This window comes from Erwinia aeris (genome assembly GCF_041224955.1).
Lineage (GTDB): Bacteria > Pseudomonadota > Gammaproteobacteria > Enterobacterales > Enterobacteriaceae > Erwinia > Erwinia aeris.
In genome coordinates, this window is the sequence record NZ_JBGFFX010000007.1 from 113731 (window position 1) to 170342 (window position 56612).

General features: G+C 57.4%; 55 protein-coding genes and 1 pseudogene (2 of these 56 only partly in view). 22 read left to right on the forward strand and 34 right to left on the reverse strand.

The window, feature by feature from the left end; translation table 11 throughout:
- Positions 1-661, forward strand: partial view of a multidrug efflux RND transporter permease AcrD gene (acrD, locus tag AB6T85_RS13050; RefSeq protein ID WP_369895788.1) — the 3' end only. 2456 nt of this gene lie to the left of the window's left edge; the window shows 661 of its 3117 coding nt (coding positions 2457-3117); its start codon lies off the left edge, out of view; its stop codon occupies positions 659-661.
- 94 nt (positions 662-755) lie between these two features.
- Here acrD and ypfM read toward each other — a convergent pair whose 3' ends face one another.
- Positions 756-818: a protein YpfM gene (gene ypfM / locus AB6T85_RS13055; protein WP_148101251.1), complete on the reverse strand. Its 63-nt coding sequence runs from the start codon at positions 816-818 to the stop codon at positions 756-758.
- A 419-nt stretch (positions 819-1237) separates the two neighbouring features.
- Positions 1238-1432: a hypothetical protein gene (locus AB6T85_RS13060; RefSeq protein ID WP_125289573.1), complete on the reverse strand. Its 195-nt coding sequence runs from the start codon at positions 1430-1432 to the stop codon at positions 1238-1240.
- Positions 1433-1564: 132 nt separating this feature from the next.
- On the opposite strand from AB6T85_RS13060, the gene AB6T85_RS13065 reads away from it, so the two are divergent.
- From AB6T85_RS13065 to AB6T85_RS13075, 3 genes are read left to right on the forward strand one after another with little or no spacing between them, the layout of a single operon-like run.
- On the forward strand, positions 1565-1924 hold the full coding sequence (locus AB6T85_RS13065; protein WP_253459427.1) for an ArsC family reductase: 360 nt from the start codon (positions 1565-1567) through the stop codon (positions 1922-1924).
- A 2-nt stretch (positions 1925-1926) separates the two neighbouring features.
- Positions 1927-3054: a succinyl-diaminopimelate desuccinylase gene (dapE, locus tag AB6T85_RS13070; protein ID WP_253459426.1), complete on the forward strand. Its 1128-nt coding sequence runs from the start codon at positions 1927-1929 to the stop codon at positions 3052-3054.
- A 9-nt stretch (positions 3055-3063) separates the two neighbouring features.
- Positions 3064-3252 (forward strand): YpfN family protein, encoded by a 189-nt coding sequence (locus AB6T85_RS13075; protein ID WP_253459424.1) that lies wholly within the window; start codon positions 3064-3066, stop codon positions 3250-3252.
- Between the two features lie 24 nt (positions 3253-3276).
- Here the strand turns inward: AB6T85_RS13075 and AB6T85_RS13080 are convergent, their stop codons facing one another.
- The 5 genes from AB6T85_RS13080 to dapA form a co-directional block, all read right to left on the reverse strand.
- On the reverse strand, positions 3277-5295 hold the full coding sequence (locus AB6T85_RS13080; RefSeq protein WP_369895879.1) for a tRNA(Met) cytidine acetyltransferase TmcA: 2019 nt from the start codon (positions 5293-5295) through the stop codon (positions 3277-3279).
- Position 5296: 1 nt separating this feature from the next.
- Positions 5297-6160 (reverse strand): KPN_02809 family neutral zinc metallopeptidase, encoded by an 864-nt coding sequence (gene ypfJ / locus AB6T85_RS13085; RefSeq protein ID WP_253459420.1) that lies wholly within the window; start codon positions 6158-6160, stop codon positions 5297-5299.
- A 169-nt stretch (positions 6161-6329) separates the two neighbouring features.
- Entirely contained in the window at positions 6330-7043 is a 714-nt protein-coding gene (gene purC / locus AB6T85_RS13090) for a phosphoribosylaminoimidazolesuccinocarboxamide synthase (protein WP_253459418.1), read from the reverse strand.
- Positions 7044-7207: 164 nt separating this feature from the next.
- Positions 7208-8239 (reverse strand): outer membrane protein assembly factor BamC, encoded by a 1032-nt coding sequence (gene bamC, locus AB6T85_RS13095; protein WP_253459416.1) that lies wholly within the window; start codon positions 8237-8239, stop codon positions 7208-7210.
- A 15-nt stretch (positions 8240-8254) separates the two neighbouring features.
- Positions 8255-9133 carry a 4-hydroxy-tetrahydrodipicolinate synthase gene (gene dapA / locus AB6T85_RS13100; RefSeq protein ID WP_125289566.1) on the reverse strand — a complete coding sequence of 293 codons (879 nt, stop codon included), beginning with the start codon at positions 9131-9133 and terminating at the stop codon, positions 8255-8257.
- A 158-nt stretch (positions 9134-9291) separates the two neighbouring features.
- Here dapA and AB6T85_RS13105 point away from each other — a divergent pair, with 158 nt between their 5' ends.
- Together AB6T85_RS13105 and bcp are read left to right on the forward strand one after the other, a co-directional pair.
- The gene (locus AB6T85_RS13105) at positions 9292-9903 is read left to right on the forward strand and encodes a glycine cleavage system transcriptional repressor (RefSeq protein WP_125289565.1); all 612 of its coding nucleotides are present in this window, start codon (positions 9292-9294) and stop codon (positions 9901-9903) included.
- Entirely contained in the window at positions 9863-10336 is a 474-nt protein-coding gene (bcp, locus tag AB6T85_RS13110; RefSeq protein ID WP_369895789.1) for a thioredoxin-dependent thiol peroxidase, read from the forward strand. Before AB6T85_RS13105 ends, bcp begins: the two co-directional genes overlap by 41 nt.
- Before the next feature lie 62 nt (positions 10337-10398).
- Here the strand turns inward: bcp and AB6T85_RS13115 are convergent, their stop codons facing one another.
- The 5 genes and pseudogenes from AB6T85_RS13115 to AB6T85_RS13135 all read right to left on the reverse strand — a co-directional run bounded on the left by AB6T85_RS13115 (position 10399) and on the right by AB6T85_RS13135 (position 15335).
- Complete coding sequence (locus tag AB6T85_RS13115) at positions 10399-10881, reverse strand: hypothetical protein (protein ID WP_369895790.1); 483 nt, start codon at positions 10879-10881, stop codon at positions 10399-10401.
- A 36-nt stretch (positions 10882-10917) separates the two neighbouring features.
- Positions 10918-11646, reverse strand: a pseudogene (locus AB6T85_RS13120) (zeta toxin family protein).
- A gap of 95 nt (positions 11647-11741) precedes the next feature.
- Positions 11742-12815: an AI-2E family transporter gene (locus AB6T85_RS13125; protein WP_369895792.1), complete on the reverse strand. Its 1074-nt coding sequence runs from the start codon at positions 12813-12815 to the stop codon at positions 11742-11744.
- A gap of 79 nt (positions 12816-12894) precedes the next feature.
- Positions 12895-14493, reverse strand: coding sequence for a sensor domain-containing diguanylate cyclase (locus AB6T85_RS13130; RefSeq protein WP_253459405.1), 1599 nt, complete (start codon positions 14491-14493; stop codon positions 12895-12897).
- Positions 14494-14729: 236 nt separating this feature from the next.
- Complete coding sequence (locus tag AB6T85_RS13135; RefSeq protein WP_253459402.1) at positions 14730-15335, reverse strand: DsrE family protein; 606 nt, start codon at positions 15333-15335, stop codon at positions 14730-14732.
- Between the two features lie 658 nt (positions 15336-15993).
- Here AB6T85_RS13135 and bepA point away from each other — a divergent pair.
- Together bepA and arsC are read left to right on the forward strand one after the other, a co-directional pair.
- Positions 15994-17448, forward strand: a complete 1455-nt coding sequence (bepA, locus tag AB6T85_RS13140; RefSeq protein WP_253459397.1) for a beta-barrel assembly-enhancing protease — start codon at positions 15994-15996, stop codon at positions 17446-17448.
- Between the two features lie 7 nt (positions 17449-17455).
- Positions 17456-17809, forward strand: coding sequence for an arsenate reductase (glutaredoxin) (gene arsC / locus AB6T85_RS13145; RefSeq protein ID WP_253461249.1), 354 nt, complete (start codon positions 17456-17458; stop codon positions 17807-17809).
- Here arsC and hda read toward each other — a convergent pair.
- The 3 genes from hda to upp all read right to left on the reverse strand — a co-directional run bounded on the left by hda (position 17806) and on the right by upp (position 20679).
- The gene (gene hda / locus AB6T85_RS13150; RefSeq protein WP_125289556.1) at positions 17806-18513 is read right to left on the reverse strand and encodes a DnaA inactivator Hda; all 708 of its coding nucleotides are present in this window, start codon (positions 18511-18513) and stop codon (positions 17806-17808) included. The two genes, arsC and hda, sit on opposite strands and share 4 nt — an antisense overlap.
- 85 nt (positions 18514-18598) lie before the next feature.
- Positions 18599-19876, reverse strand: coding sequence for a uracil permease (uraA, locus tag AB6T85_RS13155; RefSeq protein ID WP_253459394.1), 1278 nt, complete (start codon positions 19874-19876; stop codon positions 18599-18601).
- 176 nt (positions 19877-20052) lie between these two features.
- A complete protein-coding gene (gene upp, locus AB6T85_RS13160) occupies positions 20053-20679 on the reverse strand; it encodes a uracil phosphoribosyltransferase (RefSeq protein ID WP_125289554.1) in 627 nt (208 codons plus the stop codon).
- 241 nt (positions 20680-20920) lie between these two features.
- On the opposite strand from upp, the gene purM reads away from it, so the two are divergent.
- Both purM and purN read left to right on the forward strand, forming a co-directional pair.
- Positions 20921-21961, forward strand: coding sequence for a phosphoribosylformylglycinamidine cyclo-ligase (purM, locus tag AB6T85_RS13165; protein ID WP_253459391.1), 1041 nt, complete (start codon positions 20921-20923; stop codon positions 21959-21961).
- Positions 21958-22596, forward strand: coding sequence for a phosphoribosylglycinamide formyltransferase (gene purN, locus AB6T85_RS13170; protein ID WP_253459388.1), 639 nt, complete (start codon positions 21958-21960; stop codon positions 22594-22596). Before purM ends, purN begins: the two co-directional genes overlap by 4 nt.
- Before the next feature lie 28 nt (positions 22597-22624).
- On the opposite strand, the gene pstB is transcribed toward purN, so the two are convergent.
- The 3 genes from pstB to AB6T85_RS13185 are packed head-to-tail and all read right to left on the reverse strand — an operon-like array spanning position 22625 to position 27164.
- A complete protein-coding gene (pstB, locus tag AB6T85_RS13175) occupies positions 22625-23392 on the reverse strand; it encodes a phosphate ABC transporter ATP-binding protein PstB (RefSeq protein ID WP_301252009.1) in 768 nt (255 codons plus the stop codon).
- Positions 23393-23406: 14 nt separating this feature from the next.
- Positions 23407-25044 (reverse strand): phosphate ABC transporter permease PstA, encoded by a 1638-nt coding sequence (gene pstA, locus AB6T85_RS13180; RefSeq protein WP_369895795.1) that lies wholly within the window; start codon positions 25042-25044, stop codon positions 23407-23409.
- Complete coding sequence (locus AB6T85_RS13185; RefSeq protein WP_369895796.1) at positions 25041-27164, reverse strand: ABC transporter permease subunit; 2124 nt, start codon at positions 27162-27164, stop codon at positions 25041-25043. The genes pstA and AB6T85_RS13185 overlap by 4 nt, the downstream gene beginning before the upstream one ends.
- Before the next feature lie 157 nt (positions 27165-27321).
- On the opposite strand from AB6T85_RS13185, the gene ppk1 reads away from it, so the two are divergent.
- The 3 genes from ppk1 to tehB are packed head-to-tail and all read left to right on the forward strand — an operon-like array spanning position 27322 to position 31510.
- A complete protein-coding gene (gene ppk1 / locus AB6T85_RS13190) occupies positions 27322-29382 on the forward strand; it encodes a polyphosphate kinase 1 (protein ID WP_253459378.1) in 2061 nt (686 codons plus the stop codon).
- A gap of 5 nt (positions 29383-29387) precedes the next feature.
- On the forward strand, positions 29388-30917 hold the full coding sequence (gene ppx, locus AB6T85_RS13195) for an exopolyphosphatase (RefSeq protein WP_253459376.1): 1530 nt from the start codon (positions 29388-29390) through the stop codon (positions 30915-30917).
- Entirely contained in the window at positions 30914-31510 is a 597-nt protein-coding gene (gene tehB, locus AB6T85_RS13200; protein ID WP_253459374.1) for a tellurite resistance methyltransferase TehB, read from the forward strand. Before ppx ends, tehB begins: the two co-directional genes overlap by 4 nt.
- Positions 31511-31513: 3 nt before the next feature.
- On the opposite strand, the gene AB6T85_RS13205 is transcribed toward tehB, so the two are convergent.
- Complete coding sequence (locus tag AB6T85_RS13205) at positions 31514-33760, reverse strand: sensor domain-containing phosphodiesterase (RefSeq protein ID WP_253459372.1); 2247 nt, start codon at positions 33758-33760, stop codon at positions 31514-31516.
- Positions 33761-34047: 287 nt separating this feature from the next.
- Here AB6T85_RS13205 and AB6T85_RS13210 point away from each other — a divergent pair, with 287 nt between their 5' ends.
- Both AB6T85_RS13210 and mgtE read left to right on the forward strand, forming a co-directional pair.
- The gene (locus AB6T85_RS13210; RefSeq protein ID WP_125289545.1) at positions 34048-34224 is read left to right on the forward strand and encodes a YfgG family protein; all 177 of its coding nucleotides are present in this window, start codon (positions 34048-34050) and stop codon (positions 34222-34224) included.
- A 101-nt stretch (positions 34225-34325) separates the two neighbouring features.
- Positions 34326-35765, forward strand: a complete 1440-nt coding sequence (mgtE, locus tag AB6T85_RS13215) for a magnesium transporter (RefSeq protein WP_125289544.1) — start codon at positions 34326-34328, stop codon at positions 35763-35765.
- 130 nt (positions 35766-35895) lie between these two features.
- Here the strand turns inward: mgtE and AB6T85_RS13220 are convergent, their stop codons facing one another.
- The 3 genes from AB6T85_RS13220 to AB6T85_RS13230 all read right to left on the reverse strand — a co-directional run bounded on the left by AB6T85_RS13220 (position 35896) and on the right by AB6T85_RS13230 (position 37888).
- Positions 35896-36660 carry an NADPH-dependent F420 reductase gene (locus tag AB6T85_RS13220; RefSeq protein ID WP_301252014.1) on the reverse strand — a complete coding sequence of 255 codons (765 nt, stop codon included), beginning with the start codon at positions 36658-36660 and terminating at the stop codon, positions 35896-35898.
- A gap of 112 nt (positions 36661-36772) precedes the next feature.
- Entirely contained in the window at positions 36773-37507 is a 735-nt protein-coding gene (locus AB6T85_RS13225; protein ID WP_440135767.1) for an NADPH-dependent F420 reductase, read from the reverse strand.
- 24 nt (positions 37508-37531) lie between these two features.
- The gene (locus AB6T85_RS13230) at positions 37532-37888 is read right to left on the reverse strand and encodes a MarR family winged helix-turn-helix transcriptional regulator (protein WP_253459366.1); all 357 of its coding nucleotides are present in this window, start codon (positions 37886-37888) and stop codon (positions 37532-37534) included.
- Between the two features lie 429 nt (positions 37889-38317).
- Between AB6T85_RS13230 and AB6T85_RS13235 the strand changes: the two genes are divergently transcribed.
- The 3 genes from AB6T85_RS13235 (at position 38318) to AB6T85_RS13245 (ending at position 41742) form a co-directional block, all read left to right on the forward strand.
- Positions 38318-39094: an MBL fold metallo-hydrolase gene (locus AB6T85_RS13235; RefSeq protein WP_301252015.1), complete on the forward strand. Its 777-nt coding sequence runs from the start codon at positions 38318-38320 to the stop codon at positions 39092-39094.
- Between the two features lie 57 nt (positions 39095-39151).
- Positions 39152-40114, forward strand: coding sequence for a GlxA family transcriptional regulator (locus AB6T85_RS13240; protein ID WP_301252016.1), 963 nt, complete (start codon positions 39152-39154; stop codon positions 40112-40114).
- A 473-nt stretch (positions 40115-40587) separates the two neighbouring features.
- The gene (locus AB6T85_RS13245) at positions 40588-41742 is read left to right on the forward strand and encodes an epoxide hydrolase family protein (RefSeq protein WP_369895799.1); all 1155 of its coding nucleotides are present in this window, start codon (positions 40588-40590) and stop codon (positions 41740-41742) included.
- 162 nt (positions 41743-41904) lie between these two features.
- Here AB6T85_RS13245 and guaA read toward each other — a convergent pair whose 3' ends face one another.
- Positions 41905-43485 (reverse strand): glutamine-hydrolyzing GMP synthase, encoded by a 1581-nt coding sequence (guaA, locus tag AB6T85_RS13250; protein ID WP_253459358.1) that lies wholly within the window; start codon positions 43483-43485, stop codon positions 41905-41907.
- A 77-nt stretch (positions 43486-43562) separates the two neighbouring features.
- Positions 43563-45029 (reverse strand): IMP dehydrogenase, encoded by a 1467-nt coding sequence (guaB, locus tag AB6T85_RS13255; RefSeq protein ID WP_253459355.1) that lies wholly within the window; start codon positions 45027-45029, stop codon positions 43563-43565.
- A gap of 170 nt (positions 45030-45199) precedes the next feature.
- Between guaB and xseA the strand changes: the two genes are divergently transcribed.
- Positions 45200-46570: an exodeoxyribonuclease VII large subunit gene (gene xseA, locus AB6T85_RS13260; RefSeq protein WP_369895801.1), complete on the forward strand. Its 1371-nt coding sequence runs from the start codon at positions 45200-45202 to the stop codon at positions 46568-46570.
- Between the two features lie 45 nt (positions 46571-46615).
- Here xseA and AB6T85_RS13265 read toward each other — a convergent pair whose 3' ends face one another.
- Positions 46616-46891, reverse strand: a complete 276-nt coding sequence (locus AB6T85_RS13265; RefSeq protein WP_253459350.1) for a type II toxin-antitoxin system YafQ family toxin — start codon at positions 46889-46891, stop codon at positions 46616-46618.
- Positions 46891-47148, reverse strand: coding sequence for a type II toxin-antitoxin system RelB/DinJ family antitoxin (locus AB6T85_RS13270; RefSeq protein WP_253459348.1), 258 nt, complete (start codon positions 47146-47148; stop codon positions 46891-46893). Before AB6T85_RS13270 ends, AB6T85_RS13265 begins: the two co-directional genes overlap by 1 nt.
- A 226-nt stretch (positions 47149-47374) precedes the next feature.
- Between AB6T85_RS13270 and AB6T85_RS13275 the strand changes: the two genes are divergently transcribed.
- Positions 47375-47515, forward strand: a complete 141-nt coding sequence (locus AB6T85_RS13275; RefSeq protein ID WP_369895803.1) for a protealysin propeptide domain-containing protein — start codon at positions 47375-47377, stop codon at positions 47513-47515.
- A 155-nt stretch (positions 47516-47670) separates the two neighbouring features.
- Here AB6T85_RS13275 and AB6T85_RS13280 read toward each other — a convergent pair whose 3' ends face one another.
- Genes AB6T85_RS13280 through AB6T85_RS13290 form a run of 3 tightly spaced genes read right to left on the reverse strand, consistent with a single transcriptional unit; the run spans position 47671 to position 48475 of the window.
- Positions 47671-47988 carry a contact-dependent growth inhibition system immunity protein gene (locus AB6T85_RS13280; RefSeq protein WP_301252029.1) on the reverse strand — a complete coding sequence of 106 codons (318 nt, stop codon included), beginning with the start codon at positions 47986-47988 and terminating at the stop codon, positions 47671-47673.
- A gap of 3 nt (positions 47989-47991) precedes the next feature.
- Entirely contained in the window at positions 47992-48108 is a 117-nt protein-coding gene (locus AB6T85_RS13285; protein WP_301252031.1) for an RNase A-like domain-containing protein, read from the reverse strand.
- A 22-nt stretch (positions 48109-48130) separates the two neighbouring features.
- Complete coding sequence (locus AB6T85_RS13290) at positions 48131-48475, reverse strand: hypothetical protein (protein ID WP_301252033.1); 345 nt, start codon at positions 48473-48475, stop codon at positions 48131-48133.
- A 301-nt stretch (positions 48476-48776) separates the two neighbouring features.
- On the opposite strand from AB6T85_RS13290, the gene AB6T85_RS13295 reads away from it, so the two are divergent.
- The gene (locus AB6T85_RS13295) at positions 48777-49790 is read left to right on the forward strand and encodes a M4 family metallopeptidase (protein ID WP_301730805.1); all 1014 of its coding nucleotides are present in this window, start codon (positions 48777-48779) and stop codon (positions 49788-49790) included.
- The gene (locus AB6T85_RS13300; protein ID WP_369895804.1) at positions 49787-50119 is read left to right on the forward strand and encodes a protealysin inhibitor emfourin; all 333 of its coding nucleotides are present in this window, start codon (positions 49787-49789) and stop codon (positions 50117-50119) included. The genes AB6T85_RS13295 and AB6T85_RS13300 overlap by 4 nt, the downstream gene beginning before the upstream one ends.
- A gap of 47 nt (positions 50120-50166) precedes the next feature.
- On the opposite strand, the gene AB6T85_RS13305 is transcribed toward AB6T85_RS13300, so the two are convergent.
- The 5 genes from AB6T85_RS13305 to AB6T85_RS13325 all read right to left on the reverse strand — a co-directional run.
- Positions 50167-52599 (reverse strand): glucose/quinate/shikimate family membrane-bound PQQ-dependent dehydrogenase, encoded by a 2433-nt coding sequence (locus tag AB6T85_RS13305; protein WP_369895805.1) that lies wholly within the window; start codon positions 52597-52599, stop codon positions 50167-50169.
- Between the two features lie 441 nt (positions 52600-53040).
- The gene (locus AB6T85_RS13310; protein ID WP_253459330.1) at positions 53041-53268 is read right to left on the reverse strand and encodes a zinc ribbon domain-containing protein; all 228 of its coding nucleotides are present in this window, start codon (positions 53266-53268) and stop codon (positions 53041-53043) included.
- Between the two features lie 219 nt (positions 53269-53487).
- Entirely contained in the window at positions 53488-54978 is a 1491-nt protein-coding gene (gene der, locus AB6T85_RS13315; protein WP_301252036.1) for a ribosome biogenesis GTPase Der, read from the reverse strand.
- Between the two features lie 152 nt (positions 54979-55130).
- Positions 55131-56312 (reverse strand): outer membrane protein assembly factor BamB, encoded by a 1182-nt coding sequence (gene bamB, locus AB6T85_RS13320; RefSeq protein WP_253459324.1) that lies wholly within the window; start codon positions 56310-56312, stop codon positions 55131-55133.
- 31 nt (positions 56313-56343) lie between these two features.
- Positions 56344-56612 carry the final stretch of a YfgM family protein gene (locus tag AB6T85_RS13325; protein ID WP_253459321.1) on the reverse strand. It continues 352 nt past the right edge of the window, so the window shows 269 of its 621 coding nt (coding positions 353-621); the start codon falls outside the window, past its right edge; the stop codon is at positions 56344-56346.

Genomic DNA, 56612 nt, shown 5'->3' on the forward strand with positions numbered 1-56612 from the left:
CTATTCATCGGTAGAGATCGTTGGCGAATCCGCTCAGGGCGTCAGCACCGGCACCGCGATGGACAGCATGGAGCAGCTGGTCAGCAAGCTGCCGACCGGTTTTGGCGTGCAGTGGACCGGCGCGTCGTTTCAGGAGCGGATGAGCGGCTCGCAGGCGCCCGCGCTCTATGCCATTTCTCTGCTGGTGGTTTTTCTCTGCCTGGCGGCGCTTTATGAAAGCTGGTCGGTGCCTTTCTCCGTGATGCTGGTCGTCCCGCTGGGCGTGGTGGGCGCGCTGGCGGCGACCTGGCTGCGCGGGCTGGAAAACGACGTCTATTTCCAGGTAGGGCTGCTGACGGTGATCGGGCTGTCGGCGAAAAACGCCATTCTTATCGTAGAGTTTGCTAACGAGATGAACAGTAAAGGACGCGATTTGCTGGAGGCGACGCTGGAAGCCTCGCGTCAACGCCTGCGCCCTATTCTGATGACGTCGCTGGCCTTTATTTTTGGCGTGCTGCCGATGACTGTCGGCAACGGCGCAGGCTCCAGCAGCCAGCACGCGGTAGGCACGGGCGTGATGGGCGGGATGATCGCCGCCACCGTACTGGCGCTGTTCTTTGTGCCGATTTTCTTTGTGCTGGTGCGCCGACGCTTTCCGTTAAAAGAGAGGCCGATCGCATAAAAGAGCAAAGGCAGCCTGAAGGCTGCCTTTTTTAAATTCGGTTACTGAAGGTAAAGCTTGCCGGCGTGCTGCCGGATTTTTCTTTATGAATGTGTTACTTACGAGTCAACATCGTTTCGATAAAGTCTTTCCAGTTCCCCAGTTCTAAATCAATCATACATCACCTCTCTCGTTGTGTTGCGGTCATTATAGGATTATTCCTAAGGCGAAGTGAACAACTTTCGGCCATGAACAGGGGTATAAAATTAAGAATTATCTTAAAACGTGCGGCCGCGCACATTTCTTATCGGTTGATTTTTAAGGGAATTAATAGCCTGCTTATCATCAGGGATCGGACGATCGGCTAACCGCTTGATTAGGCTGATATGTCAGCAAAAGGCATTTGGCAAGACACAACCGGGCTTCAGATATGAAGCGCGCGGTATGAGACATCAGGCACGAAGTACAAGGTTTGAAGTACGTAGTAAGAGACATCAGGCACAAAGTACGCGGTACGCGGTACGAGACATCAGGCGAAGCACGAAGTATGAAGCACGGGAAGTTTTTGAGGGGGCCTGAAGCCCCCTCGCGCATTTACTACTTCAGCACAATAATTTTGTCGTAGCCGCCGCTCTCGCTGTCTATATGGGTTTTGGCATCGGGATGCTCGGCCAGTACCGCTTCAACGATGTGATTAAACTCATCGCAGCGGGTCTCTTTTTTTCTGGCGATCACAATTGTCGATTTCGTCTCTTCAACCGTATGGGCGGAAGACGCTTCCATATAGTTCATATTATCCCTCCCTCTCCTCTGTTCCTGGGTTTATGCCGTCTTCCGTGCCTCGCAGGCGTATCCATTGTAAACTCAGCGCCTGAGCAGTATCGAATATAGATGAAGCCCACAGAAAATAGAAGGGAACCCGCCATGCTGACGATGTACGGCATTAAAAACTGCGACACCATCAAAAAGGCACGAAAGTACCTGGATGCTAACGGTGTAGCTTACCAGTTTCACGACTATCGCGCCGACGGGCTGGAGGCGGATTTGCTCCAGCGCTTCAGCGATACGCTGGGCTGGGAGGCGCTGCTGAACACGCGTGGAACCACCTGGCGCAAACTGGATGAAGCGACGCGCAGCGCGGTAGACAACGCGGCGGCCGCGCAGCAGCTTATGCTGGCACAGCCGGCGATGATTAAACGCCCATTGCTCTGCCGGGCCGACGGCTCTATGCTGCTGGGTTTTAACGAAACCGCTTACGCATCTTTTATCGTGGAGAAGTCCTGATTATGTATTGTCCGGTCATTGAGCTGACGCAGCAGCTTATTCGTCGCCCTTCCCTCAGCCCGGATGATGCCGGTTGCCAGGCTGTGATGATCGAGCGCCTTAAGGCGCTGGGCTTTACCGTTGAATTAATGAATATTGGCGATACGCAAAATTTCTGGGCATGGCGCGGCGAAGGCGAAACGCTGGCCTTTGCCGGGCATACCGACGTGGTGCCCGCAGGTGATGCCAACCGCTGGATCAACCCGCCGTTTGAACCCGCCATCCGCGACGGCATGCTGTTTGGACGCGGCGCGGCGGATATGAAAGGCTCGCTGGCCGCCATGGTTGTCGCCGCCGAGCGTTTTGTCGCCGCCCATCCGCACCACAAGGGCCGCCTGGCCTTTCTGATTACCTCCGATGAAGAAGCCAGCGCCGTAAACGGCACGGTCAAAGTTGTCGAGACGCTGATGGCGCGCAACGAGCGCCTGGACTACTGCCTGGTCGGCGAGCCTTCCAGCACGGAAATCGTGGGCGACGTGGTGAAAAACGGCCGTCGCGGTTCGATGACCGCCAACCTGACCATTCATGGCGTACAGGGCCACGTCGCTTATCCGCACCTCGCTGATAATCCGGTACATCGCGCGCTGCCTGCGCTGAACGAGCTGACGGCGACAGAATGGGATCGGGGCAACGAGTTTTTCCCGCCGACCAGCATGCAGATTGCCAATGTCCAGGCCGGAACCGGCAGCAACAACGTGATCCCCGGCGAGTTTTTCGTGCAGTTTAATTTCCGTTTCAGCACCGAGCTGACCGACGCGCTGATCAAAGAGCGCGTACAGGCGCTGCTGGATCGGCATCAGCTGCGCTATACGCTTGACTGGGTGGTTTCCGGCCAGCCTTTTTTAACCTCTACCGGCAAACTGGTCGAGGCGGTGGTAAACGCCGTTGAGCACTATAATGAGATCAAGCCGCAGCTGCTGACGACCGGCGGCACGTCCGACGGCCGCTTTATTGCCCGTATGGGCGCGCAGGTTGTGGAGTTAGGGCCGGTCAACGCCACCATTCACAAAATAAATGAGTGCGTTAAGGCTGCCGACCTCCAGCTGCTGAGTCGGATGTATCAGCGCATTATGGAACAATTGATAGCGTAAGGATCAAATATGGAATGGCTGAAAGAGTACTGGTGGTTGCTGGGGATTGTGCTGATGGTGGGCATTCTGATGAATGTGTATAAAGACCTGAAGCGTATCGACCATAAAAAATATATGGATAACCGCCCGGATTTGCCGCCGCATCGCGATTTTAACGATAAATGGGACGATGAAGACGACTGGCCGAAGAAGAAGTAAACGACAGGGGCGACGGCCCCTGTTTTAATTTATGTCCGACTGCCCTGTCTTCATTATCTTTAGCCGCCATGTTTCTGCCCGCTCATTATCCAGCGCTGTCAGCGCCCGTTCCGCCTCCTGCCGCCAGCCGTTCAGCAACGCCTTACGCCCCGACAGCCCCGACAGTTTGACCAGCTCTGCCTGAGCCAGCCCTTCCGTCAGCGCGCCCTGTAATAACGGCAGCGGCTGCGGGGCGTTTTCCAGCAGTCGGCCCAGCGCACCGATAGCGGCCTCGAACGAGCGCTGCGCCCACGCAAAGCCCGCCAGCTCGCGCCAGTCGTCCTCATCCAGGCCAGTGGCCTCAACGTTCGGGAAAGTCAGATCGACGTCATGAAGAAAAGGACGCAGCCAGCGCCAGTCGCGCGCCAGCCGACGCTCCGCCCTGTCGGCCAGCGCCCTTCCCCGTTCGCTCAGCGGCAGAATCGCCATCGCGGTGTGGCAGCCGCTGCTCGCTTCCGTTCGCGTGCCCACCCGCGCCAGCCGGAACCCGCAGGCCTGCCAGAAACGCCATAGCGAAGGCGTATAGCCAAAACTCACCGAGAAAAAGTCCAGCCCTTCCGCCTGACTGACGCTGTGCCGCACCATCTCCCTGCCGACACCCTGCCGCCGCAGCGCGGGCATGATGGCGATGCGGCTGATACGGCGTGAGCGCATCTGCGCCGCTTCCGGCCAGCCGCCGTGGGCCGCCAGCGACTGCGCCACCAGGTTGCCTGGCGGACGACGCAGTCCCGCCCACACGGCCTGCGCCAGCTCCGCCGTTAATCCGCCTTCCTCCACCAGCCAGAGCGCGCCCTGAACTTTGTCCGCCTGCAGCGCGGCGCTGAAGCGCATGCCCGGCGCGTCCATCATGCGCCGAAGATCGATCGGCGAAGTGCGGTAGTGCGCGCTGGCGAGCAGCTGATAAATCGCCTCCAGCACCGCCGGGTTTTCCTGCCATTCCGCCTGCTGCGGAAAACAAAAGCGCACCGGCGCGCTGACAATTTCAGGCTCCGCTTCGCTGAACAGCAGGGCGCGATCGATAAACTGCTCAAGCGGATCGTGCGCCGACCAGCGCAAAGGCTGGTCAAGTCGGCACAGCGTAGCGTTGGGCAGGCTGTCGCAGAACTTCAGCATAAAGCCGCGCCCCGTCCCTTCATAACCCTGCAAGGTGGTGGTTAACAGCGTGCGCGGAAAAAGCCTGACCAGCTGCTCAAGCATCGGCGCGGGGATCGCTGCCGCTTCGTCAATCAGCAGCCAGTCAACATCCCGGGGACGCGCCGCCGGGTCGAGCGCCAGCAGCCTGTCCGGCGCGATAAAATCAAAAGCGTCGCCCGCGTAGGTTGCCAGCACGTCGGTGGCGGCTTTCGCGGGGGCGGAGATAAGCGCACGGCCGGGCCAGCGGGCGGCAAGCAACCCGGCAAGCGCGGATTTGCCTCGTCCTCGCGGCGCGGTGACCACGTAGATACCCGGTTTCGCCATCAGCAATTGCTCCAACAGAGCCTGCTGCTGACCGTCGTCATCGGGCTGCCAGTCTGGCGCGAACGGCGGCGCAGGCAAAACGGGCGCCTGATGCTGGCAAAACCGCGCGGCCTGTGGATCGGCCAGCAGCAGCTTTTGCAGACGGGAGACAAAATTAGGCGTGGCGAGCGGCGTAGCGGTATCTCCCCAGCGCAGCGAATCTTTATCGGGTTGCGTTGGCCAGCCGACCCATTCCGGCACCAGCATCAGCAGCCAGCTTCCCGCTTTCAGCGTGCCCGCCAGCACCGCCAGCGCCTCGGCGTTGAAGCCGTGACGCGCGTCAAACACGGCGTGCAGAAACTCCTGCCCCAGCAGCGTCCGCACCGCTTCGGGCGCGCAATGCAGCGGGCTTTGCGGCGCATCGCCAAGCCACAGCCAGTCGCCGGGCAGCAGCGATAGCCACTGCTGCGCCTGCTGCTGGCACCACTCCGCCTCGCCGCTGATAACCATCAGCCTGCGCATTCCCTGCCGCTGTAGCTGTTCCGTTTGCGTAATGACGTCGCGCAGATCAGCCACTGAAAGTGTCACACTGGCCAGGATTGCCGCTGTCGAACCCTTTTTTAAACCAGCTGTAGCGCTGCTCCGAGGTGCCGTGGGTGAAACTGTCCGGCACTACGCGTCCCTGGCTTTTCTGTTGCAGACGATCGTCCCCGATCGCTTCGGCGGCGTTCAGCGCCTCCTGCAAATCGCCCGGCTCCAGCACGTTTTCCTGCTGCATGTAGTGGCCCCAAACGCCGGCAAAGCAGTCGGCCTGTAGCTCCAGCTTCACGGAAAGCTGGTTCGCCTGCTTTTGGCCGCCCTGCTGCTGCAGCTGACGCACCTTAGGTTCAATACCAAGAAGATGCTGCACGTGGTGTCCGACCTCGTGCGCGACCACGTAGCCCTGCGCAAAGTCGCCATCGGCGCCAAGCTTGTTTTTCATTTCATCATAGAACGACAGATCGATGTAGACGGTGCTGTCGGTCGGGCAGTAGAACGGCCCCATCACGGACTGTCCCGTGCCGCAGCCGGTACGGGTTGCACCGCGATACATCACCAGCTTGGGTGGCGTATAGGTTTTGCCCATTTTCTCGAAGATTTTTTGCCAGGTGTCTTCCGTGGTGGCCAGCATCACCGAGGTGAATTTCGCCGCCTCATCCTGCTGCGGCGTGCTTCGCTGCTGCTGCTGTTGTGAAGAGAGCGAGGTCGACTCGCCGGTCAATAAAGGCGTTAAATCGTAGCCGTAGTAGCCCGCAATCATCACGACGATCAGCAGAATAATGCCACCTTTGCCGCGCGGAATACGCATCCGTCCCGCGCCCATTGAGTTACCACCGGATTCATTACGGCGATCTTCCACGTTATCGCTCTCACGGCGCCCTTGCCAACGCATACACTACCTCGGATTATGAACTGTTGGAGTGATTTTAGTCGCGCATAGCCGCTAACACCAGCCTTGCGGCGGCTGCCGGGCCGGAACGGAAAGGTATTTCAGAATAGAGGTAGATTAGCGGAGCAGGTAAGAGAAAAGCGGCCGTGGCGACACCCACGGCCGGGGGAAATCAGTCCAGCTTCACGCCCAGACGATTCGCCACTTCTTCATAGGCTTCAATCAGACCGCCCAGACTCTGGCGATAGCGATCTTTATCCATTTTATTCAGCGTCTCTTTGTCCCACAGGCGCGCGCCGTCCGGGGAAAACTCATCGCCCAGCGTGACTTCGCCGTGGAACAGGCCGAACTCGAGCTTGAAGTCCACCAGGATCAGACCGGCATCGGAGAAAAGCTGGCTCAGCACGTCGTTGGCTTTGTAGGTCAGCTCGCGCATACGCGCCAGGTTCTCTTTGCTCACCCAGCCAAAGGTTTCACAGTAGGATTCGTTGATCATGGGATCGTGACGCGCATCGTCTTTTAAAAACAGATCGAACAGCGGCGGGTTCAGGATGGTGCCCTCTTCCACGCCCAGGCGCTTCACCAGCGACCCTGCCGCGCGGTTGCGCACTACACACTCCACCGGCACCATTTCCAGCTTTTTGACCAGCGCTTCGTTGTCCGACAGCAGCGCTTCCATCTGGGTAGGGATGCCCGCTTCCGCCAGCTTGCTCATGATAAAGTGATTAAATTTATTGTTAATCATTCCTTTGCGGTCAAACTGTTCGATGCGCTCACCGTCCAGGGCTGATGTATCGTTGCGGAATTCGAGTATCAGCAGATCCGGATTTTCGGTGCTGTAAACGGTTTTCGCTTTGCCACGATACAACTCAGCTTGCTTTTTCATCTCTTTACTCCAAACGTGAAATGCCCGGTGCTTTGCGCCTGCGAACAGGCCGAAACCGGTCGGGTATGAACTGTTGCGTCCATTGTATGATCGGACGCGAAAAAACCGAAGCAATCGATTACGCGGCAGCAAATAAAAAAGGCCGACGCGCGTCGGCCTTTCGATTATTTGTTAAATGCCGCCTGGAACACGGCGACCAGCGCATCGTTTTGCGACTGGGTCAGCGCATGGCCTTTTGGATCCAGGAACTGCAGGCTGCTGCGGTTATCCAGATCGCCGACCTGTAGCTTATAGTTGCCGTCGGTCAGCTCAGGATCTTTCGCGCCAATGCTGTCCCAGGTCTCGCTGGACGGGGCGCTGTAGGTCACGTTCAGGCTGCCCTGCGGACGGTTGCGGTCGGTGATCTTCATGCCCACGCGCTCCAGCGCGGTCGGCAGACGCTCCCAGACCAGATTAAACGGCGCGCGCACCACCAGCGTAGGCAGGCCGGTATCGTCCGCGCCGCTCTGCACGTTGATTTGCGCAGTGCTGCCTTTAACCGCCGCGTCGTCGCGAGTCGTGGCGATTTTATCCAGGCCAGCGCTCAGCTCGTTCAGCATCTGCGCGGTGTAGCGCTGCAGCTGGACGGGTGAAGTAACGGCTTTACCTTCCTGCTCCAGCTCCAGCAGCTTCACGCTCAGCGCCTGCTGATAGCCCTGCTGCTGCACGGCTATCTGGTAGCGGCCGCGATACTGATGATCTTCATCAGCGCGGTTCCACTGCACCCAATCGGTGGTCAGCGTCTGGCTGCCGTCGGTGCGGCTGGCAATCGGATAGTTGCGCGTCTGCACTACCGTCACAACCTGCGGCCACAGCGCGCCGCTGGCGTTATCGATTAGCAGCACGCCGGAGTTGCCGGCAAACTGAGTGCGGGCGCCGTTGATCAGCGCCAGCGGCTGGGCCGGTGGACGGATATCCAGCTGCTTGCCGACGGCGCCTTTCGCGCTGGCGGAAGGGATATCAAAATCACCGTTTTGCAGCGGCAGGATCATTCCTGCTGGCGCGTGCAGCTCGTTGATATCCGCAGCTTTGAGGTAAGATTCGTCGCCGCTGACCTGGCGCTTGTAGCGCTGATCGCTCGAACATGCCGCCAACAACATCACCAGCGACAGGCCAACCACTTTTGCGATTGCCGACTTTTGTACTGAGTAAGCCATTACTTCTCCCTAAATTTACAGCAGGCCTGCGTCTTTCAGTGCCTGCTCAACAACCGGACGACCGGCATCAGTCATCGGCGTCATTGGTAGACGCAGCGTATCGGTTGCAATTAATCCTAATTTTTTAGCCGCCCATTTTACCGGGACAGGATTAGGCTCAATAAATAGCTTCTGATGCAGAGGCATCAGACGCTGGTTAAGGCGGCGCGCTTCCCGGAAGTTGCCCTGCTGCGCAAGCGCGCAGAGCTCCGCCATTTCGCGCGCGGCGATGTTGGCCGTTACGGAGATAACGCCCCTGCCGCCCAGCTGCATAAAGTCGAGGGCAGAAAGGTCGTCGCCGCTGACCAGCACGAAATCGTCATCGACCAGCTCTTGGATCTGGCTAACCCGCGATAAGTTCCCGGTCGCCTCTTTGATTCCGATAATATTTTTGATCTTCGCCAGACGGCCTACGGTTTCCGGCAGCATATCGCAACCGGTACGCGACGGCACATTGTAGAGCATTTGCGGAAGATCGGTGCTTTCGGCGATGGCTTTAAAGTGCTGGTACAACCCTTCCTGGGTTGGACGATTGTAGTATGGGGTGACGGTAAGGCAGCCTACCACGCCGCTGTTTTCAAAACGATGCGTCAGCGCGATGCCTTCTGCCGTGGCGTTGGCGCCGGTACCGGCAATGATGGGAATGCGCCCGTCGGCCAGCTCCAGCGTCAGCATGACCACGTCACCATGCTCGTCGTGGCTTAATGTTGCCGATTCGCCCGTTGTTCCTACGGAGACAATTGCCGCTGTTCCGCTGGCAACATGATAATCAATCAGTTTTTTCAGACTTGCGCGACAGACGGACCCTTTGTCGTCCATCGGCGTAACGAGCGCAACAATACTTCCCGTAAACATTAGCCATCCCCTCCACAAACAAGTGCTTCATGGTACGTTTGACGGCCCACGAAAAGCAAGCGGGCAAGCCCGCCAGGCCCCTTGGCACAGGGTATTTTTTATGTTTACCTAAGAGTTATCACAATTGCTAATCACTGAGACGTACAGGAAGCATTATTTTGCCGCAGTCAGAGCAACATCACCTGGTTATTACCGCCGTGGGCGTCGACCGACCGGGGATTGTTAATACCATCACCCGCCACGTCAGCAGCTGCGATTGCAATATCGAAGACAGCCGCCTGGCCATATTGGGTGATGAATTCACTTTTATTATGCTGCTTTCAGGAAGCTGGAACGCTATCGCGCTGATTGAATCGACGCTGCCGCTGAAAGGCGCCGAGCTGGAGCTGCTGATCGTGATGAAGCGCACCACCTTTCGCGAAAGGCCGCCCATGCCCGCTACCGTCTGGGTGCAGATTGAAGTCACCGACTCCGCGCATATTATCGAACGCTTTACCGATCTCTTTGATTCCCATCAGATGCATATTGCTGAACTGGTCTCACGCACGCAACCTGCGGCAGAAAATCAGCCGCCCTTGCTCTATATTCAAATTACCGCGCACAGTCCTGCCAGCCAGGATGCTGCCATTATTGAGCAGGCGTTTAACAGCCTCTGTACAGAGTTAAGTGCACAAGGCACTATTAGCGTCGTCCAGTATCCACAGCATGATGAAAAAACGGAGAATAGTGATGAATCCACTGAAAGCCGGCGATCCCGCACCCGTCTTTAGCTTGCCCGACCAGGATGGCGAGCAGGTAAACCTGACCGACTTCCAGGGACAGCGCGTTCTGGTCTATTTTTACCCAAAAGCCATGACGCCGGGCTGCACCGTACAGGCGTGCGGTCTGCGCGACAGCATGGACGAGCTGAAAAAAGCGGGCGTGGAAGTGCTGGGCATCAGCACCGATAAACCGGAAAAACTCTCGCGTTTTGTCGAGAAGGAGCTGCTGAACTTCACGCTGCTGTCGGATGAAAATCATCGGGTTTGCGAGCAGTTCGGCATCTGGGGCGAGAAAACCTTTATGGGCAAAACCTATGACGGCATCCACCGCATCAGCTTCCTGATTGGTACCGACGGCAAAATCGAAAAAGTGTTTGATGATTTCAAAACCAGCAACCACCACGATATCGTGATGGACTATTTGCAATCGGCTCAGGCCTGACTGACAAAAAACCCCGCTTATGCGGGGTTTTATCGTAATAAAACTGTCGTTTACATCTTTGCTTATTTACTCAACTTTTTTAAGCCTGCAGCCGGATTACGCGCGGCTCTTTTTAAACCTGGCAGGCGAGCGGAAGACACCCTGAACACCGTAATATTCTTATCTGCATCTTCAAGAATTTGTACAGAGGCACCTTTATAAGCCAGCGTGTAAATTTTCCCCTCAACCGGTAGCGCAGCCTGTTTCATAAACTTCGGATTTAACTTTTTGGCGCGCTGCCTGGCTCCGAAAGATGCTCTTCTGTAAAACGCACTGGAATAGGCTTCTGCCAGGTGCTTTTCGCGATCGGTAAGTTCTTTAATGCTTGCCTGCAAAAACTTTTCCGAGGTTAGTTCTTTTGCGCTTTCATACTGATCAATAGCATCTAGCTGAAGCCGAGTGGAACGCTCGGCCACCTTCGTCATCATCTGTTCGACCTCGGGTGATACGCGATCGGCAAACAGATCCAAGGGATCGATTTTATCTTTAACCATCGTCTGCGCCATGTTAGCCCCCTTCGTTCATTTGCTGCTGCTGATTAATCATACCACAAAATCCTCTAAATCTTCCCTGCTGTACATCATTGGCGCTACCATGTCCAGCATGGTCACGTTAGCGTTTTGAGTAACTTTTTTATATAAAATCAGGTCCCTGATCGGTTTATCACGCTCTTCCAGATCTACCCATTTATGCAATATCGTAAGTCGAACATTTTTCGCGGATTCATGTTGCAATAACTTGACTAATACTTCCCGAACAAGGAATACATTACGCTTAAAAGTCTCAGGTAAAATTTTTCGCGTGCGGGTTTTTACAAATCGCCATGCTATGTATGGGTCTAAAGACACATGATAAACCATTATTTTATAGCCAAAGCCCGATGCCTTAAGAAGATTCCTCATGGCCACGTCAAAATTAATAAGATTTGTGTCTAATATGATGTTGAGCTTATTTTTTACCGCATTTTCATAAACATGACTCAACAGAGCAGTACAAGCCCCCTGAAAAAGATGTGAATTATCACCGTTGTATTCTTTAAATAAAGGGCGATAACTATCCGGGTCTATGCTGTTTATGTTTCTTAATTCTTACATAAGCTCTTGTACTACTTCTGTTTTCCCCGCCCCAGGCGCTCCCGACATCATAATCAAGACAGGCTTTTCATTCGCTACAATATCTTTTGAGAAGTCCAAATAAACAGCTTTTTTTAGCGTTTTTGCCTCCGCTTTTGCTCGGTTTGCTATGGCTACTTCTTCAGCATTTAGCTCCATCTGGTTTGCTCCGACCTCAAAAGAAAAGCGTGTAGTAAAAGTTGCTCACTAATCCAGCATTTACGTTGTAAATTACACAACTGCTGATATTTAAATCAATCTTTTTTATTATAAGCGTCGCCATATTCATCAGGCCAGGCATGGAGTACCGCTTTCACCAGCGAGGCCAGCGGAATAGCGAAAAATACGCCCCAGAAGCCCCACAGGCCGCCAAAAATCACCACCGACAGAATAATTACCAGCGGATGCAGATTCACCGCTTCGGAAAACAGCACCGGCACCAGAATATTGCCGTCCAGCCCCTGAATAATCAGATAAACGATAATCATCGTCCAGAAATCGCCGCCCAGCCCCCACTGCGCCAGGCCTACGCCAATAACCGGCACGGTCACGGCCAGCGCGCCTATGTAAGGGATCAGTACCGACACGCCAACCAGCACCGCCAGCAGCAGCGCGTAGTTCATGCCGATAGCCAGAAAACCGATCCAGCTCGCCACGCCGACCACCACCATTTCCAGCACTTTGCCGCGAATATAGTTGGAAACCTGCTGATTCATCTCCAGCCAGACCTGTCCGGCCAGGCCGCGATTACGCGGTAAAATGCGGCCGATCGCCGCCAGCATCTGCTCTTTATCCTTAAGCAGGAAGAACACCATCAGAGGCACCAGCACCAGGTAAATCGCCAGCGTCATCAGGCCCACCAGCGAAGCCAGAGAATAGCGCAGCAGCTGATCGCCGATACCGCTCAGCCTGGCGCGCAGGTTTTCCACCACGATATCGACCAGCCCGACATCTATCAGCGCCGGGAAACGCTCCGGCAGACGCGTGGCAAAGTGATACAGGCTGGTTAGCATCGTAGGCAGCTCGTGCGCTAAATTGATGCCCTGTTGCCAGGCGACGGGCGCCACGACCAGGATCAGCACCAGCACAATAGTGGCGAAGAAAATCAGTACGATAGTAGTGGCCCAGGCGCGCGAGCAGCCAAGCCGTTCCAGACGTACCGTCGGCCACTCCAGCAGATAAGCAACAACCAGCGCCACCAGCAGCGGCGCCAGCAGGCCGTTAAAGAAGAAAAGGATGCCGAAAGCGGCAAGCAGTATCGCCAGCAGCGCGATAGCCTGGGGATCGCTAAAGCGCCGGCGATACCACTGTAGTAGAAGATCCAGCATGGAAAAGTCCTGGCTTACTGAAGGAAGCCGCAGAGTCTACCTGAAAAAATGGCTGGCCGCGCGGCTTCCAGCGCCGGCCTCAGCCATACTGACGGTAAATCTCCTGCGCCGTTTCCTGCCATTGCCCGCTCACCACCACGCGGTTGCGTCCGGCATGTTTGGCGCTGTAGAGGGCGTCGTCCGCCTGTTTAAATACCTGCTCCAGCGGCATCTCGTCCGCGTTCCACAGCGCTACGCCAATCGACAGCGTCACGCATCCCACCGGGGCCAGTGCCAGCTGTTCAATTTTTTTACGCACGCGCTCGGCAATTACCGCCGCCATTTCCCGGTCCGCGCCCGGCAGGATCATCAAAAACTCTTCGCCGCCGTTGCGGCATACCACATCGGTCTGGCGCGAGCTTTTGCTCAGCTCCTGCGCCACGCTTTTAATCACGCTGTCGCCCACGTCGTGGCCCCAGCCGTCGTTGACGCGTTTAAAGTGATCGATATCCAGCGCCAGCACGGCAAAAGGCTGGCGCGTGGCGTAAAAATACTCCAGCACGGCGTGCAGGCCGCGACGGTTCAGCAAGGAGGTCATAGGATCGGTCTGCACCTCAAACTTCAGGCGACCAATTTTATCCTGCAGCAGGCCGAGGCCGGTGAGCATTGCCCGCTTGATCTGCGCCGCTTCGTAATACCAGGAGCGGATGGCGCCAATCTCCGTAGACGCGCCGGGCGCATCCATCTGGCTGGCGTTGTCCGCCAGCTGCCCCAGCGGCCGCGCGATCAGCCAGGCAAACAGCCAGGCTAACGCCAGCGTCAACAGCGCCAGCGGAACGGCGCGCTGCACCACCTGCAGCATCATGCTGGTAAGCGGCGTCAGCGTGGTGGGCGTCGGCTTCATCGCCACAATCATCCAGCCGGGCGTGGCAACCATTGCGTAGCCCGCCAGCATCGGCTCGCCGTTTTGCTTCGACACCTGCTGAGAGCCGTTATCCTGTTTCATCTCGTCGCTAATCAGCGGCGCGATTTTCTGCCCGATTAACGTGCCGTTTTGGTGATACAGCACGCGGTTGCCGCTGTCGACCACGTAAAGAGAAGAGCCGTCACGGTAGAACTGCTCGCCCAGTAGCTCGTTGAGAATACTCTTTTTCTTCAGGTAGATGGTGCCGCCAACAAAACCCAGATAGACGCCGTTGGGCGACCAGATAGGATAGGAGACGAACACCATTAAATTATTGGCGACCGACAGCGAAGGCTGGCTGACCAGCGGTTTACGCTCTTTCAGCGCCTGTCGGGTAACCGGCGTGGTCAGATGCACGCCTTTGAGCATCAGCGAGTCGGGAGAGATGGCTTTTACCCAGCCGTTGGCATCGACAATCACCGCCGAGTTAAAACTGTTGGTCTGCTCGCGCAGGCGCATGACTTCACGCTGCATCAGCGCGTCATCATTGCCGCCCTGTCCCAGCGTTTTGGCACTGAAAGCCAGCTGCGATTCCGCCAGCTGAAAAAACATTTCCGTGGTAGAGGCGAGCTTGGTCGCATAAACCCGGTTGGATTCCAGCGTATTTTCGATCAGCACTTCCCGCTGCACTTGCCGGGTGGCGTACAGAGAGTTGGCCAACGTGATGGCAATGCTGGCGAAGGCCAGCAGCATAATCAGCGTGCGCAAATCCAGCTTCAGACGAGGAAGCCTCATAGATTAGCCCCGAGGAAACATTTCATAGATGTCGCTTCTTTTTTTTAATTTGGTTTGGTAACGCGTCATGCCCTGGTGAAGCATGGAGTCATACAAGGAGTATCGTCAGCATTAGGAATAATCTTAGAGATTTTAACTCAATTTTTTGCAGATGGGCAGAGGTAACTGATAAGAAGGCGAATTCAGGCGACAGCGGGGGTAGCGTCCCGCACCGATAACGGGCGGGACAAAGATGGCTACATAGCGAGGAAAGCGTAACCCTGGTTTTCCAGCGTGGCGACCGTGGTCGGGCTGGAAAGTGCATGGGTAACGGAGGTATCAATCCACTCATGCTTAAAGTGATGGAAAGCCACTGACTGATCGCAGACGGAGACGTCCACGCCTTTAGCGCGCAGTTCGCTAATCAGCTTCAGATTAGGGTTATCCACGCCGAAGACTTTTTTATATTCCGCGTTATTTAACATTGCTGGCGTACCGTCGCCGGTCACCGAGACCACAAATTTAAGCTGCTCCTGCGGCACCCCGGAAGCAATATATAAATTCACCACGCGGGCAACGCGCTCCAGGCCAAGGTTAGGGACTTTAGGGCCATTTTCCGCTTTGGTTATCTGGAACACGACTTTATTGCTGTCGCCCACGGCCGGCTTATAAGCCGCATCCGCCTCATAATGAATTTTGCCGTAGCCATCGATAGCCGGCGTGCTCCAGAAGCCGTCAGGATCGTTATCCTGAACGCCGAAGTGCTGGCTGATTTTCTCTGCAATAGCCGGGGCGGAAGAGAAGCTGGCGCCAATAAAACCGGCCACGGCAGCGATTAAAACGTAAGACACAACAGGACGCATAGTATGCTCTCCAGAAAGCGTAACGAATCGGAAACGGAACAGAGGGAAGTGAAGTTATCGTGTAAATCTGACGCAAAGATTGAGTAAATTATTTCTTGCTGTAAATAAGCGCTACTCTGCTTTTATAAGTGCGGCACTGCTCGTCGGTTTTATTTATCTGTTTTATTTAAAAGCGAGATATATTTTTAATCAGAAAAAAGTGCCAGCGTATAAAAGCATTTCCTCCTCAACGCTTTTTATTATTCCTGCTGAGTCAGCCATGGTTCTTTGGCTAAGCAAAAAATTCTGATAAAGCCTGGAGCGGGATTATAAAGATAAACGCAAGGAAGGCCTGTGCAAGAGACGGCGAGAAGGATCGGTTTACAGCCATTTTTAGGAGTAAACCTAAACAATTTTCGTGCCATATTCAATTTTACTGAATAAATTTACCTGAATTTACTTAATAATCCGCTTTCCTGCCCCTGTGTGCCAGCAGGGCCTACGTTCAGTTTTTTTCGCTGACTTTAAGGTATGCTCGTCCGGCCCGGTATTTATTCATGCTTAGCGGCGTTTCCTTCCTTATCACCTCTGGTTAAGATAGCCGCTGAAGAGCGCCGTCCTGCAGAACCGTTAATCCTTCTGCCGGGCAATTGAGGACGTTATCAGAATAGGATTTTGCATGATTAACCGACTGAAAAGGTGCGCGCTGGCGTCGCTGATCCTGCTGCCCACGATAGCCGCGCAGCCTGCCAGGGCCGACATCAGCGATACTTTGCCGGATATCGGCACCACCGCAGGCAATACGCTTTCCGTTAATCAGGAACTGGCGATGGGGGATTTCTATGTTCGCCAGCTGCGGGCCAGCGCGCCGCTGATCAACGATCCCCTGCTCAATGACTATATCAACCAGCTGGGCCAGCGGCTGGTGGCGCACGCCTGGTCGGTCAAGACGCCGTTCCACTTTTTCCTGGTCAGCAATGACGAGCTGAACGCCTTTGCCTTTTTCGGCGGCAACGTGGTGCTGCATTCCGCCCTGTTCCGCTATACCGAAAACGAAAGCCAGCTGGCCTCGGTGCTGGCACACGAAATTTCTCACGTTACCCAGCGTCACCTGGCGCGCGCGATGGAAGAGCAGCAGCGTAACGCGCCGCTGACCTGGGTGGGCGCGCTTGGCTCCATTCTGCTGGCGATGGCAAACCCGCAGGCCGGGATGGCGGCGTTAAGCGGCACGCTGGCGGGCGCGCAGCAGGGCGTGATCAGCTTTACCCAGCAGAACGAGCAGGAGGCTGACCGTATCGGCATTCAGGTCTTGCAGCGCGCGGGGTTCGATCCCCAGGCGATGCCCAACTTTCTGCAAAAGCTGTCCGACCAGTCCCGCTTCGCCTCTAAGCCGCCGGAAATTTTGCTGACCCATCCCCTGCCCGACAGCCGCCTGGCCGATGCCCGCAACCGCGCCAACCAGATGAAGCCCGTCGTGGTGCAGTCGTCACAGGATTTCTATATGGCGAAAGTGCGCGTGCTGGGCATGTACGCGACGGGAAAAAACCAGCTTGGTGACGATCTGCTGGAAACATTGAGTAAAGGCAACACGCGCGAGCAGACCGCCGCGCAGTACGGCAAGGCCGTTCAGTTCCTGCAGGCGAAAAGCTATGACAACGCCCGACGCATTATCGCGCCGCTGCTGGCCGCTCAGCCGAATAACGTCTGGTATCTGGATCTGATGACCGATATTGATATCGGCCTGAAGCAGCCGCAGCGCGCTATCGCCCTGCTGGAAAAAGCCAAAGCATCCAGCCCGGTGGTACAGCTCAACCTGGCTAACGCTTACGTCGAGGCGAAGCAGCCCGCCAGCGCCAGCAAAATCCTTTATCGCTATACCTGGACGCATAAAGACGATCCCAACGGCTGGGATCTGCTGGCGCAGGCGTCGTCCGCTCAGGGGCTGACGGATGAAGAAGAGGCGGCGCGGGCGGAAAGCCTGGCGCTGAACGGCCAGCTGGATCAGGCGATCCGCAGCCTGAGCGACGCCAGCGCCGCGGTGCCGCTGGGCAGCCTCAAGCAGGCCCGCTACGATGCCCGTATCGATCAGCTGCGCTATTTACAGCAGCGTTTCCGTCAGTATCAGAAAAGGTAAGCGAATGATGTCGAACGTTGAGATTTACCATAACCCACGCTGCTCCAAAAGCCGCGAAACGCTGGCGCTGTTGCAAAGTAAAGGGATTGAACCGGAAGTCGTGCTCTATCTGAAAAATCCGCCGACTGTCGCCACGCTGGAAAGACTGCTCCTTCAGGCGGGCTTCAGCTCTGCGCGCAAGCTGATGCGCAGCAAAGAGGCGCGCTATCAGGCGCTGAACCTGGACGATCCCACGCTTAGCGAAGCGGATTTGCTGGCGGCAATGGTCGCTTATCCGGAGCTGATTGAGCGCCCGATCGTGGTGGCTAACGGCAAGGCGCGGCTGGGCAGGCCGCCGGAGCAGGTGCTGGCTATCCTTTAAAGATCCAGCGCCTCTTTCACGAAGGGAATGGTCAGCTTGCGCTGGGCGCTGATCGAGGCGCGATCCAGCTTGTCCAGCGTCATAAACAGCGTGCGCATTTCCCGATCCAGCCTTTTTAGCAGAAAGCGGCCGACATCTTCTGGCAGTTCAAAACCGCGCAGCCGCGCCCGCAGCTGGAGCGCCTGAAGCTTGTCGTCATCCGACAGCGGCTGCAAACGATAGATTTGTCCCCAGTCCAGACGGGAAGCGAGATCGGGCAGCTTCAGGTTCAGCTGGCGCGGCGGGCGATCGCCGGTGATCAGCAGACGGGTGCGGCCCGTTTCCAGAATACGGTTATAGAGATCGAAAATCGCCATTTCCCAGGGTTCGTCGCCGGCGATGCACTCGATGTTGTCGATGCAGATCAGCGCCAGCTGTTCCATACCGTCCAGTACTTCAGGCACGAACCAGGTACGCTTGTCGAGCGGCACGTAGCCCACGGCTTCGCCACGCGCGGAGAGTTCCGCACAGGCCGCGTGGAGCAGATGGCTGCGCCCGCCGCCTTCACGCGACCAGAAATAGAGATAGCTGCCGTGCTCCTGCTGTAACGCCCCTTGCAGCGCGGCGATCAGCGACGGGTTATCCCCCGGCCAGAAGCTGGCGAAGGTTTCATCATCGGGCAAATAGAGCGGCAGTGAGAGCTGTGCCGGAGTGTTCAGAAGCACCTCAGTAATGGGTCGAAATCCGGCGGCAGTTTATCACAGTTCTTTAAGGATTATGAAACGGGCAGCGCCGCTGCCCGTCAGATCTTTACTCGCGATCCTGCGGATCCAGAATGACCTCTTCCGGGCGGATCAGTGTTATCAGCCGGAAGATCAGGCTCAGCCCGATGCCGACGATAGTCGCCAGCGCCATGCCTTTCAGCTCTGCCGCGCCAATATGCACCGTGGCGCCGCTGACGCCGATGATCAGGATCACCGAGGTCAGGATCAGGTTCTGCGCCTTGTTGTAATCCACTTTGGATTCAATCAGTACACGGATACCGGAAGCGCCAATCACGCCGTACAGCAGCAGCGACACGCCGCCCATCACCGGCACCGGCACCGCCTGGATCGCGGCGGCCAGCTTGCCAACGCAGGAAAGCAGAATGGCAAGAATAGCCGCGCCGCCAATCACCCAGGTGCTGTAAACGCGGGTAATTGCCATCACGCCAATATTTTCGCCATAGGTGGTGTTAGGCGTAGAGCCGAACAGGCCGGAAAAAATCGTCGAGACGCCGTTGGCAAACATCGAGCGATGCAGGCCGGGATCTTTCAGCAGGTCTTTTTTAACGATGTTCGCCGTAACCACCAGATGCCCGACATGCTCGGCGATCACCACCAGCGCCGCAGGCAGAATGGTCAGCATTGCCGCCCACTCGAAGCGCGGCGTGTAGAAGGTCGGCAGCGCAAACCACGGCGCCGCTTCAACCGATGACCAGTTTACGATGCCCATAAACCAGGAAAGCGCATAGCCGACCAGCACGCCGATCAGGATAGGGATAATCGCCAGAAAGCCGCGGAACAGCACCGAGCCGAAAACGGTCACCGCCAGCGTCACCATGGAAATCAGAATGGTTTTGCCGTCGACCGCCGCGCCGTTAGCCGGCAGCAGGCCGGCCATATTCGCCGCCACGCCGGCCAGCTCCAGCCCGATGACCGCCACGATAGCGCCCATCGCAGCCGGTGGAAACATCACGTCCAGCCAGCCCGTTCCGGCTTTTTTTACAATTAGCGCCACCAGGCAGAACAGCACGCCGCAAAGGATAAAGCCGCCCAGCGCCACCTCGTAGCCCAGCGGCAGCAGCAGCAGCACCGGCGAAATAAAGGCAAAGCTGGAGCCCAGATAGGCCGGGATTTTCCCTTTACAGATAAAAAGGTACAGCAGCGTGCCGATGCCGTTAAACAGCAGCACGGTGGCCGGATTGATATGAAACAGGATAGGCACCAGCACCGTCGCGCCAAACATGGCGAACAGATGCTGGAAGCTGAGTGGGATGGTTTGCAGCAGCGGTGGCCGCTCGCTTACGCCGATAGCGCGACGCGTCATGGTGAGTTACCCCTTATTTTTCACAATAAAAAACCGACTCTCTGGTCGGCTTGATCGCTGGCAGTCATGATAAAACGCGGGTTGCAGGCCGATGCCCGGCGCGGCCGTTGGGCAACGCGCGGCGATGCCGGACGCTGTCCGGCCCCGGACGGGCGGATAAAAGGCCTGCGGCTTTATCATTTCGTACCGAAGATCTTGTCGCCCGCGTCGCCAAGGCCCGGAATGATATATCCTTTTTCGTTCAGTCCCTGATCGACGGAGGCGGTATACAGCTCCACGTCCGGATGCGCTTTTTCCAGCGCCGCGATGCCTTCCGGCGCGGCAACCAGCACCAGCACTTTAATACTGCTGCAGCCCGCTTTCTTCAGCAGGTCGATAGTGGCGATCATCGAGCCGCCGGTCGCCAGCATAGGGTCAACCACCAGCGCCATGCGCTCTTCGATATTGGAAACCAGCTTTTGAAAATAAGGCACCGGCTCCAGCGTCTCTTCGTCGCGATACACGCCCACGACGCTGATGCGCGCGCTGGGCACGTGCTCCAGCACGCCTTCCATCATGCCCAGGCCGGCACGCAGGATAGGCACAACGGTAATTTTTTTGCCTTTGATCTGGTCGATTTCCACCGGGCCGTTCCAGCCTTCGATAGTGACCTTTTCCGTTTCTAAATCCGATGTGGCTTCATAAGTCAGCAGACTTCCCACCTCCGAGGCGAGTTCACGAAAACGTTTGGTGCTGACGTCCTGTTCACGCATCAGACCCAGTTTATGTTTGACCAGCGGGTGTTTGACTTCCACGATCTTCATTGTTTTACTCCCGGAGTGTATGGCTGCAAAAAAAAATCGCGAGATTATAGCGCCATTTAGCAGCCAGTACCTATTACTTAATCCGACTTCTGCCGGATCCCTGCCATCCCCTTAAGGATTAGCGCAAAGTGAGCGCGGCGCAATGGTGGCGAAGATGAGGCTCGCAAACGTTTGCCTGCGCTGTTAGAATTGCCGCGCTTTATTACCAACCACCAACCGCAAACCGCGTGGGGATTTCGCAGTGACCGACAAAACCTCTCTCAGCTATAAAGACGCCGGTGTAGATATCGATGCTGGCAATGCTTTAGTCGACCGTATCAAAGGCGTAGTGAAAAAGACTCGTCGCCCGGAAGTGATGGGCGGACTGGGCGGTTTCGGTGCGCTTTGTGCGCTGCCGCAAAAATACCGTGAACCGGTTCTGGTTTCCGGCACTGACGGCGTCGGCACCAAGCTGCGTCTGGCCATGGACCTGAAGCGCCACGATGCCATCGGTATCGACCTGGTTGCGATGTGCGTGAACGATTTGGTGGTCCAGGGCGCCGAGCCGCTGTTCTTCCTTGATTACTACGCCACCGGTAAGCTGGATGTGGAGACGGCCGCCAGCGTGATTACCGGTATTGCAGAAGGCTGCTTACAGTCCGGCTGCGCGCTGGTCGGCGGCGAAACGGCTGAAATGCCCGGCATGTATCACGGCGAAGATTACGACGTGGCGGGCTTCTGCGTTGGCGTGGTGGAAAAGTCGGAAATTATCGACGGCAGCAAAGTCAAAGACGGCGACGTGCTGATTGCGCTGGGTTCAAGCGGCCCGCACTCCAACGGCTATTCGCTGGTGCGCAAAATTCTGGCGTTCAGCAATACCGACCCGGAAACCACCCTGCTTGAAGGCAAGCCGCTGGCGGATCATCTGCTGGAGCCAACCCGCATTTACGTTAAAAATATTCTCAGCCTGATTGAGCAGGTTGACGTCCACGCTATCGCCCACCTGACCGGCGGCGGCTTCTGGGAAAACATCCCGCGCGTGCTGCCGGACAACACCCAGGCGGTGCTGTCGGAGTCAAGCTGGCAGTGGCCTGCCGTGTTCGGCTGGATGCAGGAAGCGGGCAACGTCAGCCGCTTTGAAATGTATCGCACCTTTAACTGCGGCGTCGGCATGGTGATTGCGCTGGACGCCAGCGAAGCGGATAAAGCGGTAGAGCTGATGACCGCCGCCGGCGAAAAAGCCTGGAAGATTGGCGTGATTAAAGCCTCCGATGCCGAAGAGCGCGTGGTGATTAACGCATGAAGCGGCTCGTCGTGCTGGTTTCCGGCCAGGGGAGCAATCTCCAGGCCATTCTGGACGCCTGCCGGCAGGGACGGATCCACGGCAGCGTTGCTGCCGTGTTCAGCAACAAAGCCGACGCTTACGGCCTGACGCGCGCGCGCGAGGCGGGCGTGCCCGCTCATGCGCTGGCGGCCGCGCAGTTTGCCGATCGCGACGCCTTCGATCGCCAGCTGATGCTGGAAATTGACGCCTACGCGCCCGACCTGGTGATCCTGGCAGGCTATATGCGTATTCTGAGTGCGGATTTCGTGGCGCGCTACGCGGGCAGGATGCTGAATATCCACCCTTCCCTGCTGCCGAAATATCCTGGCCTGCACACGCATCGCCAGGCGATTGAAAACGGCGACGAAGAGCACGGCACCTCGGTGCATTTCGTTACCGAAGAGCTGGACGGTGGCCCGGTGATCCTTCAGGCCAAAGTACCGGTTTTTTCCGGAGATACGATCGATGAGGTCGCGGCGCGCGTGCAGCATCAGGAGCACGCTATTTATCCGCTGGTGGTCGGCTGGTTTGCGGATGGCCGCCTGAAAATGCAGGACGGCGCGGCCTGGCTGGACGGCGAGCAACTGCCGCCGGAAGGCTACGCCTGGGGCTAAAAGGGAAACCGGCGTTTCCCTTTTTTATTCAGCCATAGCGTCCCGTAATATAATCCTCTGTGCGTCGCTGGCGCGGCGCGGTAAAAATCCTGTCCGTTTCGTCAAACTCCACCACGCTGCCGTGATGCATAAACGCGGTATAGTCGGATACGCGCGCGGCCTGCTGCATATTATGCGTGACCAGCACCAGCGTGAAATGCTGTTTCAGCGTGCTCATCAGTTCTTCAATCACCAGCGTGGAGATCGGATCGAGCGCCGAGGTCGGCTCGTCCAGCAGCAAAATTTCCGGTTCGATGGCGATGGCTCTGGCGATCACCAGCCGCTGCTGCTGGCCGCTGGAGAGCGTTAAGGCATTCTGCCAGAGGTTGTTTTTTACCTCTGACCAGAGCGCCGCCGCGCGCAGCGCGCTTTCCACCGCCTCGTCCAGCACGCGCCTGTCGCGTACGCCCTGAAGACGCAGCCCGTACACCACGTTTTCATAGATGGTTTTGGGGAACGGGTTTGGCCGCTGAAAAACCATGCCGACCCTTCTGCGCAGCGCCGCGAGATCCTCATTGCCGCCCAGAATCGACTGCTGCTGCAGGCGGATATCGCCCGTAACCCGACAGCCGTCAATCAGATCGTTCATGCGGTTAAAGCAGCGCAGCAGCGTCGATTTACCGCAGCCCGACGGGCCAATCAGCGCGGTAATGCGGTTTTTGGGCACGCGCAGATCGATTGCCTTCAGCGCCTGTTTCTCGCCATACCACAGCGAAAGGTTCTCCACCTCCAGCGCGGTGTCCTGCTCGTTTGGCATTACGCTCTTCTCCATTAATTAATCAGCGCGCGGTAGCGTTCGCGCAGCCGGTGGCGCAGCGCCATCGCCAGCAGGTTCAGCGCCAGAATAATCAGCACCAGCAGCAGCGCCGTGGCGAAAACCAGCGGCCTGTCCGCCTGCGCGTGGGGATTCTGAAACGCCAGATCGTAGATTTGGAAGCCAAGATGCATAAATTTGCGGTCAAGATGCAGATAGGGAAAAACCGCATCCACCGGCAGCTCCGGCACCATTTTCACCACGCCAACCAGCATCAGCGGCGCGGTTTCGCCTGCCGCTCGCGCCACCGCCAGGATCAGCCCGGTCAGCATCGCCGGGATCGACAGCGGCAAAACCACATGCCACAGCGTTTCCGCCTGGGTTGCGCCCAGCGCCAGCGATCCCTGCCGCAGCGTCTGCGGAATGCGCGACAGCCCCTCTTCCGTGGCGACAATCACCACCGGCAGCGTCAGCAGCGCCAGCGTCAGCGACGCCCAGAGCAGGCCCGGCGTGCCGAAAGTGGGATCGGGCAACGCGTGCGCGAAGAACAGCCGATCCAGGCTGCCGCCGACCAGCCAGACAAAAAAGCCCAGCCCGAACACGCCGTAAACGATGGAGGGCACGCCGGCAAGATTGACTACCGCGATGCGCACAAGACGCGTAAGAAAACCGTTGCCGGCATACTCATGCAGCCAGATCGCCGCCACCACGCCAAGCGGCATCACCACCACGGACATCAGCAGCACCATTAAAATCGTGCCGAAAATAGCCGGAAATACGCCATCTTCGCCCAGGCTGCCGCCGGAAGCGCCGCTGACAAAATGCCACAGCTGCGAGCCAAAATGGCGCCACTTTTCGCCGTAGCTCATGGCGTTGGGATACCAGGCCGCCAGGATCTGCGTCAGCGGAATAAGATGCTGCGATCCCGTGACGTCGCGCAGCACCAGCACGGTGCCTTCGTTCTCCTGGCTCAGTCCGGTCAGCGCCTGCGCCTGCTGGCGAAACTGCCGCTGAAGCTCGGCGCTGTCCGCCTGCCAGATGCTCTGCGCCTGCGGCGTATAGCGCTGCTCCTGCTCCAGGCGCTGCCGTTTACGATCCAGCTGCTCCATTTCGCTGTTCAGCCGCGCCAGCGCCACATGGCGAATTTTTTCTGCCTGCCGCTGGCGCTGCCGCGTCTCTTTAATCCGCTGCTGTAGCACGCGCATCATATCGGCAGCCACCAGCGGCCTTCCGTTTTCGCGCAGGCCGTCAAACCAGCCGTAGGCCATACCGCCGACGCGACGTTGCAGGGCGATAACGTTGCCTGGCCGCTCCGTCGCGATAATATCGCTGCTGAGCAGGCTGTGAAAATCGCTGTCGCTGAAGTCGCGGTTGCCGGTTTTAATCAGGTAACGCGTCACGTGTTCCGGCAGATTATCCGGCAGCGGCGCGCCGCTGGCCTCGAGACGCTCGCGCGGGATGCTCTGCGAGCTGGCGATTTCACCCAGCGTCTGCGGCGCATGATCCACCGTAAACAGCGTCACCGGCTGCGGCCAGAAGTAGCGCATGGCCGACCAGCCGAGCAGCGCGATCAGCAACAGAAACGCCAACAGGCTCAGCGCCACCGCGCCGCCGGTCAGCCATCGCCAGCGATGATTGCGGCTAACGGCGCTCATCCCTGCATTTCCTGCTGGCTGAAGCGCTGACGCAACCGCTGACGCACCAGCTCCGCCAGGGTGTTGACCACCAGCGTAAAGACCAGCAGCACCAGCGCGCTCAGAAACAGCACCCGATAATGGCCGCTGCCTGCAGCGGCTTCCGGCATTTCTATCGCCACGTTAGCGGAGAGCGTGCGTACGCCCTGTAACAATCCGCCTTCCGTCACCGGCGTGTTGCCCGTTGCCATCAGCACGATCATGGTTTCTCCTATCGCCCGGCCAAAGCCGATCATCAGCGCCGCAAAAATACCGGCGGACGCGCCCGGCAGCACGACGCGCGTTAAGGTTTGCCACTGCGTCGCGCCCAGCGCCAGCGATCCCTGCCCCAGCGACGGCGGCACGCTGAAAATGGCGTCCTCGGCCAGGGTGAAGATCAGCGGCACCAGCGCAAAGCCCATCGCCACGCTGGCGATCAGCAGGTTACGCTGCTGATAGCCGCCGCACAGGCTGTCGGCCAGGCTGACGCCCAGCACGCGGTGTTCCAGCATCGGCAGCAGCCAGAGGCAGCCCAGCGTCACCAGCAGCAGCACCGGCAGTAAAATCCAGATTTCACGCCCTTCGTCGCACAGCCGCCTGCGCCATTTTTCCGGCAGCCGTTGTGAAACGTGGCTGCACAGCAGCAGCGCGGCGGCCAGCGCCAGCGGCCACAGCAGCACGCCCGCCAGGCGATCCGCCAGCTGCGGCGCCAGCCACAGCCCGGCAATCAGCCCGATCACCACGCTGGGCAGCGCGCCCATCATCTCTATCGCCGGTTTTACCCAGCGACGCAGCGCGGGCGCCATAAACCAGGCCGTATACATAGCGGCGGCCAGCGCCAGCGGCGTGGCGAACAGCATCGCCAGTCCCGCCGCCTTCAGCGTGCCGACCACCATTGGCACCAGGCTGAACTTGCCCTGGTAATCGTCGTTGGCCGACGTGGACTGCCAGACGTAGTCCGCCTGCGGATAGTGCTCATACCAGACTTTTTGCCACAGGTTGCGCCAGCTGATATCCGGCCAGGGGTTGCTGAGGTGATAATGCTGCCAGCTGCCCTGTCGCTCCACCAGCAGCCCGTCGCCGCGCGGCGCAAAGGCCGCGTTCAGCACGCCGGGATCGAGCTGGCTGCGCAGCACCACGCCTTCCTGCTTGCTGGCGAACAGCTTAAATTCGCCCGCCGGGTTTAAGGTAGCGAACACGCGGCGATGCGCCTCGCTTAACAGCAGAGGCTGGTTGCTGGCGTGATGGAAAGCACGGATAGCGTTCAGATGCGGGCCGGTCGCGCTGGCGATATCAAACCACTGTGTGATGCTGTCGTGGTCAGCCATCAGCAGCGTGCTGCCCCCGCTGAGCTGGGCCAGCCGTTCCGGCTGTTGCAGTAAGGTGTGGGATTCGCGCAGCGTCAGACCGCCGTCGGTGATGCGCCAGACGCGCAGGCTGTTTTTGGCAAGGCCGTACAGCAGCCGTCCATCGGGCGAAATCATCAGCTGGCTGACGTCCGGCACGCTGACGCTGAAGCTTGCCGTCGCCTGTAGCGGCTGAAAGCGGTAAAGCGTGATCTGCGTGGCGCTGGCCTCGGCCACCAGCCAGCGGTTTTCCGCCGTCTGCGCCAGCGCAATAACCTTCGCGTCGGGATTGCCGCCCAGCGGCTGGTCGCCCAGCGGAAACTTCCAGCGCGGCTCCGCTTCGCTGAAGTCGGGCTGCACCAGCGTCAGGCCGGCGGCGCTTTTCAGCAGGACGCTGTCGTTATCCGTCGCAACGGCGACGCGGCCCTGCGCCAGCCATAGCGCAGGCACTTTCGACTGATTCATCAGCGAAAGGAATTCCGCCCTGCCCTGCGCGTCAATACGCCATCCCCACTGCTGCTGCGCGTCCATGCCCATTGCTACGGCCGGCTGGTCCTGATCCAGCGCAATGCGGCTAACGCTGCTGAGCGTCGGCGACGAAAAAAGCGGCACCACCACCCAGATCAGCCAGACGAACAGCAGCAGCATCACCAGCAAAATCGCCAGTCCGCAGGCCATCACCACGCGTCGGGTCAGCCGATCGATAAACTGCCGCCGCCGATCGTTATAATGTGCAGGAATGGGAATTGGGTTCATGCCAGTCTTCGCTATAAAATGCGCTTAAGCGCCTTATGTTGCCCGTATGTGGCTAATAAGACAATCGGGATTCGCCATAGACAGGGCTGTCATACTCTCGTCATAATGCCCCGAGACAATGCCTGGTTTTTTACAGGATCTGTGGAACGGAGTAAAAATGGGTCAGGAAAAGCTTTATATAGAGAAAGAACTAAGCTGGTTATCCTTTAATGAGCGCGTTTTACAGGAAGCGGCGGACAAATCCAATCCCCTGATTGAACGGATGCGGTTTTTGGGCATCTACTCCAATAATCTGGAAGAGTTTTATAAAGTCCGCTTCGCCGATCTGAAACGCCGCATTTTGATTGGGGAAGAACAGGGTTCGCCCGACACGCCGCGCCATCTGCTGAAAAAAATCCAGGCGCGCGTGCTGAAAGCCGATCAGGAATTTGACGGGTTGTATAACGATCTGCTGCTGGAAATGGCGCGCAACCAAATTTTTCTGATCAACGAACGTCAGCTCTCTCCCAATCAGCAAAGCTGGCTGCGGCACTATTTTAAACACGAGCTGCGGCAGCACATTACGCCGATCCTGGTTTATCCCGACACCGATCTGATTGAGTTTCTGAAAGACGACTACACCTATCTGGCGGTAGAGATTATTCGCGGCGAAAAGATTGACTATGCGCTGCTGGAGATCCCGTCTGATAAGGTGCCGCGCTTTGTCAACCTGCCGCCGGAAACACCGCGCCGCCGCAAACCGATGATCCTGCTGGATAACATTCTGCGCTACTGTCTGGGCGATATCTTCCGCGGCTTTTTTGATTACGATGCGCTGAACGCCTATTCGATGAAGATGACCCGCGATGCGGAATATGACCTGGTCACCGAAATGGAGTCCAGCCTGCTGGAGCTGATGTCTTCCAGCCTGAAGCAGCGCCTGACCGCCGAGCCGGTGCGCTTTGTCTATCAGCGCGATATGCCCGACGCGATGGTGGAGATGCTCAGCAAGAAGCTGAACATCAGCAACTATGACTCCATCGTGCCCGGCGGCCGCTACCATAACTTTAAAGACTTTATCGGCTTCCCGAACGTCGGCAAGGCCAATCTGGTCAACAAACCGCTGCCGCAGCTGCGCCACATCTGGTTTGACCGCTTCCGCAACGGCTTTGACGCCATCCGCAATCGCGACGTGCTGCTTTACTATCCTTATCACACCTTTGAGCACGTGCTGGAGCTGCTGCGCCAGGCTTCTTTCGACCCTGCCGTGCTGGCGATAAAGATCAACATTTACCGCGTGGCGAAGAATTCACGCATTATCGATGCGATGATCCACGCGGCCTATAACGGTAAAAAAGTCACCGTGGTGGTGGAGCTACAGGCGCGTTTCGACGAAGAGGCGAATATTCACTGGGCGAAACGCCTGACGGAAGCGGGCGTGCACGTGATTTTCTCCGCGCCGGGCCTGAAAATTCACGCCAAGCTGTTTTTAATTTCCCGTCGTGAAAACGGCGAGATCGTCCGCTACGCCCATATCGGCACCGGCAATTTCAACGAAAAAACGGCGCGGATTTACACCGACTACTCCTTACTGACCGCAGATGCCCGCATCACCAACGAGGTCAGACGCGTCTTTAACTTTATCGAAAACCCCTATCGTCCGGTGAGTTTCGAGCACCTGATGGTGTCGCCGCAGAACTCGCGTCAGATGCTCTATCAGCTGATTGATAACGAAATAGCCAACGCGCAGAAAGGCATTCAGGCCGGCATCACGCTGAAGATCAACAATCTGGTCGATAAAGGCCTGGTGGATCGGCTTTACACCGCCTCCAGCGTCGGCGTGAAGGTTAACCTGCTGGTGCGCGGCATGTGCTCGCTGATCCCCAATCTGGAAGGCATCAGCGATAATATCCGCGTGATCAGCATTGTCGATCGCTATCTGGAGCACGATCGCGTCTATATTTTCGATAACGGCGGCGACAAAAAAGTGTTCCTCTCCTCCGCCGACTGGATGACACGCAATATCGATTACCGTATTGAAGTGGCCTGCTGCATCCTTGACCCTATTCTGAAACAGCGGGTGCTGGATATTATTGGCATCCTCTTCAGTGATACGCTTAAGGCGCGCTTCGTAGACAAAGAGCTTAGCAACCGTTACGTTCCGCGCGGCAACCGCCGTAAGGTGCGCGCGCAGCTGGCTATTTACGATTACATTAAATCTCTGGAACAACCTGACTAACCACTATGCCAATATCCCAGAAAAGTACGCCCAAACCCCAGGAATTCGCCGCCATCGACTTGGGCTCAAACAGTTTTCATATGGTGATTGCCCGCGTGGTGGATGGCGCCATGCAGGTGCTCGGCAGGTTGAAACAGCGGGTGCATCTGGCCGACGGTCTGGATCACAACAACGTGCTGGCCGAAGAGGCGATTGAACGCGGCCTGAGCTGTCTGGCGCTGTTCGCCGAGCGTTTGCAGGGCTTCAGCGCGGCCAACGTTACCATCGTCGGCACCCACACGCTGCGCCAGGCGGTGAATGCGGAAGACTTTTTACGGCGCGCGGCGGACGTCATCCCCTACCCGATTGAAGTTATTTCCGGGCAGGAAGAGGCGCGCCTGATTTTTATGGGCGTGGAGCACACCCAGCCTGAAAAAGGCCGCAAGCTGGTGATCGATATCGGCGGCGGCTCGACCGAACTGGTGATCGGTGAAGATTTCGAACCCAAACTGGTGGAAAGCCGCCGCATGGGCTGCGTCAGCTTCGCCAATCTCTATTTCCCCGGCGGCGCCATCAGCAAAGAGAATTTCCGCCGCGCGCGGCTGGCCGCCACGCAAAAGCTGGAAACGCTCTCCTGGCAGTATCGCCTGCACGGCTGGCAGTACGCGCTGGGCGCGTCCGGCACCATCAAAGCCACGGTGGAAGTGCTCCAGGCGATGGGCGAGAAAGACAAGCTGATTACGCCAGAGCGGCTGGAGAGTCTTTATGACGAGGTGATTAAGCATAAGTCTTTCGACAGCCTGAGCCTGCCGGGCCTTTCCGACGAGCGTAAGGTGGTGTTTGTGCCGGGCCTGGCGATTCTCTGCGGCGTTTTTGACGCGCTGGCTATCCGCGAGCTTCGGCTTTCCGACGGCGCGCTGCGCGAAGGCGTGCTTTATGAGATGGAGGGCCGCTTCCGCCATCAGGATATTCGCAGCCGTACCGCGCAGAGCATGGCGAACCATTACGCTATCGACAGCGACCAGGCGCGGCGCGTGCTGGACACCACCGAACAGCTCTACGTCCAGTGGCGGGATCAAAATCCTAAGCAGGCGAATCCGCAGCTGGCCGCGCTGCTGAAATGGGCGGCGATGCTGCATGAGGTGGGGCTGACCATCAACCATAGCGGCCTGCATCGCCATTCGTCCTATATCCTGCAAAACACCAATATGCCGGGCTTTAATCAGGATCAGCAAACGCTGCTGGCGACGCTGGTACGCTGGCATCGCAAAGCGGTGAAGGTGGACGAGCTGCCGCGCCTGACGCTGTACAAGAAAAAGCAGTTTCTGCCGCTGGTGTTTCTGCTGCGGCTGGGCACGCTGCTGAACAATCAGCGCCAGGCGACTTCGACGCCCGATTCGCTGCTGCTGGAGACGGACGACGGCCACTGGACGCTGACCTTCCCCCGCGATTACTTTAGCCAGAACAATCTGGTTCAGCTCGATCTGGAACGCGAACAGAGCTACTGGAAAGAGGTGACCGGCTGGCAGCTGACGATCAAAGAGTCCGATGAATGAACCAGAAGCCCGACCATTACTACACCGAAAAGTATCAGCTTACCGCCCCGCACTCTGAAGTGGTGGCGGCCGTTAGTCAGATAGCGCCCGGCGGTCGGGCGCTCGATCTGGGCTGCGGCAGCGGGCGGAATTCGCTTTATCTCCATCTGAAGGGATTTGAGGTAACCGCCTGGGATCGCAATCCGGCGCGTCTTGAGCAAATTATTGCGGAAGAGCAGCTGAGCGGCATTCACACGGCGGTTAAAGATCTTAATGATGTGAGGTTTAACGGCGCTTACGAGCTGGTGCTCTCTACCGTGGTGATGATGTTTTTACAGCCGGAAGCCATTCCGCAGCTGATTGCCGATATGCAGGCCAGCACGGTACGGGGCGGCTATAACCTGATTGTCTCGGCGATGGACACGGAGGACTATCCGTGTTCGCTGTTCCCCTTCACGTTTAAATCCGGCGAGCTGAGCGAGTACTATCGCAAATGGCGGATCGTGAAATATAACGAGCATGTCGGCCAGCTGCACCGCACGGACGAGCACGGCAACCGCATTTCGCTGCGTTTCGCCACGCTGCTGGCGCAAAAAGAACGGGTGAAAGAGTAGCGGCTAGTCGGGCAGCCTCTGCGGAGGCGCCTCGTCCTTCTCCACCAGCGAATACAGCGGCTTTGCTTCGCCGTACAGCGCGCCCTGAAGGTAATCCACGCCCAGCTTGCGCAGCAGAGTGTCTGCCTCCTGCGTTTCCACATCCGCCGCCACAATCTGCATCTTTTTCAGCCGGGCCATAATGCAGGTTGATTCAATGATTTGATAATCCAGGCTGTTATTAAACATATTGCGGACAAACTCGCCGTTAAGCCGCAGCATATCCGCTTCGATCTGCTTTAACAGCGCGTAGCTACCGTAGCCGTGGCCAAAGTTGCTGATAGCGACGCGGCAACCCAGATAGCGCAGCTGGTCGATGGCCCGATAGCCACCGCCGTGCGGCGTCAGCATCGGCGACTCTTCCACGTAAAAGATCAGCTGCCACGGCTCAACGCAGTAATCCTGTAACATCGCCTGTATCTCTTTCGCCAGCCCCGGCCTGCACAGGCTAAGGGTGAAAAGCTCCGTCGCAATGCGGATCCCGGGCAGCCTTGTCCGATGCTGGTTGATAAAAGAGAGGATCTGGCGCAACCGCCAGCAGTCCAGCTCCCAGGTTAAGCCGAACTCGTTGATGACCGCATAAAACTCTGTTGCCGGTACCGGTTCGCGATGGTCGTTTTCCAAAGCAAGCCAGACCGCGTGATAGTCGTCGCCGCGCACGCCGCAAATTCTCTGCGCAATCAGCTGGAAACCGTTGGATTTTAGCGCCTGCTGGATGGTATTCAGCAGCGCGATTTTTTTGCTGATGCGGTACTGCACCGGCTGCGTCATTTTCTGCTGCAGGTTCTCCGTTATGCCGCTGGTCAGCGAGAGCTCCGCCATGCCGCTCAGCTCGCCGAGCAGCTCATAAAGATGATTGACCGGCGGCAGGACGCTGCAATAGCTGACGCCGATACCGGGATGCACCGGCAGGCCGTCCCAGCTCAGGCAGTAATCTTTCAGCCGGGCCGTGATCTTTTCAATCCGCGCCAGCTGCCCGCTCCCTTCCAGCCGCATCACTAAATCGAAGCCGGGGAGCTGATAAACGTCTTCCTCCGGCTGAAGTTCAGGCTTCAAATGGGCGGCCAGGCTGCTTTTATAATGAATACGCAGGCGCAGTCCATAGATACGGCTCAGGCGATCCAGATCGGGGATAGTCAGAAAGCAGAGCGTGGAGCCGGGGCTGTTTGCCAGCGCCAGGCTTAGCGCGCGCAGATTAGGCAGATTCATGACGGGATCGTTTAACGCCGCCGCTTTGGTTCTGGCCAGCGTGCGGCGCTGGCGCGTGGTGATAGCCGCCATCAGCAGCAGGCTAAGGCTGAACACCAGCAGGTTGGCTGAAATAACCGCCAGCTGATAAGGCCCGGTATCCGGATGAAGAAAACGATCGCGCAGCTGATAAAGCACCATCAGCAGCAGCGCCCAGAGCAGGCCGGTAAAAAGATAGCCGAAACGCATCGCTGCCCAGAGCATTAAAGGCAGCATCAGGGGCAAACCGTATTCGGTGGCCAACAGATTCTGCCGGCCAGGCGCGACCTGAAGCAGCATGGTCAACAGAAACGCCAACAGCAGCGTCCATACCACGCCTTCCGTTTTGCTGACCTCGGGTGAAAACTGCTGGCGAAGGCGAAAGATCGTCAGCCGCAGATAGCCCGGACTGCGCAGGCTGCGGACGACCAGATAGCAGACCGGCACCATAGTGACGCAAGCCAGCAGCACGGACTGAAAATTCAGCAGCGTATGCAGCGAAAACGGTTCCCAGGGGAAAATCGAGCCTTTTAGCGGCACAAGGCCTGCCGTCGCCAGCCCCTGCATCATAAAAACAAACAGCGAGGGAATAAAAAAAGCCAGCCAGAACAGCCTGTTGGGCATCAGGCGCAGCTCGCCATAGCTGACGCCCCAGCGCCGTTTCACCTGAAGCCGGTAGCCGCTCCAGCCGCTTAACAGCACCAACAGCCAGGTGGCGGCGATCGCCGCCGCAGGCCCGGGCGCGTAGCGGTTAAAATAGTAGAGGCTCAGCCCTGTTGCTATCCCCGGAAAAGCCTTCCAGTCATACACCAGCAGCATCGCTATAATCATAGCCAGCGGCAGATAGATCAGATAAACGTAGCCATCCAGCATCCAAAGGCGCACCGAAAGCTGCGTGGTGAGCGGCATCAGAATAGCCGGCAGAATAAGGGCTAGCCCCCAGGGGCTTTGACGGAAGCGGTTAAGGCGGGCCGTGATGATCATGATACTCGCTGGATAACAGGGCGATCACGCCCGAACAGGATAGGCCGGAGCAGACCGGCGCTGGCGTATCCGCAATACTATGCATATTCCTCCGGCTAAAATTGATCTTCATCATTTTCAGTGCTTTTCTCTGCCAGAATCTCGCTGCCGTCAGGGAAGCTGAGAGGTAAACCCGCCGCGCCGCGCGTCTGAACAAAGCCCTCTCCTTCGGGCGATCGGCATTGACCTGGCGGCCGCGCTGTGTCTAAATTGTGCAATTGCCTACGGGCTAACTTCAGGAAACTTGCGTGAACCGCGCCATGCCATTCAGAAAACAGCGTAAAACAAGCCGTATGACCCGGATCGTTTTGCTGGTCAGCTTTATTATCCTGGCAGCACGCCTGCTTTATGTGCTGCCCGGGGCTATCGAACACCATAAACAAAAACAGCAGGAAACGACGGTCTCTGCCCCCGGCGCTAAATAGCGGCCTGGCCGCCTGAAAAAGTGCAACTTATTCCGTTCATCCGCCCAAATTAAGCAATACTTACTTCTTTGTCCGCTTTTGCCAGACACAAGGGAATTTTTATGTCTGTAGCTCAGTCACATGCTCAGCAGCTTGCTGAAATCCGTAACCGTATACTTAATCTTCTGCTCAACGACAACGACCTCGTGGATACGCTGCTCCGCAAACCGCTGAAACAAAGCGAAGCCGAAGCTGCAGCGCATCAGGAGCAGGTGCAGGAGCTGAGAGACTACCTGCCGCTGCTGCACGCGGCGGATATCGCCGACCTGCTGGAAGCGCTGCCGGAAGAGGAACGCCAGGCGCTCTGGCAGCTGGTCGGTACCAACCGACGCGGCGAAGTGCTGGTCGAAGCGTCTGAAAACGTCTGGGAAAGCCTGATCGAGGAGATGAGCGATCGCGATCTGCTCCAGGCGATCGAACCGCTGGATATTGATGAACAGGTTTATCTCGCCAAGTATTTATCGCGTGATTTAACGGGCCGGCTGCTGACCTCGCTCGATCCGGCGCAGCGTTCACGCGTGCTGGAAGTGATGGATTTCGACCGCGACCGCGTCGGGCGCATCATGGATTTTAAGCTGGTTACCGTACCGGCCGACATCAAGCTTGCAACCGTACAGCGCTATCTGCGACGGAAGAAAGTGATGCCGGAAGGCACCGATAAGCTTTTTATTACCGACGAAAACAATATGCTGCTGGGCGAGCTGACGCTGATGGATATTCTGCTGAACAAGCCCGGCAAGCGGGTTTTCGAGGTGATGAACGACAGGCCGGTGACCTTTCGGCTGGATGACAAGGCTGAAGACGCGGCGGGCGCGTTTGAGCGTTACGATCTGATCTCTGCCGCCGTTATCGATGCCAAAGGCAAGCTGATGGGGCGCGTCACCATCGAAGACGTTATCGACCTGGTTAACGAGGCGAACGACAGCAATATTCGTAAGATGGGCGGCGTAAACCCTGACGAGGACGTTTTTGCCCCGGTCAGGAAAGCGGTACGCACTCGCTGGACATGGCTGGCGGTTAACCTCTGTACAGCCTTTGTCGCCTCACGCGTGATCGGCCTGTTTGAGGATACGATTTCCCAGCTGGTGGCGCTGGCGACGCTGATGCCGATTGTAGCCGGGATCGGCGGCAATACCGGCAATCAGACCATTACCATGATCGTGCGCGCGCTGGCGCTACATCAGGTCGAACCGGGTAACTTTTCGTTTTTGATCGCGCGCGAACTGGGCGTGGCATTGATTAACGGTCTTTGCTGGGGCGGTATTATGGGCGGCGTCACCTGGGCGATGTACGGCAATCCGGCGCTGGGCGGCGTCATGATGCTGGCGATGGTGCTGAATCTGCTGCTGGCGGCGCTGATGGGCGTCCTTATTCCGCTGATTATGACCAAACTAAAACGCGATCCGGCAGTCGGCTCCAGCGTTCTGATCACTGCGCTGACCGATACCGGCGGCTTTTTCATTTTCCTGGGCCTGGCGACGATTTTTTTACTGCATAAGTAACGGTATCGTCCGGGGCGCGCGCACAAAGCCTGTTCACTTTGTACCCGCGCCCCACGGCCACTCTTTTATCCTCGCCCGACATCCTCTGAAAAGACGCCACGCTGCCAGGACTTTAAGATTTGTGGTTCGCTTACCTGAAGATTATCCGCGATACCTGGACGCCAAAGTCCGCGTTCGGATTGGTAACCGAGTCGCCAGCCCGCTCCTGGAAAACAGCAACGGCAAGATCTCTTCTTTTCGGCAGACGAGAGATATCGGCCTCGGCCAACGCCGCCGGGATCTCATCATAGTGCAAATCCGTGCAGTAAACCGGCGAGCCAGGCTGCTGACGCCAGGAATCCGCCAGGCTGCCGGCGTCAAAAGCATCGAAGCCGGTATCATTCACCAGACGCATAATCAGCTGCCGACTCGCCTCATCATCGCCGGCAACCGGTATCGCAATGCGATCCGCCGCGCCTTGCGGCATGCCCTTTTCGGCAAAAGATCCCGAGCCGATGGCGTTCCAGGCTTTGATCACGGGTCGACCGATCTGCTCTGACACCCACAGGCTTTCTGGCTGGCCATTTTCGATAGCGTCGATTTTCAGATCCCGGTGCGGATAATAATTGGAGGTATCCGCCACCACAACGCCGGAAGGCAGCGCGCGAATAAGCGGCGCCACGTCCGGAATGCGGACGAGCGGAATAGAAAGGATCAGGACGTCAATATCGTTAACGGCCTCTTCTGTTCTTACCGCCTGGGCGCCCGTGGCAAGCGTTTCTGCCTCGATGGTTTCCGGCCCGCGCGAGTTGGCGACCTTCACCTGGTGCCCGGCGGCGGCCAGCTTACGGACCAGGGTTTTGCCTATATGACCTGTACCGAGAATACCGATTTTCAAAGGGGATGAAGGGTTCATGGTTCTCTCCTGTCTTATTGGCTGCCGCTCGGGGCAGCGTTCTCCAATACGGCGTGTCTTTGGCGATATCTACAGCCCGAACGCCGTGATTATTGTCATTGTGCAAACGGCGTTATGCCGTCACTGCCCGGTTGCGGGCAACGATATGCTCGTGGGTCAGCGGTTCGCTGGCAGACATAAACTCTTTCAGCAGCGCCTCGCGGTTTACGGGGGCACGTTCTTTATCTGCCGCCAGCAGCGCCTTCTTCAGCGCCGCTGCGCTAAGTTCTGTACAGTAGGCTGGCGTACCGGGCTGCTGACGCCAGGACTCCGCGAGGCTACCGGCATCCACGGCATCAAACCCGGTATCGCTGACCAGCGCCATCGCGATGCGTTTGGCTGTTTCATCATCGCCAGCGACCGGAATGGCAATCCGTTCGGTTACGCCCACAGGCATCCCCTTGTCAGCCAGGGTAGCCGCCAGCACGGCATTCCAGGCTTTGATAAGCGGTCTGCCTGCCTGCTCGCTGGCCCAAACGCTTTCCGGCTTACCTTGCGCGAGAGCGGGAATAGCATCATCCCGAAACGGATAGTAGTTAGAGGTATCGATAACCGGTACGCTGGCCGGCACGATTTTCAACAGTTCGGCCAGACCCTGGTGAGCGGTAAAGGGCGTTGACAGGATAACGGCGTCGGCGCCTTTGACGGCCTCTTCCCGCGTCACCGCCGTTGCGCCAGCCTTGCGGGCGACCTCGGCGATGGTTTCCGGCCCCCGTGAATTTGCCAGCCTGACGCTATGGCCGCAGGCAGAGAGTTTGGCTGCCAGTGTGGCGCCGATATTTCCCGCGCCAATAATGCCGATATTCATAAATGTCTCCTGATTGCTGAGGGGTTATTCGGCTGCCGGATGGGCAAAGTCATTGAGCGTGTCGCGTAGCTGAACCAGCCCTGCTTCCGTCAGTTTGCAGGCCGATCTGATTTGATCGGTCACGGCCCACAGGGTGTCACGCAGCGCCTCTCCGCTCTCTGTCAGCGTGACCAGCACCCGACGTTCGTCTTTTGGATCGCGTCGGCGGGATACTTTCCCCGCCGCTTCCAACCGCTTCAGGAGCGGCGTAATGGTGCCCGTATCCATCCCCAGCCTGCCGCCCAAATCCCCTACCGATCGGGGCGTTCCGTTAAACAATTCCAGCATCACCAGATACTGCGGGAAGGTCAGCCCCAGCGGATCGAGGAAAGGTTTATGCATCCGGTTCATCCTGTTTGCCGCCCCGTAAAGGGCAAAGGAAAGCTCGGTGCCTATTTCCCGGCGTTGTTTGTTAATGGTCATCTCGTAATATCTGTTGGTTGATTATCTAGTGCACTAGATAATCCTGGCAGATTTTCCTGTCGCTTGCAAAAGGATCGCCAGGTAATTTGTGCGCTGTTGCTTCAGAACGGCCATAGTTGTCGCGGTATTTGCTTGATAGTAAAGGCATAGTGCGCTGGAAAGGCAGGCTGATTCAGCTGCGATCCTGATCGAAACGCCCCGGCACACCCTCACTTTCAGGTTGGCCCAATCTCATCGCTTATTGACCATCGGGCTACTCACGCCTCGCTGTTTATCCTCCCTATACTGCTTCCGTACCTGCTTAAAAGCCTTTCGCTACGCGGAAAAAGACTACAGAAGGAAGAAACGATGAAACTGACGCAAATCCGTAACGCCACGCTTATTCTTGAATATGCGGGGAAAAAATTTCTTATCGATCCTATGCTGGCGGACAAAGAAGCCTGGCCGGGCTTTCCCGGAACGGCACGTCCGCATCTGCGTAACCCGCTGGTGGCGCTGCCGGTTGCCGTGGATACCCTGCTGAACGTCGATGCGGTGATCGTGACCCATACCCATCTCGACCACTGGGACGATGCGGCGCAGCAGCTTATTCCTGACGACAAGCTTATTTTTACCCAGCACGATGCTGATGCCACGCTGATCCGCAGCCAGGGCTTTACCAACGTTCGCGTGTTGACGACGGAAAACAGCTATGAAGGCATTACTATCATTAAAACGGGCGGGCAGCACGGCAGCGATGAAGCCTATGCAAACCCGGAAATGGCTGCCATGCTGGGTGATGCCTGCGGCCTGGTGTTCCGCCACGCCGATGAAAAAGTGCTGTATATCGCCGGCGATACTATCTGGGTGAAACCCTATGAGGAAAGCCTGCAAAGCCACCGGCCGGACGTCGTGGTGCTTAATGCCGGTTTTGCTCAGGTCGACGGTTATGGCGCCATTATTATGGGCACCGAAGATATCCTGCGTACTCACCAAATGCTGCCAGAGGCGACGATCGTGGCTTCGCATCTGGAAGCCGTTAATCACTGCGTGCTGACCCGCGCGGAAATCCGTGAGTTTGCTCAGCAAAAAGGTATGCAACAGAGCGTGTGCGCGCCTGAAGATGGCGAAACGCTGGTATTCTGATGCTTTTGGGGAACCTGCTCAGTTCGGCGGGTTCCCAGCCCAGTCAGGAGAAAAAACGTGACCGTTCCTGTTGTTGCCGTGATTGCCACTGCCGGAGTCAGCACCTTTCACTTTTCCGTCCCCTGTATCGTTTTCGGCAAGGCGCTGCCCGAGCCGGATCGCTTCGATCTGCAAATCTGTGCGGAAACGCCCGGCAACGTTCTGTCCGATATTGGCCTGTTTATTAACGTAAAACACGGGCTGGCGCTGCTGGAAAAGGCCGATATTATCGTGGTGCCTTTCTGGGATCGTCCGGAAGAGAAACCCTCTCCGGCGCTGCTCAGCGCGCTAAAAGCAGCCTGGCGGCGCGGCGCAGAGGTGGTGGGATTATGTCTGGGCACCTACGTGCTGGCCTATGCAGGACTGCTGGAAAACCGACGCGCGGCTACGCACTGGGAATATGAAAAAGACTTCACGGAACGCTTCCCGCAGGTGCATCTTGATACCAACGCGCTTTATATCACTGATGAACGCCTGACCACTTCCGCCGGGACGGCTGCCGGCATCGACTGCTGCCTGAGTATCGTGCGCGATCGTTATGGCAGCGTGTTAGCCAACAAGGTCGCCAGGCGCATGGTGATGCCGCCCTATCGGGAAGGCGGACAGGCGCAGTATATCGAGCGTCCCGTCCCGGAAACCACTCGCGATAATGCGATTAACGAACTGATCGGCTATCTGCGCAGAAACCTCGAAAGACCGCACACTATCGATTCGCTGGCGGCCTTTTGCAATATGAGCCGCCGCACCCTGACCCGCCACTTTTTTGCCGCTACCGGCCTGACGCTGAGCGACTGGCTGATCGGCGAGCGGCTTCAGCGCAGCCAGGTGCTGCTGGAGTCGACGGATCACAGTATTGAGGTGGTGGCAGCCATGTCGGGATTTCAGTCGCCGGTATCGTTCCGACAGAATTTTAAACACCGGTTTGCCGTCAGCCCCAGCGAATGGCGTCGGGCCTTCAGAGGGCCGGACGCGCTGCTGTAGAGAGCAGGATGCCGCTGATGAGAAGCTGTTGCGCGCGCCTGCAAAGCTCTGGTTATGGCAGCGATAACGGCGACTTTCCGCTACGCCAGCGGGTAGCCGATGGCGTTAGCAGTATGGCGCTACTCCCGCCCGGCAGGACAAGATAATAAAGTCCAAATTGGGTCAACGATATGGCCTGCAACTTATCCATGCCTTGTTTGTTCGTTAATTAAACGGTAACGTCAGGAATCAACACGTATAACCGTTGCTTTACTCATCCGCATCCACTAACCAACAGGTGCTTTATGGATCACACCACCCGGCAATATCGGGACGCTGTCCACCCTTATCAGCGTAGCGCGCGCTAACGCCTGCGCGTAAACCCCCTTTCCCGCCCGGCAGGGTTTGCAAGATAGCGGCTCACGCCATAGCCTGCGGGAATGGGCTTCCATCCGCGACACACTGGCCCACACCTCTATGCAAGGAATCAAACGATGACCAGTCCTGTAGAGTCCTTCCCCATTCACATTCCCCAGACGCAGCTTGACGATCTGGCCCAGCGCCTGGCGCAAACCCGGTGGCCAGATCCGGAAACCGTAAGCGACAACAGCCAGGGGCCGAAGCTTGAACGTCTTCGCGCTCTGGTAGCGCACTGGCAAAAAGACTATGACTGGCGCGCCACTGAAACCCAGCTCAACCAGTGGAACAGCAGCCGCACTGAGATCGACGGCCTCGGCATTCACTTTCTGCATATTCGCTCGCCCCATTCTGACGCCCTTCCCTTGCTGATGACCCACGGGTGGCCAGGCTCTGTTCTTGAATTCAGGGCAATGATCGGCCCGCTTACCGACCCTACGGCCTATGGGGGGCAAGCCAGCGATGCGTTCCATTTGGTTATCCCTGCGCTACCGGGTTTTGGTTTCAGTGATAAGCCAACTTCCCCGGGATGGGGCGTGGGTAAAACCGCCAGCGCCTGGGTGCAGCTAATGGCGCGTTTGGGCTATGGCCAGCGCTGGGCTGCCCAGGGTGGAGACTGGGGATCGGCCGTGACCACCGCTCTGGGGCATATGCGCCCGCCAGGCCTGGTCGGCATTCACCTGAACATGGTGATGTATCAGCCGACCCGGGATGAAATCGCGCAGGCCACCCCTGAAGAGCAGCGCATGCTGGCTGATGCGCAACGCTACGACCAGGAGCTTTCGGGCTATATGAAGGTGCAAAGCACCCGGCCGCAGTCGGTAGGTTTTGCCCTGGCAGACTCCCCCGTGGGCCTGGCCGCATGGATATACGCGCTATTTCAGGACGCCTCCGACAGCGGCGGCGAGCCTGAGCGGGCAATCGACATCAACGCCCTGATCGATGACATCATGCTGTACTGGCTGCCTAACGCCGGACCAGGCTCGGTCCGCTTCTACTGGGAAGGAATACGTGAAATGCAACAGCAAGGTCCCGCTTCTGCCATCCCCACCCCTGCGGGCGTGAGCATGTTTCCGGGCGAGCTGCTTCGCCTCTCACGGCGCTGGGCGCAGGCGCGTTTCGAGGATTTGAGGTTCTTTGCGGAAGCTGAGCACGGCGGCCACTTTGCCGCGATGGAAAACCCGGCAGTGCTTACCGACCATGTGCGTGAGACTTTTCGCTTGCTGCGTTGAGCGGACAAGCGTGCCTGATACCCTGTCAGCATTAACCAACTGAACAGGGTATCAAGGGGCTTTTCTGATGAGGCCTGCACTGCGCACCAAAACGATTGATGACGCAGAAAAACCACCGCCTGTTTTTATTCCAGGTATAAAAACAGGCGGTTAACTACAGTACTATTCCCACTCGATCGTCGCCGGCGGCTTGCCGGAGATATCGTAAACCACGCGGGAAATACCGTTGATTTCATTGATGATGCGGTTAGAGACGCGGCCCAGGAACTCATAAGGCAGATGCGCCCAGTGCGCGGTCATAAAGTCGATGGTTTCTACCGCACGCAGCGAAACCACCCAGTCATACTTACGCCCGTCGCCCATCACGCCTACTGAACGTACAGGCAGGAACACGGTGAACGCCTGGCTGACCTTGTTATACAGATCGGCCTTGTGCAGCTCTTCGATAAAGATCGCATCGGCGCGACGCAGCAGATCGCAATACTCTTTCTTTACTTCGCCCAGCACGCGCACGCCCAGACCCGGTCCAGGGAACGGATGACGGTAAAGCATGTTGTACGGCAGGCCAAGCTCCAGGCCGATTTTACGCACTTCGTCTTTGAACAGCTCACGCAGCGGTTCAACCAGGCCCATCTTCATCTCTTTCGGCAGGCCGCCCACGTTGTGGTGCGACTTGATAACGTGCGCTTTGCCGGTGGCAGAAGCGGCGGATTCGATCACGTCCGGATAGATGGTGCCCTGCGCCAGCCACTTCACGTCTTCAAGCTTCAGCGCCTCTTCATCGAACACTTCCACGAAGACGCGGCCGATGATTTTTCGCTTGGCTTCCGGCTCGTCGACGCCCGCCAGCGCGTCCAGGAAACGTTTTTCGCCTTCCACGTGCACAATGTTCAGGCCAAAGTGATCGCCGAACATCTCCAGCACCTGCTCCGCTTCGTTCAGGCGCAGCAGGCCGTTGTCGACGAATACGCAGGTCAGACGATCGCCGATGGCGCGGTGCAGCAGCATCGCGGTCACGGAAGAGTCCACGCCGCCAGACAGGCCCAGGATCACCCTGTCGTTGCCCACCTGCACGCGCAGACGCTCAACCGCGTCTTCGATGATTTTTGCCGGCGTCCACAGCGCTTCACACTGGCAGATATCCAGCACAAAACGCTCCAGCATCCGCTGGCCCTGACGCGTGTGCGTCACTTCCGGGTGGAACTGCACGCCGTACAGGCGCTTCTCTTCGTTAGCCATAATGGCGAAGGGGCAGCTTTCGGTGCTGGCAACGGTCACAAAATCGGACGGGATAGCGGTAACTTTGTCGCCGTGGCTCATCCAGACGTCCAGCAGCGGTTTGCCGTCCGCGCTCAGGGAATCTTCAATGCCGCGAGTCAGCGCGCTGTCCACGCCGACTTCTACCTGCGCATAGCCAAACTCGCGCTCGCTGGAGCCTTCCACCTTGCCGCCAAGCTGCAGCGCCATGGTCTGCATCCCGTAGCAAACGCCGAATACCGGCACGCCTGCGTTGAAAACGTATTCCGGCGCGCGCGGGCTGTTGTGTTCGGTGGTGCTTTCCGGGCCGCCGGAAAGAATGATGCCGTTTGGATTAAACTGGCGGATCTGCTCTTCAGTGACGTCCCACGCCCAAAGTTCACAGTAGACGCCCAGCTCGCGCACGCGGCGTGCCACCAGCTGCGTATACTGCGAGCCGAAATCAAGGATCAGGATGCGGTGTTTATGGATATTTTCCGTGGTCATTGGGCTATTCCAGAGCGATAAACAAATACAGGGATTAAGTAAAATGCCCGGTCAGCGCCGGGCATCGGGCCGGGTTATCAGGAACCCATGCGGTAGTTTGGCGACTCTTTGGTAATGGTGACGTCGTGCACGTGGCTTTCGGTGATGCCCGCGCCGCTGATGCGAACGAATTCCGCTTTGGTGCGCAGAGCTTCGATGGTGCCGCAGCCGGTCAGACCCATACAGGAGCGCAGGCCGCCCATCTGCTGATGCACGATCTCTTTCAGACGGCCTTTATAGGCCACGCGACCTTCGATACCTTCCGGCACCAGCTTGTCCGCCGCGTTATCGGTCTGGAAGTAACGGTCGGAAGAGCCTTTGGACATCGCGCCCAGCGAGCCCATGCCGCGATAGGATTTGAACGAGCGGCCCTGATACAGTTCGATTTCGCCCGGCGATTCTTCGGTGCCCGCCAGCATAGAGCCGACCATGACCGCGCTGGCGCCAGCCGCAATCGCCTTGGCGATGTCGCCGGAGAAGCGAATGCCGCCGTCGGCGATAACAGGAATACCGGTACCTTCCAGCGCGGCGACCGCGTCAGAAACTGCAGTGATCTGCGGCACGCCCACGCCGGTGACGATACGGGTGGTACAGATGGAGCCAGGGCCGATACCCACTTTCACCGCACTTACGCCAGCCTCAACCAGCGCCAGCGCGCCAGCGCCGGTCGCGACGTTGCCGCCGAGGATCTGCAGGTCAGGATATTTTGCACGGGTTTCACGGATACGCTGCAATACGCCTTCAGAGTGGCCGTGAGAAGAGTCAATCAGCAGCACGTCAACGCCAGCCGCGACCAGCGCGTCCACGCGCTCTTCGTTGCCCGCGCCCGCGCCTACCGCTGCGCCGACGCGCAGACGACCTTCCTGGTCTTTACAGGCGTTAGGCTTGCGTTCGGCTTTCTGGAAATCTTTAACGGTGATCATGCCCAGCAGATGGAAAGCATCGTCCACCACCAGCGCTTTTTCGATGCGTTTTTCGTGCATCTTTTGCAGCACGACTTCACGCGCTTCGCCTTCGCGTACGGTGACCAGACGCTCTTTTGGCGTCATGACCGCCGAAACCGGCAGGCTCATATCGGTGACAAAACGCACGTCGCGGCCGGTGATGATACCTACCAGCTCGTTGTCGCCGTTAACCACCGGATAGCCCGCAAAGCCGTTACGCTCGGTCAGCAGCTTCACTTCGCTCAGCGCCGTAGTGGGCAGCACGGTTTGCGGATCGGTCACCACGCCGCTTTCATGTTTCTTCACCTTGCGGACTTCTTCCGCCTGGCGCTCGATGGACATATTTTTATGAATAAAGCCCAGCCCGCCTTCCTGCGCCAGCGCAATAGCCAGGCCCGCTTCGGTCACGGTGTCCATAGCCGCAGAGAGCATAGGAATATTCAGGCGAATGGTTTTGGTAAGCTGGGTACTGAGGTCGGCCGTATTAGGCAACACAGTCGAATGGGCGGGAACGAGCAGCACGTCGTCAAATGTCAGGGCTTCTTTAGCGATTCTTAGCATGGCAATATCTCAACCTCAGGGTGAATGAGAACTTGTAAAATATTGCCGCGGCATTATACAGGGCGTAATCGATTGCCTCCAGCATTATTTACGAAAAACTCTTGATCCCTCCCGTCAGGCATGTAGTATCGGTTAATTAACCCTCTGATTTAAAGTTTGATCTCTATCACATGTCGCTACCGCCAACCGCCAATATTTTTACCGTCAGCCGCCTGAATACCACGGTGCGCAAGCTGCTGGAAATGGAGATGGGCCAGGTCTGGCTGAGCGCCGAGATCTCTAACTTTTCCCAGCCCTCTTCCGGCCACTGGTATTTTACGCTGAAGGACGACGGCGCACAGGTACGCTGCGCGATGTTCCGCAACAGTAACCGCCGCGTAACCTTTCGTCCGCAAAACGGCCAGCAGGTGCTGGTCAGGGCCACCATCACGCTTTATGAACCGCGCGGCGACTATCAGCTGATTGCCGAAAGTATGCAGCCTGCCGGCGACGGCCTGCTTCAGCAGCAGTTTGAACAGCTGAAGCAAAAGCTGACGAGCGAAGGCCTGTTTGAACAGAGCCATAAGCAGCCGCTGCCCGATCCTGCACGCCAGGTAGGCGTGATCACCTCTGCCACCGGCGCGGCGCTGCACGATGTGCTGCGGGTTTTACACCGCCGCGACCCTTCCCTGCCGGTGGTGATTTATCCCACGCCGGTTCAAGGGGCGGATGCGCCAGCCAGCATTGTGCGGGCGATTGAGCTGGCCAACCAGCGCGCAGAGTGTGACGTGCTGATCGTCGGACGCGGCGGCGGCTCGCTGGAGGATCTGTGGAGCTTCAACGACGAGCGCGTGGCACGGGCAATTTTCGCCAGCCGCATCGCTATCGTCAGCGCCGTAGGGCACGAAACCGACGTGACTATCGCCGACTTCGTTGCGGATCTGCGCGCGCCAACGCCTTCTGCGGCAGCGGAGCTGGTCAGCCGCAACCAGCTTGAGCTGCTGCGCCAGCTTCAGTCGCAGCAGACAAGGCTGGAAATGGCGATGGACTACTATCTTGCGCAGCAGAACCGCACCTTTACCCGCCTGCACCACCGTTTACAGCAGCAGCATCCCCAGCTACGGCTGGCGCGCCAGCAGACGACGCTGATGCGGCTCCACCGCAGGCTGGATGACGCCATGCGGCTGCGACTGCGCCAGGCCGCTCGTCAGCAGGAACAGGCTACGCAGCGGCTTGCCGCCACGCAGCCGCAGAACCGGCTTTATCGCGCGCAGCAGCAGCTTCAGCAGTGGCGCTACCGTTTACAGCAGGCGATGCAGGCGCAGCTCAACGGCGGCAAACAGCAGTTCGCCACGCTGGCGGCCCAGCTGGAAGGCGTCAGCCCGTTGGCGACGCTGGCGCGCGGTTTCAGCGTCACTACGGCAGCCGACGGTCAGGCCATTAAAAAGGCCGCGCAGCTGAAGGCGGGCGACAGGCTGAAAACCCGGCTGAGCGACGGCTGGGTAGAGAGCGAAGTCACGGCGGTCACGCCCGTTAAAAAAGCCCGCGCTAAAAAGGCGTGAGGCTTTTGGCAGACATATCGCTTCGCCGCCTTCGGGTTTCTCACCTCAGGCGCTGCTGAAGATATCCTGATGCGTACCGGTTCTTGCGAGTTTGAGATCGTTACCTACGACTTTGTAAATCAAGATCCAGTCGCCTTCGATATGCGCATCGCGGTAGCCGCGCCAGGTGCCCTGCAAAGGATGATCTTCATATTCAGAGGGGATCTTCCTCCCCTCGGCCAACAACGTGATTAATATTTTCAGTCGGGTCATATCTTTGCCGCGTCGCTGCTGTCTTTTTATATCTCCTTTGAAGGCACTCGCCAGTACCGGTTTTAACATCAGATCCCTGTGTCCTTAAACAGAGCGTCAGCGGATTCAAAGCGTTCTCCGTGGCCATTATCCAGCTCTTCCATAGCAGCCTGGGTAGCCACATTTGGGGTTTTTACCTCAAAAGGAAGACGGCCTTCGTCCGCCACGCGGATCATTACCATGCGGATTACATCCGATGTGCTGAGGCCCATTTTGTTAAGGGCAGCGACGGCTCGTTCCTTGATATCTTGCGGGATACGAGCCTTTACCAGTGCATCTGCGTTCATATTTACTCCTTCGGTCAAGGCTAAATGGTCGGGGTAGCTCCGCCTGATATTGTGGACACAACAAGACCACATATCAAGCGTCCTTTTCGCCATTCAGCATTGCCGTAAACAAATCTACCCTCTGAAGAAACCAAAAGAAAATCGCTGTTTTAAAAATGCGGGACGCGCCGCAGGCTTGTTTATGCGGGTACGCAAAGGACATTTACGATGGACCAGGGAGCATGGTATGCATTATGGCGCCATCTCTCCCTATATTCAGCGCAAAATCATTGATAACGGCTCCGGCCTGCGGCAGAGTTGCGCGCGTCAGACTCTGGCGCACGTGCAGATGCTGATGGCGGCGCAGCTGAAGGGCGGAGATTGCTGATTTATTATCTGGATAATCGTTTTAAAAACGCGTCAACTTGCTTAATAAATTCTTCAATCATATCCTGATACTCAAGATACGTATCTACGATTTAAGGGTATATGTCTCCCCAGTCTGGATTAAATAAGATCCAAAAAAATCGGATGTTCAAAAAATCAGATGCCATCCCGCTTTTTTTTGAGGTAGGCTGATAACCAATCAAGAAAACCAATAAGCGTCGGAGTATATTCCCTTGTGTCACCTGCGGAACCTCGCGTTAATTCATTCAGCGCTACTGCGGCCGTTTCATTATCTGGATAAGTACGCCGAAAATCATCGATATTACGAATTAAATTATCAAGATAATGCGGGCCGTCTTCGAGATAAATTTTGAAAGCAGCGTCAACAATCTCTGGATAACTGTCGCCATATTCATCGCTGTCCTGGCCGAAAAAGACGACGAAGAAATTGCTGACAGGGGTGAAGTTTTTCATATTTCAAAGTACCGGATAAGCTGTGGCGATGTAATAAGGCTTGTTGTTATATTGCTTTTTCTTCATAACAACCTCGATCCTGGTCGCACTTGCCGCCTGGGTTGCATCATATTTAACCACAACTCCTATCCTGGATTTAACGTCATAGCTGAAGACAAGATAAGTTTGAAGCGCCGAGCTCTCTGGCAATACCCGCTGTGGCACGAGCGGTCACTGATGCTGTCTTTTTGCCAGTGTATACCTGATAAGCCGATGAACCGATCCCGTCCAGGCTGTGAGCGCCCACAATAATACAACCCGCCTTGGTCAAACCTGTAGGCTCGGGCACCAGACACAGAGCAGTCGCGCTGGCAAGTTCGAGTACGCTCCCCAGAAATCCTACTCCGCCCCATATGCGGTTGCTGATTGCATCCCCTGTAGCGGTTTCATCTGCCATTACAGCCGCAAGCTGTACCGGCGTCATCGCAATAGTTAAACCGTTTTCCATAACATGTCATTGTTCAATAATTATCCGATCCCGATAGTAATGGCCCTGGCCACATCAGGAAAACCAGTTCCGGCACTAACTCTATTTTTTAAGAAAAAAGACTGGTTTTGCATAAAATAGCCTGTCCAAATTGGGATTTCTGGCTGCCTTATCGCTCTGACGTCCTGCATTACTTTGACGAGAACCCAGGCTGTGGCGGCTCCTGCAGACATAGTGCGACTATGCCGCAGGCCCGTTTATGCGCGTACGCAAAGCAGCCACTATACTTTTTGGACATTTACGATGGACCAAGGAGCATGGTATGCATTACGGCGTCATCCCTCCCTATATGCTGAGCAAAATCATTGATAACGGCTCCGGCCTGCAGCAGAGCTGCGCGCGCCAGACTCTGGCGCACGTGCAGACGCTGATGGCGGAAACCTGGGTCAAACCGGACGGGGCAAAAACCGCCACGCCGGGCCAGGTCCAGCGGGAAATCTATGATTCAGAGCAGACCCAAAATCTTCCCGGCACGCTGGTGCGCAGCGAAGGCCAGTCAGGCAATAACGACGTTGCCGCCAATGAGGCTTACGACTATCTTGGCGTCACCTACGACTTTTTCTGGCAGGCCTATAAGCGTAATTCCCTGGATAATCAGGGGCTGACGCTGAAAGGCACCGTGCACTATGGCAAAGACTATCAGAACGCCTTCTGGAACGGTCAGCAAATGGTGTTCGGCGACGGCGACGGCGAAATCTTCAATCGTTTTACCATCGCGCTGGATGTGGTCGGCCACGAGCTGGCGCACGGCGTAACGGAAACCGAAGCCGGCCTGATCTATTTTGAGCAGGCGGGCGCGCTGAATGAATCGCTGTCGGACGTGTTTGGCTCGCTGGTTAAGCAGTTCAGCCGCAAGCAGACGGCCGATCAGGCGGACTGGCTAATCGGCGAAGGGCTGCTGGCCGAAGGCATTAACGGCAAAGGACTACGCTCTATGTCGGCGCCGGGAACGGCCTACGACGATCCGCTGCTGGGCAAAGATCCTCAGCCTGCGGATATGAAAGGCTATATCCAGACGCGCGAAGACAACGGCGGCGTGCATCTGAACTCCGGCATTCCCAATCGCGCTTTCTATCTGGCCGCGAAGACGCTCGGCGGCTACGCCTGGGAGCTGGCCGGCTACGCCTGGTACGATACGGTATGCGATAAAACGCTGCCGCAGAATGCCGACTTTAAAACTTTCGCGCAGTATACTGTTAATCACGGTCAGAAACGTTTTAATAAATCGGTAGGTCAGGCCATTGAAAATGCCTGGAAGGAGGTTGGCGTGTTATGAATTCACTTCCGGAACTGAGCGACGACGCGATCATCGACGTGGCGCGCGAAGGCGGTTTTGCTTTTATCCCTAAACTGTCCAGCCCAAGACGCATCGCGCTGGCCCAACTGGATCCTCCGCAGCGGGAGCATGTGTGCAGCGTATTGCGCCACGCGCTGCGGCTGGGAGAACCGCCGGGAGAGCAAAGCCGCGCCGGAAGAGGCGATCAGCGCTATTACCGTATCGAAATCAGCTATGCCACGCAGCAGCAGGTCGGCAATCTGGTGATCCTAATCCCTGAGGATCTGGCGCCGCCCGAGCTGGTGCAGCTCTGGCACGATGGCCAGTAGCCAGAAAAAAGCCCCGCCGTTGCTGGCGGGGCTTTTTATTATCGCGCTTATTTATCCAGCGCGTAAGCAATTACGTAGTCGCCGCGATCCGGAGACTGACGCGCGCCGCCGGCTGAAATCAGGATGTACTGCTTGCCTGTTTTCGGCGACTTGTAGCTAATGGGGCCGCCCTGACTGCCAACCGGCAGACGTGCTTTCCACACCTCTTTACCGGTAGCCGTGTCAAACGCGCGCAGATAGTAATCCTGCGTGCCCGCGATAAACACCAGGCCGCCCTGCGTAGCCAGCGTGCCGCCCAGCGTCGGCATCCCTACCGGCATCTGCGCGTGCATTTTGATGCCGAACGGGCCGGTATCCTGCACCGTACCAACCGGAACCTGCCACACCAGCTTCTGCGTTTTCAGATCGATAGCAGAGAGCGTACCGAACGGCGGTTTCTGGCAAGGAATGCCCAGCGGCGACATAAAGCGGTTTTTGTTTACCGCATAAGGCGTGCCTTTCAGCGGCACCGCACCCATGCCGGTGTTGATCGCTTCCCCGCCGTTGCTGCCGCGAGCGGTAGCGCCGGTATTGGCCGGGATCATCTGCACCCACAGGCCAAGACGCATGTCGTTGACGAAGATGTAGTGATTGTTCGGATCGGTAGACAGGCTGCCCCAGTTCATGCCGCCCAGCGAGCCAGGGAAGCTCAGGGCTTTGTCGGTGCCCGGCACGGTGTACAGGCCATCGTAGCGCATGGATTTAAAGGCCACGCGGCAGGCAAGCTGATCGAACGGCGTAGCGCCCCACATATCAGACTCTTTCAGCGTTTCCGCGCCAATCTGCGGCATGCCGACAGACTTAGGCTGAGTTGGCGTATACTGCTCGTTCGGGATATTGCCTTTTTTAACCGGTACTTCTTTCACTTCGGTCAGCGGCTTGCCGGTCAGACGATCCAGCACGTAGATCTGGCCCGCTTTGGTGCCAATCACTACGGCCGGTTTGCTGGTGCCATCCTTCATCGGGAAGTCGATCAGGCTTGGCTGCATCGGCAGGTCAAAGTCCCACAGATCGTTGTGCACGGTCTGGTAAACCCACTTCTCTTTGCCGGTAGTCGCATCGACCGCCAGAATGGAAGCGCCATATTTATGGTTCAGCGCGGTACGCGTTGCGCCATACAGATCGACCGACGAACTGCCCATTGGCATAAACACGGTATTCATCGCGGGATCGTAGGACATCGGCGCCCAGGAATTAGGCGTGCTGCGGGCATAGCTCTGGCCCGGCTGCAATTTTGCATTCGGATCGTCATTGCCCGTATCAAAGGCCCAGCGCATCTGGCCGGTAATCACGTCAAAGCCACGGATCACGCCGCCAGGCATATCGGTCTGGACGTTATCCGCAACGCGGCCGCCGACCACAACGGTGGTGCCCGCAAGCGTTGGCGCAGAGGTCAGCTGATATTTTGGATCCTGCGCTTCGCCCAGGCCCGCTTTCAGGTCAACCACACCGTGGTCGCCAAAGTTCTGGCACAGTTCGCCATTGTCGGCGTTGATAGCCATCAGGCGCGCATCGATGGTATTCATCAGCAGACGACGCTGGCAGCTGTCGCCCGCAGGCAGCACGGCCTGCGGCACCGGCGTAGAGCCAGGCACTGAAGGCTGTTTCAGTGGCTGAGTGGCGTCAAAGTAAGCCAGGCCGCGACAGCGGTTCCAGACCTCTGCCTGCGCATTCACCACGTGTTCCCACATCTTTTTCCCCGTGTCGGCGTTGACCGCGATCACGTTGTTGTGCGGCGTGCAAAGGTAGAGCACATCGCCAATCTGCAAAGGCGTTTGCTGATCTTCCGCGCCGTTGCCGGTTGGGCTGTCAGGAATATCGCCGGTGCGGAAAGTCCAGGCTACCTTCAGGTCTTTCACGTTGTCGCGCGTGATCTGGTCCAGCGCCACAAAGCGGCTGCCGCCCGGCGTATTGCCGTAGTTGTCCCAGTTTTTCTGTTCGGTCGCTTTATTTACCGGCACCAGCGGCAGTTCGCTGCCGTCGGCAACCGGCGCGTGTGGCTGGAACATCTGTACAAAGGTCGCCACCAGGCCTACAACCAGCACGGCAGCAGAAATATAAGCAGGCTTAGCCGCAGCAGATTTCCCTTCGTGCCTGCGCAGCGCGGGCAGCGTAATCACGGCCAGCAGCATCAGCCCGGCGATGGTCATCAGGCGCGAAACCAGCGGCCAGAAATCCAGACCGACCTCCAGCAGCGCCCAGATTACCGTGCCGATAAAGACCAGCGCGTAAACCGCAACGGCGGAAGATTTGCGGCGGAAAAACTGGATAGCGGCAATCACGGTCAAAATACCGGCGATCATGAAATACCAGCTGCCGCCCAGCGACAGCAGTTTTCCGCCACCAACCACGAAGAACAGGCCGGTTGCCAGCAAGATCAGGCCCAGCAGAACGCACCACAGGCCCAGCCATTTCGACGACCGGGCATTTGTTTGAGACATGGAAAAACACTCCTGGAAAACAGCGTTTAGCGTAATCTCAGGCTGCTTCTGCACCCATTTTAAACGGGCGCGGCGTAAAGCAACTCAACATTATGCTATAGACGCTTAACAAGGCGATACGGGTTGACCCCGTCCTGCGTTGGCGGCCTGCCGACCGCTAACGGCAAAATTGTACCACGCGGTTCATAAATAACTACACACAAAATTAACAAACTTCACACTCGTGCGTATTAAGCACATTTATTGGTACGTTATTTTAACTTTTACTAAACAATTTCGCGGGATAATAGTTCACGCCAGCTTAATAAGCAGCACGCGGCGGTACGAAAAAAGAAAGGGTTAAAGCGGATTCAGGGCGGGGAAATAAAAGCAGAGTTGATGAAAATGGCTTCGCCACTTAGCAGCAACCTGCATTCAGAGCGAAGCATTATTTTAATACGCTTACAGCGATTCAATCAGCGGCCTGAAGACAACCCGCTTTCTGGATATTAAGCCGTCGCCGTTAGGGCAAAAATAGTCGGTAGCGCCACAGGCCTTGAGGAGCTGTAGCGGCCGATCGCAATCAGGGCAGATAGCTTTGGCGGCAAAATCACGCTGGCAGCTGGCGCAGTACAGCCGTTCATCCTGGATGACAAGGGGATGCTGGCAAATCGGGCAATGTTCACTCATCGTTTTCTCCTGTTTTATTTGATAAGTATAAAACAAAGTTGCACCGCCGCATTTAAGAAGCAGCCTTTGTCGGGCAATAAGAAAAGAGGTAACCGGCTGGCGGCCCGCAAAGAGAAAAGCCGCTCGCCGACATCAATTCCGACCCCAAAAAAGCGAGCCCGACAGAATGCCGGGCCCGGAAAACACCGTTGTCAGGGCGATAAGGCATCGCCCCGCAAATCAGCGTTTGTTCTTTTTCAGATGGCTCAGCAGGCGTTTGCGCTTGCGCTGCTGGTTAGGCGTCAGCAGGTTGCGTTTACCGGCAAAAGGGTTATCCCCTTCTTTAAACTGGATGCGAATAGGCGTACCCATCACTTCCAGCGAGCGGCGGAAGTAGTTCATCAGATAGCGCTTGTAGGAATCCGGCAGATCTTTCACCTGGTTGCCGTGGATCACCACAATCGGCGGGTTGTAGCCGCCGGCATGCGCATACTTCAGCTTCACGCGGCGACCGCGCACCAGCGGCGGCTGATGATCGTCGGCTGCCATATTCATGATACGGGTCAGCATTGAGGTATTCACGCGACGGGTTGAGCAGTCGTAAGCTTCGGTAACCGATTCGAACAGGTTGCCTACGCCGCTGCCGTGCAGCGCGGAGATAAAGTGCACGCGGGCAAAATCGATAAAGCCAAGACGGAAGTCGAGGGTTTCTTTAACTTCTTCGCGCACTTCCTGCGACAGGCCGTCCCATTTGTTCACCACAATCACCAGCGAGCGACCGCTGTTGAGGATAAAGCCGAGCAGTGACAGATCCTGATCGGAAATCCCTTCGTGGGCGTCGATCACCAGCATCACCACGTTAGCGTCTTCGATCGCCTGTAGCGTTTTGATCACCGAGAACTTCTCGACCGTTTCGGTAATTTTGCCGCGCTTGCGCACGCCTGCCGTGTCGATCAGGATATATTCGCGGCCGTCGCGTTCCATAGGGATATAGATGCTGTCGCGCGTGGTGCCCGGCATATCGTAAACCACAACGCGATCCTCACCGAGGATACGGTTAGTCAGCGTGGATTTACCCACGTTAGGCCGACCGACGATAGCCAGCTTGATCGGCAGATCCAGCGGGTTGAAGTCGTCTTCCTCTTCTTCCTGCTCTGCGCCGCTCTCTTTCGCCGCCAGCTCCGCCCAGTAGGCTTCGTTCTCTTCTTCTTCCGTCAGCTCCGCCTGCGGCGCAACCTCATCCATCCACGGCAGCAGCACCATTTCCAGCAGGCCGGTAACGCCACGACCGTGCGAAGCGGCGATAGCATGGATTTCACCCAGCCCCAGCGAATAGAAATCGACCACGGCGGAATCCGGATCCATGCCGTCGGTTTTGTTGGCTACCAGAAAAGTGGGTTTCTGGCGTGAGCGCAAATGTTGGGCAATGGCCTGATCGGCAGGCATCAGGCCCGCACGCGCATCAACCATAAACAGCACCACGTCGGCCTCTTCGATCGCCAGCAGCGACTGTTCGGCCATACGGGTTTCCACGCCCTCTTCATTGCCATCGATACCGCCGGTATCAATGCAGATAAACTCACGCCCTTCGACCTCGGCGCGACCATACTTACGGTCACGGGTTAGCCCAGGAAAATCCGCTACCAGCGCATCTCGCGTGCGCGTAAGACGGTTAAAAAGTGTAGATTTTCCCACATTGGGACGCCCGACCAGCGCGACCACAGGTACCATATTGAAGCCTCATTACTAAAATTAAACGCCTGACCGCTTGCAACTTGATTACTGGCGCACACGCAGGCTGAAGGCGTAGAGGATACCACGCCTGTAAAAAAACGAAACGGCCCCTGAACAATCAGGAGCCGTTTCGACGTGCAGGCAGCGTATTAGCGCGTGAAAGCGTAGACTTCGCCGCCTTTCGCCTGGATCAGCAGCTTGTCGCTGGCGACCACCGGCGAGGTCTGGAAGCCAGAGCCGTCCACTTTCTGCTGCGCAACAAAACGGCCGTCGGTGGTATTCACCCAGTGCAGGTAGCCTTCGCTATCGCCTACGACCAGATAGCCATTATAAAGCACCGGCGCGGTCAGGTTGCGGTGCAGCAGATCGCTCTGACGCCACAGGGTTACGCCGCCATCGGTGCTCAAGGCCACTACGCGATCGTCCTGGTCAACCAGGTAGATGCGTCCCGCGTCCACGATCATATCGTTTACGGAGCCGATTTCGCGTTTCCACATCACCTGTCCTGAGCGCAGATCCAGCGCCGCCAGGCTGCCGTTATAGGCCAGCGCGTAAACCACGCCGTCAACGACGACCGGCGTGGTATCCACATCGGCAAGACGATCGATTTCCGTCGCGCCGCCCGGCTGGGAGATACGCTGCTGCCAGATAATCTGGCCCTGGTTCATCATCACCGCGCTGACGCGACCGTTGTCGCCGCCGACGATAGCCGCACCGAAGGCGGTAGCAGGCGCGGACTCACCGCGCAGCGACAGCGCCGGCACGTCAAGGTTAACCGTCCACTTTACGACGCCGCTGCTCTGATCCAGGCCCTGCAGCATGCCGTTGCTGGTATGCACCAGCACCAGACCGTCGCTGGCAACCGGGCGCGACAGCACTTCGCCAGCCGCTTTGGTCTGCCAGGCGATGGAACCATCGCTGCTGTTCAGCGCATAAACCTGGCCGCGCTCGCTGCCGACATAGACGTGACCGCCGTCGTAAGAGAGGCCGCCGGAAAGCAGCGCGGGCAGGTTCTTAGAGAAGAAGCCCGTTTTGGTCGACAGATCGACCTTCCACTGTTCTTTGCCGTCGCCCGCGTTCAGCGCTTTTACCACGCCGAAACGATCGGCGGCGTAAACGGTGTTCTCAGACCAGGCCGGATGCAGGTTGGAGTAGTAATCGCCCACGCCATCGCCTACCGACGTGCTCCAGACCTCTTCCGGGGTAAACTGATTTTCCACTTTCGGCAGCGGCGACATTTTGACCACGTCTTCTTCACCGCTGAACCATGAACATCCGCTGAGCAGCGTGACTGAAATCAGTGCCGGCAGCAGTATCTTACGCAATTCCATGAAATCCCTCTTAAGCCCGTTGCGGCAATTATTAACCTGGCAAATTATTCATTTTCATCTGCAGCATCTCTTTCAGCGCCGGCGAGGCGTTGGAAGCAATGCCTTTACTCCAGGCTTCGCGAGCGCCCTTGCTGTCGCCCTTGCTGAGCAGCGCTTCGCCGCGTACGTCAGCAATGATAGCCGTCCAGCCGTCGCCCTTGATCGCATCCAGGGTCTTCAGTACCGCATCCGGCTGCTTCTGCTGCAGCTGAATACGCGCCAGGCGCAGGTTCAACACCGCCTGCAGATTGGCGTCTTTGG

Bases quoted from the DNA above. Each gene is read 5' to 3' on its own strand.
- AB6T85_RS13060 (WP_125289573.1), bottom strand. From the start codon at position 1,432: ATGAACTATATGGAAGCGTCTTCCGCCCATACGGTTGAAGAGACGAAA.
- AB6T85_RS13065 (WP_253459427.1), top strand. From the start codon at position 1,565: ATGCTGACGATGTACGGCATTAAAAACTGCGACACCATCAAAAAGGCA.
- dapE (WP_253459426.1), top strand. From the start codon at position 1,927: ATGTATTGTCCGGTCATTGAGCTGACGCAGCAGCTTATTCGTCGCCCT.
- AB6T85_RS13075 (WP_253459424.1), top strand. From the start codon at position 3,064: ATGGAATGGCTGAAAGAGTACTGGTGGTTGCTGGGGATTGTGCTGATG.
- ypfJ (WP_253459420.1), bottom strand. From the start codon at position 6,160: ATGCGTTGGCAAGGGCGCCGTGAGAGCGATAACGTGGAAGATCGCCGT.
- purC (WP_253459418.1), bottom strand. From the start codon at position 7,043: ATGAAAAAGCAAGCTGAGTTGTATCGTGGCAAAGCGAAAACCGTTTAC.
- bamC (WP_253459416.1), bottom strand. From the start codon at position 8,239: ATGGCTTACTCAGTACAAAAGTCGGCAATCGCAAAAGTGGTTGGCCTG.
- dapA (WP_125289566.1), bottom strand. From the start codon at position 9,133: ATGTTTACGGGAAGTATTGTTGCGCTCGTTACGCCGATGGACGACAAA.
- bcp (WP_369895789.1), top strand. From the start codon at position 9,863: ATGAATCCACTGAAAGCCGGCGATCCCGCACCCGTCTTTAGCTTGCCC.
- AB6T85_RS13115 (WP_369895790.1), bottom strand. From the start codon at position 10,881: ATGGCGCAGACGATGGTTAAAGATAAAATCGATCCCTTGGATCTGTTT.
- AB6T85_RS13125 (WP_369895792.1), bottom strand. From the start codon at position 12,815: ATGCTGGATCTTCTACTACAGTGGTATCGCCGGCGCTTTAGCGATCCC.
- AB6T85_RS13130 (WP_253459405.1), bottom strand. From the start codon at position 14,493: ATGAGGCTTCCTCGTCTGAAGCTGGATTTGCGCACGCTGATTATGCTG.
- AB6T85_RS13135 (WP_253459402.1), bottom strand. From the start codon at position 15,335: ATGCGTCCTGTTGTGTCTTACGTTTTAATCGCTGCCGTGGCCGGTTTT.
- bepA (WP_253459397.1), top strand. From the start codon at position 15,994: ATGATTAACCGACTGAAAAGGTGCGCGCTGGCGTCGCTGATCCTGCTG.
- arsC (WP_253461249.1), top strand. From the start codon at position 17,456: ATGTCGAACGTTGAGATTTACCATAACCCACGCTGCTCCAAAAGCCGC.
- uraA (WP_253459394.1), bottom strand. From the start codon at position 19,876: ATGACGCGTCGCGCTATCGGCGTAAGCGAGCGGCCACCGCTGCTGCAA.
- upp (WP_125289554.1), bottom strand. From the start codon at position 20,679: ATGAAGATCGTGGAAGTCAAACACCCGCTGGTCAAACATAAACTGGGT.
- purN (WP_253459388.1), top strand. From the start codon at position 21,958: ATGAAGCGGCTCGTCGTGCTGGTTTCCGGCCAGGGGAGCAATCTCCAG.
- pstB (WP_301252009.1), bottom strand. From the start codon at position 23,392: ATGCCAAACGAGCAGGACACCGCGCTGGAGGTGGAGAACCTTTCGCTG.
- pstA (WP_369895795.1), bottom strand. From the start codon at position 25,044: ATGAGCGCCGTTAGCCGCAATCATCGCTGGCGATGGCTGACCGGCGGC.
- AB6T85_RS13185 (WP_369895796.1), bottom strand. From the start codon at position 27,164: ATGAACCCAATTCCCATTCCTGCACATTATAACGATCGGCGGCGGCAG.
- ppk1 (WP_253459378.1), top strand. From the start codon at position 27,322: ATGGGTCAGGAAAAGCTTTATATAGAGAAAGAACTAAGCTGGTTATCC.
- ppx (WP_253459376.1), top strand. From the start codon at position 29,388: ATGCCAATATCCCAGAAAAGTACGCCCAAACCCCAGGAATTCGCCGCC.
- tehB (WP_253459374.1), top strand. From the start codon at position 30,914: ATGAACCAGAAGCCCGACCATTACTACACCGAAAAGTATCAGCTTACC.
- AB6T85_RS13205 (WP_253459372.1), bottom strand. From the start codon at position 33,760: ATGATCATCACGGCCCGCCTTAACCGCTTCCGTCAAAGCCCCTGGGGG.
- mgtE (WP_125289544.1), top strand. From the start codon at position 34,326: ATGTCTGTAGCTCAGTCACATGCTCAGCAGCTTGCTGAAATCCGTAAC.
- AB6T85_RS13220 (WP_301252014.1), bottom strand. From the start codon at position 36,660: ATGAACCCTTCATCCCCTTTGAAAATCGGTATTCTCGGTACAGGTCAT.
- AB6T85_RS13225 (WP_440135767.1), bottom strand. From the start codon at position 37,507: ATGAATATCGGCATTATTGGCGCGGGAAATATCGGCGCCACACTGGCA.
- AB6T85_RS13230 (WP_253459366.1), bottom strand. From the start codon at position 37,888: ATGCATAAACCTTTCCTCGATCCGCTGGGGCTGACCTTCCCGCAGTAT.
- AB6T85_RS13235 (WP_301252015.1), top strand. From the start codon at position 38,318: ATGAAACTGACGCAAATCCGTAACGCCACGCTTATTCTTGAATATGCG.
- AB6T85_RS13245 (WP_369895799.1), top strand. From the start codon at position 40,588: ATGACCAGTCCTGTAGAGTCCTTCCCCATTCACATTCCCCAGACGCAG.
- guaA (WP_253459358.1), bottom strand. From the start codon at position 43,485: ATGACCACGGAAAATATCCATAAACACCGCATCCTGATCCTTGATTTC.
- guaB (WP_253459355.1), bottom strand. From the start codon at position 45,029: ATGCTAAGAATCGCTAAAGAAGCCCTGACATTTGACGACGTGCTGCTC.
- xseA (WP_369895801.1), top strand. From the start codon at position 45,200: ATGTCGCTACCGCCAACCGCCAATATTTTTACCGTCAGCCGCCTGAAT.
- AB6T85_RS13265 (WP_253459350.1), bottom strand. From the start codon at position 46,891: ATGTTAAAACCGGTACTGGCGAGTGCCTTCAAAGGAGATATAAAAAGA.
- AB6T85_RS13270 (WP_253459348.1), bottom strand. From the start codon at position 47,148: ATGAACGCAGATGCACTGGTAAAGGCTCGTATCCCGCAAGATATCAAG.
- AB6T85_RS13275 (WP_369895803.1), top strand. From the start codon at position 47,375: ATGCATTATGGCGCCATCTCTCCCTATATTCAGCGCAAAATCATTGAT.
- AB6T85_RS13280 (WP_301252029.1), bottom strand. From the start codon at position 47,988: ATGAAAAACTTCACCCCTGTCAGCAATTTCTTCGTCGTCTTTTTCGGC.
- AB6T85_RS13290 (WP_301252033.1), bottom strand. From the start codon at position 48,475: ATGGAAAACGGTTTAACTATTGCGATGACGCCGGTACAGCTTGCGGCT.
- AB6T85_RS13295 (WP_301730805.1), top strand. From the start codon at position 48,777: ATGCATTACGGCGTCATCCCTCCCTATATGCTGAGCAAAATCATTGAT.
- AB6T85_RS13300 (WP_369895804.1), top strand. From the start codon at position 49,787: ATGAATTCACTTCCGGAACTGAGCGACGACGCGATCATCGACGTGGCG.
- AB6T85_RS13305 (WP_369895805.1), bottom strand. From the start codon at position 52,599: ATGTCTCAAACAAATGCCCGGTCGTCGAAATGGCTGGGCCTGTGGTGC.
- AB6T85_RS13310 (WP_253459330.1), bottom strand. From the start codon at position 53,268: ATGAGTGAACATTGCCCGATTTGCCAGCATCCCCTTGTCATCCAGGAT.
- der (WP_301252036.1), bottom strand. From the start codon at position 54,978: ATGGTACCTGTGGTCGCGCTGGTCGGGCGTCCCAATGTGGGAAAATCT.
- bamB (WP_253459324.1), bottom strand. From the start codon at position 56,312: ATGGAATTGCGTAAGATACTGCTGCCGGCACTGATTTCAGTCACGCTG.